General features: G+C 73.1%; 52 protein-coding genes (2 of these 52 only partly in view). 24 read left to right on the top strand and 28 right to left on the bottom strand.

All coding sequences use genetic code 11. The features are described from left to right. Both H7344_RS07435 and cobT read right to left on the bottom strand, forming a co-directional pair. Positions 1-245, bottom strand: the 5' end (the start) of a protein-coding gene (locus H7344_RS07435) for an adenosylcobinamide-GDP ribazoletransferase (protein WP_186345373.1). 505 nt of this gene lie to the left of the window's left edge; only the first 245 of its 750 coding nucleotides appear in the window; it begins with the start codon at positions 243-245; its stop codon lies beyond the left edge, outside the window. 1 nt (position 246) lies between these two features. Continuing rightward, positions 247-1,275 carry a nicotinate-nucleotide--dimethylbenzimidazole phosphoribosyltransferase gene (gene cobT / locus H7344_RS07430; RefSeq protein ID WP_186345372.1) on the bottom strand — a complete coding sequence of 343 codons (1,029 nt, stop codon included), beginning with the start codon at positions 1,273-1,275 and terminating at the stop codon, positions 247-249. Positions 1,276-1,348: 73 nt separating this feature from the next. Here cobT and H7344_RS07425 point away from each other — a divergent pair, with 73 nt between their 5' ends. Continuing rightward, complete coding sequence (locus H7344_RS07425) at positions 1,349-2,038, top strand: SprT-like domain-containing protein (RefSeq protein WP_186345371.1); 690 nt, start codon at positions 1,349-1,351, stop codon at positions 2,036-2,038. Positions 2,039-2,044: 6 nt separating this feature from the next. Here the strand turns inward: H7344_RS07425 and H7344_RS07420 are convergent, their stop codons facing one another. From H7344_RS07420 to H7344_RS07400, 5 genes are all read right to left on the bottom strand, one after another. Next, on the bottom strand, positions 2,045-3,955 hold the full coding sequence (locus H7344_RS07420; protein WP_186345370.1) for a CocE/NonD family hydrolase: 1,911 nt from the start codon (positions 3,953-3,955) through the stop codon (positions 2,045-2,047). Positions 3,956-4,029: 74 nt separating this feature from the next. Then, entirely contained in the window at positions 4,030-4,998 is a 969-nt protein-coding gene (locus H7344_RS07415; RefSeq protein ID WP_186345369.1) for a hypothetical protein, read from the bottom strand. A gap of 50 nt (positions 4,999-5,048) precedes the next feature. Next, positions 5,049-6,389 (bottom strand): HNH endonuclease, encoded by a 1,341-nt coding sequence (locus H7344_RS07410; protein WP_186345368.1) that lies wholly within the window; start codon positions 6,387-6,389, stop codon positions 5,049-5,051. 634 nt (positions 6,390-7,023) lie between these two features. Continuing rightward, positions 7,024-7,992, bottom strand: a complete 969-nt coding sequence (locus tag H7344_RS07405; protein WP_186345367.1) for a GNAT family N-acetyltransferase — start codon at positions 7,990-7,992, stop codon at positions 7,024-7,026. A gap of 76 nt (positions 7,993-8,068) precedes the next feature. Next, positions 8,069-8,812 carry a DinB family protein gene (locus H7344_RS07400; RefSeq protein ID WP_186345366.1) on the bottom strand — a complete coding sequence of 248 codons (744 nt, stop codon included), beginning with the start codon at positions 8,810-8,812 and terminating at the stop codon, positions 8,069-8,071. Positions 8,813-8,844: 32 nt separating this feature from the next. Here H7344_RS07400 and H7344_RS07395 point away from each other — a divergent pair, with 32 nt between their 5' ends. The 5 genes from H7344_RS07395 (at position 8,845) to H7344_RS07375 (ending at position 17,292) form a co-directional block, all read left to right on the top strand. After that, positions 8,845-10,488, top strand: coding sequence for an ABC-F family ATP-binding cassette domain-containing protein (locus H7344_RS07395; protein WP_186345365.1), 1,644 nt, complete (start codon positions 8,845-8,847; stop codon positions 10,486-10,488). Between the two features lie 38 nt (positions 10,489-10,526). After that, a complete protein-coding gene (locus H7344_RS07390) occupies positions 10,527-11,501 on the top strand; it encodes an MsnO8 family LLM class oxidoreductase (protein WP_186345364.1) in 975 nt (324 codons plus the stop codon). A gap of 81 nt (positions 11,502-11,582) precedes the next feature. Continuing rightward, complete coding sequence (locus H7344_RS07385; RefSeq protein ID WP_186345363.1) at positions 11,583-13,103, top strand: DUF3375 domain-containing protein; 1,521 nt, start codon at positions 11,583-11,585, stop codon at positions 13,101-13,103. Then, positions 13,100-13,822: a DUF4194 domain-containing protein gene (locus tag H7344_RS07380; protein ID WP_186345362.1), complete on the top strand. Its 723-nt coding sequence runs from the start codon at positions 13,100-13,102 to the stop codon at positions 13,820-13,822. Before H7344_RS07385 ends, H7344_RS07380 begins: the two co-directional genes overlap by 4 nt. Beyond that, positions 13,819-17,292 (top strand): ATP-binding protein, encoded by a 3,474-nt coding sequence (locus H7344_RS07375; RefSeq protein ID WP_186345361.1) that lies wholly within the window; start codon positions 13,819-13,821, stop codon positions 17,290-17,292. Before H7344_RS07380 ends, H7344_RS07375 begins: the two co-directional genes overlap by 4 nt. On the opposite strand, the gene H7344_RS07370 is transcribed toward H7344_RS07375, so the two are convergent. Genes H7344_RS07370 through H7344_RS07335 form a run of 8 tightly spaced genes read right to left on the bottom strand, consistent with a single transcriptional unit; the run spans position 17,289 to position 24,208 of the window. Further along, positions 17,289-18,116 carry a 2-keto-4-pentenoate hydratase gene (locus H7344_RS07370; RefSeq protein WP_186345360.1) on the bottom strand — a complete coding sequence of 276 codons (828 nt, stop codon included), beginning with the start codon at positions 18,114-18,116 and terminating at the stop codon, positions 17,289-17,291. The two genes, H7344_RS07375 and H7344_RS07370, sit on opposite strands and share 4 nt — an antisense overlap. A 23-nt stretch (positions 18,117-18,139) precedes the next feature. After that, on the bottom strand, positions 18,140-19,753 hold the full coding sequence (locus H7344_RS07365; RefSeq protein WP_222130349.1) for an AMP-binding protein: 1,614 nt from the start codon (positions 19,751-19,753) through the stop codon (positions 18,140-18,142). Continuing rightward, positions 19,750-20,535, bottom strand: a complete 786-nt coding sequence (locus H7344_RS07360; protein WP_186345359.1) for an SDR family NAD(P)-dependent oxidoreductase — start codon at positions 20,533-20,535, stop codon at positions 19,750-19,752. The genes H7344_RS07365 and H7344_RS07360 overlap by 4 nt, the downstream gene beginning before the upstream one ends. Then, positions 20,532-21,035, bottom strand: a complete 504-nt coding sequence (locus H7344_RS07355; RefSeq protein WP_186345358.1) for a nuclear transport factor 2 family protein — start codon at positions 21,033-21,035, stop codon at positions 20,532-20,534. The genes H7344_RS07360 and H7344_RS07355 overlap by 4 nt, the downstream gene beginning before the upstream one ends. Beyond that, on the bottom strand, positions 21,032-21,895 hold the full coding sequence (locus H7344_RS07350; RefSeq protein WP_186345357.1) for a TIGR03619 family F420-dependent LLM class oxidoreductase: 864 nt from the start codon (positions 21,893-21,895) through the stop codon (positions 21,032-21,034). Before H7344_RS07350 ends, H7344_RS07355 begins: the two co-directional genes overlap by 4 nt. Beyond that, positions 21,892-22,695, bottom strand: coding sequence for an SDR family NAD(P)-dependent oxidoreductase (locus H7344_RS07345; RefSeq protein ID WP_186345356.1), 804 nt, complete (start codon positions 22,693-22,695; stop codon positions 21,892-21,894). The genes H7344_RS07350 and H7344_RS07345 overlap by 4 nt, the downstream gene beginning before the upstream one ends. Further along, on the bottom strand, positions 22,692-23,042 hold the full coding sequence (locus H7344_RS07340) for a hypothetical protein (RefSeq protein WP_222130348.1): 351 nt from the start codon (positions 23,040-23,042) through the stop codon (positions 22,692-22,694). Before H7344_RS07340 ends, H7344_RS07345 begins: the two co-directional genes overlap by 4 nt. After that, the gene (locus tag H7344_RS07335; protein WP_186345355.1) at positions 23,042-24,208 is read right to left on the bottom strand and encodes a Rieske 2Fe-2S domain-containing protein; all 1,167 of its coding nucleotides are present in this window, start codon (positions 24,206-24,208) and stop codon (positions 23,042-23,044) included. The genes H7344_RS07340 and H7344_RS07335 overlap by 1 nt, the downstream gene beginning before the upstream one ends. Positions 24,209-24,442: 234 nt before the next feature. Between H7344_RS07335 and H7344_RS07330 the strand changes: the two genes are divergently transcribed. From H7344_RS07330 to H7344_RS21105, 5 genes are all read left to right on the top strand, one after another. After that, positions 24,443-25,258: an IclR family transcriptional regulator gene (locus H7344_RS07330; RefSeq protein ID WP_186345354.1), complete on the top strand. Its 816-nt coding sequence runs from the start codon at positions 24,443-24,445 to the stop codon at positions 25,256-25,258. Continuing rightward, complete coding sequence (locus tag H7344_RS07325) at positions 25,255-26,124, top strand: alpha/beta fold hydrolase (protein ID WP_222130347.1); 870 nt, start codon at positions 25,255-25,257, stop codon at positions 26,122-26,124. The genes H7344_RS07330 and H7344_RS07325 overlap by 4 nt, the downstream gene beginning before the upstream one ends. Before the next feature lie 43 nt (positions 26,125-26,167). Further along, positions 26,168-27,352 carry an acyl-CoA dehydrogenase family protein gene (locus H7344_RS21110; protein WP_186345353.1) on the top strand — a complete coding sequence of 395 codons (1,185 nt, stop codon included), beginning with the start codon at positions 26,168-26,170 and terminating at the stop codon, positions 27,350-27,352. A 231-nt stretch (positions 27,353-27,583) separates the two neighbouring features. Further along, positions 27,584-28,219, top strand: coding sequence for a PaaI family thioesterase (locus H7344_RS07315; RefSeq protein ID WP_222130346.1), 636 nt, complete (start codon positions 27,584-27,586; stop codon positions 28,217-28,219). A gap of 86 nt (positions 28,220-28,305) precedes the next feature. After that, entirely contained in the window at positions 28,306-28,929 is a 624-nt protein-coding gene (locus H7344_RS21105) for a TetR family transcriptional regulator (RefSeq protein ID WP_186345352.1), read from the top strand. A 70-nt stretch (positions 28,930-28,999) separates the two neighbouring features. Here H7344_RS21105 and H7344_RS07305 read toward each other — a convergent pair whose 3' ends face one another. Next, positions 29,000-30,649 (bottom strand): class I adenylate-forming enzyme family protein, encoded by a 1,650-nt coding sequence (locus H7344_RS07305; RefSeq protein ID WP_186345351.1) that lies wholly within the window; start codon positions 30,647-30,649, stop codon positions 29,000-29,002. Positions 30,650-30,812: 163 nt separating this feature from the next. Here H7344_RS07305 and H7344_RS07300 point away from each other — a divergent pair, with 163 nt between their 5' ends. Next, positions 30,813-32,057 carry an NAD(P)/FAD-dependent oxidoreductase gene (locus H7344_RS07300; protein ID WP_222130345.1) on the top strand — a complete coding sequence of 415 codons (1,245 nt, stop codon included), beginning with the start codon at positions 30,813-30,815 and terminating at the stop codon, positions 32,055-32,057. A gap of 100 nt (positions 32,058-32,157) precedes the next feature. Here H7344_RS07300 and H7344_RS07295 read toward each other — a convergent pair whose 3' ends face one another. Then, entirely contained in the window at positions 32,158-32,826 is a 669-nt protein-coding gene (locus H7344_RS07295; protein WP_186345349.1) for a TetR/AcrR family transcriptional regulator, read from the bottom strand. 204 nt (positions 32,827-33,030) lie between these two features. On the opposite strand from H7344_RS07295, the gene H7344_RS07290 reads away from it, so the two are divergent. Genes H7344_RS07290 through H7344_RS07265 form a run of 6 tightly spaced genes read left to right on the top strand, consistent with a single transcriptional unit; the run spans position 33,031 to position 40,158 of the window. Continuing rightward, a complete protein-coding gene (locus H7344_RS07290) occupies positions 33,031-34,653 on the top strand; it encodes an ABC transporter substrate-binding protein (RefSeq protein WP_186345348.1) in 1,623 nt (540 codons plus the stop codon). Then, positions 34,650-35,606, top strand: coding sequence for an ABC transporter permease (locus H7344_RS07285; RefSeq protein ID WP_222130344.1), 957 nt, complete (start codon positions 34,650-34,652; stop codon positions 35,604-35,606). The genes H7344_RS07290 and H7344_RS07285 overlap by 4 nt, the downstream gene beginning before the upstream one ends. Continuing rightward, the gene (locus H7344_RS07280; RefSeq protein WP_186345347.1) at positions 35,599-36,729 is read left to right on the top strand and encodes an ABC transporter permease; all 1,131 of its coding nucleotides are present in this window, start codon (positions 35,599-35,601) and stop codon (positions 36,727-36,729) included. Before H7344_RS07285 ends, H7344_RS07280 begins: the two co-directional genes overlap by 8 nt. After that, positions 36,726-37,742, top strand: a complete 1,017-nt coding sequence (locus tag H7344_RS07275) for an ABC transporter ATP-binding protein (protein ID WP_229707061.1) — start codon at positions 36,726-36,728, stop codon at positions 37,740-37,742. The genes H7344_RS07280 and H7344_RS07275 overlap by 4 nt, the downstream gene beginning before the upstream one ends. Beyond that, the gene (locus tag H7344_RS07270) at positions 37,739-38,737 is read left to right on the top strand and encodes an oligopeptide/dipeptide ABC transporter ATP-binding protein (protein ID WP_186345346.1); all 999 of its coding nucleotides are present in this window, start codon (positions 37,739-37,741) and stop codon (positions 38,735-38,737) included. Before H7344_RS07275 ends, H7344_RS07270 begins: the two co-directional genes overlap by 4 nt. Then, a complete protein-coding gene (locus H7344_RS07265) occupies positions 38,734-40,158 on the top strand; it encodes an amidase (protein WP_186345345.1) in 1,425 nt (474 codons plus the stop codon). The genes H7344_RS07270 and H7344_RS07265 overlap by 4 nt, the downstream gene beginning before the upstream one ends. Before the next feature lie 196 nt (positions 40,159-40,354). Here the strand turns inward: H7344_RS07265 and H7344_RS07260 are convergent, their stop codons facing one another. From H7344_RS07260 to H7344_RS07245, 4 genes are all read right to left on the bottom strand, one after another. Next, on the bottom strand, positions 40,355-40,843 hold the full coding sequence (locus H7344_RS07260; RefSeq protein WP_222130343.1) for a VOC family protein: 489 nt from the start codon (positions 40,841-40,843) through the stop codon (positions 40,355-40,357). A gap of 82 nt (positions 40,844-40,925) precedes the next feature. Continuing rightward, positions 40,926-42,545 carry an AMP-binding protein gene (locus H7344_RS07255; RefSeq protein WP_186345344.1) on the bottom strand — a complete coding sequence of 540 codons (1,620 nt, stop codon included), beginning with the start codon at positions 42,543-42,545 and terminating at the stop codon, positions 40,926-40,928. A gap of 54 nt (positions 42,546-42,599) precedes the next feature. Continuing rightward, entirely contained in the window at positions 42,600-42,755 is a 156-nt protein-coding gene (locus tag H7344_RS07250) for a hypothetical protein (protein WP_186345343.1), read from the bottom strand. Between the two features lie 175 nt (positions 42,756-42,930). Then, positions 42,931-44,154 carry a PP2C family protein-serine/threonine phosphatase gene (locus H7344_RS07245; RefSeq protein WP_186345342.1) on the bottom strand — a complete coding sequence of 408 codons (1,224 nt, stop codon included), beginning with the start codon at positions 44,152-44,154 and terminating at the stop codon, positions 42,931-42,933. Positions 44,155-44,415: 261 nt separating this feature from the next. On the opposite strand from H7344_RS07245, the gene H7344_RS07240 reads away from it, so the two are divergent. Then, on the top strand, positions 44,416-45,753 hold the full coding sequence (locus tag H7344_RS07240; protein ID WP_186345341.1) for an ATP-binding protein: 1,338 nt from the start codon (positions 44,416-44,418) through the stop codon (positions 45,751-45,753). Between the two features lie 490 nt (positions 45,754-46,243). Here H7344_RS07240 and H7344_RS07235 read toward each other — a convergent pair whose 3' ends face one another. After that, complete coding sequence (locus H7344_RS07235) at positions 46,244-46,555, bottom strand: TraR/DksA family transcriptional regulator (protein ID WP_186345340.1); 312 nt, start codon at positions 46,553-46,555, stop codon at positions 46,244-46,246. Positions 46,556-46,709: 154 nt separating this feature from the next. Further along, complete coding sequence (locus tag H7344_RS07230; protein WP_186345339.1) at positions 46,710-46,868, bottom strand: hypothetical protein; 159 nt, start codon at positions 46,866-46,868, stop codon at positions 46,710-46,712. A gap of 529 nt (positions 46,869-47,397) precedes the next feature. Between H7344_RS07230 and H7344_RS07225 the strand changes: the two genes are divergently transcribed. Further along, positions 47,398-48,060: a nitroreductase gene (locus tag H7344_RS07225; protein WP_186345338.1), complete on the top strand. Its 663-nt coding sequence runs from the start codon at positions 47,398-47,400 to the stop codon at positions 48,058-48,060. Positions 48,061-48,561: 501 nt separating this feature from the next. Continuing rightward, the gene (locus tag H7344_RS07220) at positions 48,562-49,347 is read left to right on the top strand and encodes an SDR family NAD(P)-dependent oxidoreductase (protein WP_186345337.1); all 786 of its coding nucleotides are present in this window, start codon (positions 48,562-48,564) and stop codon (positions 49,345-49,347) included. Between the two features lie 40 nt (positions 49,348-49,387). Here H7344_RS07220 and fdxA read toward each other — a convergent pair whose 3' ends face one another. Genes fdxA through H7344_RS07200 form a run of 4 tightly spaced genes read right to left on the bottom strand, consistent with a single transcriptional unit; the run spans position 49,388 to position 54,188 of the window. Continuing rightward, a complete protein-coding gene (gene fdxA / locus H7344_RS07215; protein WP_186345336.1) occupies positions 49,388-49,708 on the bottom strand; it encodes a ferredoxin in 321 nt (106 codons plus the stop codon). A gap of 10 nt (positions 49,709-49,718) precedes the next feature. Continuing rightward, positions 49,719-51,161, bottom strand: coding sequence for an MFS transporter (locus H7344_RS07210; RefSeq protein ID WP_186345335.1), 1,443 nt, complete (start codon positions 51,159-51,161; stop codon positions 49,719-49,721). Next, positions 51,154-52,242, bottom strand: a complete 1,089-nt coding sequence (locus H7344_RS07205) for a 2-oxoacid:ferredoxin oxidoreductase subunit beta (RefSeq protein ID WP_186345334.1) — start codon at positions 52,240-52,242, stop codon at positions 51,154-51,156. Before H7344_RS07205 ends, H7344_RS07210 begins: the two co-directional genes overlap by 8 nt. Continuing rightward, a complete protein-coding gene (locus H7344_RS07200) occupies positions 52,239-54,188 on the bottom strand; it encodes a 2-oxoacid:acceptor oxidoreductase subunit alpha (RefSeq protein WP_186345333.1) in 1,950 nt (649 codons plus the stop codon). Before H7344_RS07200 ends, H7344_RS07205 begins: the two co-directional genes overlap by 4 nt. 184 nt (positions 54,189-54,372) lie before the next feature. Here H7344_RS07200 and H7344_RS07195 point away from each other — a divergent pair, with 184 nt between their 5' ends. From H7344_RS07195 to H7344_RS07185, 3 genes are all read left to right on the top strand, one after another. After that, positions 54,373-54,858, top strand: coding sequence for a nuclear transport factor 2 family protein (locus H7344_RS07195; protein WP_186345332.1), 486 nt, complete (start codon positions 54,373-54,375; stop codon positions 54,856-54,858). Further along, on the top strand, positions 54,855-55,691 hold the full coding sequence (locus H7344_RS07190; protein ID WP_186345331.1) for an SDR family NAD(P)-dependent oxidoreductase: 837 nt from the start codon (positions 54,855-54,857) through the stop codon (positions 55,689-55,691). Before H7344_RS07195 ends, H7344_RS07190 begins: the two co-directional genes overlap by 4 nt. 91 nt (positions 55,692-55,782) lie before the next feature. Then, positions 55,783-56,595 carry an SDR family NAD(P)-dependent oxidoreductase gene (locus H7344_RS07185; RefSeq protein ID WP_186345330.1) on the top strand — a complete coding sequence of 271 codons (813 nt, stop codon included), beginning with the start codon at positions 55,783-55,785 and terminating at the stop codon, positions 56,593-56,595. Positions 56,596-56,670: 75 nt separating this feature from the next. On the opposite strand, the gene H7344_RS07180 is transcribed toward H7344_RS07185, so the two are convergent. Next, positions 56,671-57,142: the 3' portion of an enoyl-CoA hydratase/isomerase family protein gene (locus tag H7344_RS07180; protein WP_186345329.1), read on the bottom strand. Its footprint extends 293 nt past the window's final position; only the last 472 of its 765 coding nucleotides appear in the window; the start codon falls outside the window, past its right edge; the stop codon is at positions 56,671-56,673.

Genomic DNA, 57,142 nt, shown 5'->3' with positions numbered 1-57,142 from the left:
TGGAAGGCGCGGCTGCCGGCGACGAGCGCCGCGACCGCGAGGACCGCGGTCAGCAGCGCGGTCAGGCCCAGCTCGCGGCCGACCAGGCCGGTCGCCGCGACGAGTGCGCCGAGCGGCACGGCGGCCAGCGGGGCGAGCAGCATGGCTCGCCCGGCGGTGCGGCCGTCGACCGTGCGCGGCGGGGAGACGGGGACCGCGGTCAACGTGCCGACCGCGAGCCGCCAGGCGTCGAGGAGCGGGCCCACCTCAGCCGGGCAGCAGGTCGCTCAGCAGCGCGACGTCGCGCAGCAGGCCCACCGCGCTGCGGAGCAGGGGGACGGCGGCCACGGCGCCGCTGCCCTCGCCGAGGCGCAGGTCGAGGTCGAGCAGCGGCTCGAGCCCGAGCTTCTCCAGGGCCAGGGACTGCGCGGGCTCGGTCGAGCGGTGGCCGGCGACGAGCCAGTCGGCCACGCCCGGGTCGATCCGGACGGCGGTCAGCGCGCAGGCGACCGACATCAGCCCGTCGAGGACGACCGGCACGCCGGCCCGCGCGGCGGCCAGCACGAAGCCGGTGGTCGCGGCGAGGTCGGCGCTGGCGAGCGCCGCCAGGGTCTCGAGCGGGTCGGCGGTGCGGTCGCCGACGCGGCGCAGCGCCTGGGCCACCACCTCGGTCTTGCGGGCCAGGCCGGCGTCGTCGACACCGGTGCCGCGGCCGACGACCTCCTCGGCGGGCAGGCCGAGCGCTGCAGCGACGAGCGCGGCGGCCGGGGTGGTGTTCCCGATGCCGAGGTCGCCGCTGATGAGCACCTGGGCGCCCGCGGCGACCTCCTCGGCCGCGACGGTGCGCCCGACCTCGAGCGCACGGCGTACCTCCTCGGCGGTGAGGGCGTCCTCGAGGTGGATCGCGCCGCTGCCGCGGCGCACCTTGTGCGCGCTGACCTCGGCCGGGACGCCGTCGAGGTCGTCGTCGACACCGAGGTCGAGCACGCGCACGTGCACGTCGTGGGCGCGGGCCAGCGCGGAGACGCCGGCGCTGCCCGCGAGGAGCGAGCGGACCATCGCCGGCGTCACCGCGGCCGGGTAGGCCGAGACGCCGTGGGCGGCCACGCCGTGGTCGCCGGCCAGCACGACGAGGCGCACGTCGGTCAGCGCCGGCGGCGGCACGGAGCCGAGCATCGCGCTCAGGCGCACGCCCAGGTCACCGAGCCTCCCCAGCGCGCCGGCGGGCGTCGCGAGGCCGGCGAGCCGCTCGCGGGCGGCGGTCTCGAGGGCAGGGTCCGGAGGAGTGATCGGCACGGGCGGAGCGTAGTCCGCGGCGCTGTGGAGCGGCGTGGTCGGACTGTCGGCGGAGCGGCCTAGGGTCTCCGCCGTGGACCTGGACGAGGCGGGGCGGATGGCGCGGAGGCTGCTGGACGAGCACGGCCTGCGCGACTGGACGGTGGTGTTCGACCGGGCCAAGCGGCGCGCCGGGATCTGCCGGCCGCACCAGCGCCAGATCGGGCTCAGCGCGCCGCTGACGGTCCTGCACGACGAGGCAGAGGTGCGCGACACGGTGCTCCACGAGGTCGCGCACGCGCTCGTCGGCCCGCGGCACGGGCACGACGCGGTGTGGCGGGCCACCGCGCTGCGGATCGGCTGCTCCGGGCGGCGCTGCTCCGACCCCGACGCGCCGAGCATCGAGGGGGACTGGGTCGGCACCTGCCCGGCCGGCCACCGCGTCACCCGGCACCGACGGCCGGCGCGGCCGGGCTCGTGCACCCGCTGCTCGCGGACCTTCAGCCGGGAGCACCTGATCTCGTGGACGCACCGGGGCGCCGTCGTAGCCATGGGCGAGGCGTACGACGCCGCGCTGCGCCGCATCCTTGCCGGACCCGAACCGGTCCGGGCCGGCGCCGGGCCGGCGCCGCGGGTGGGTCAGCGGGCGCGGATCGTGGCGGGTGGTCGCTACGAGGGCGTGGTCGGGACCGTGCTCAAGCGGGGGCGGACCCGGTTCCACGTCCGGGTGCGCGACCGGGTGCTGACCGTACCGTTCGGCCTGCTGGAGGTGGTGGACCGGTAGCCGCGCTCACCGTCCCCCACGGGGGAAGAAGGGGATGGTCAGCCGGGAGGGGTGCTTCGCCGAGGTGTGCAGCGTGATCGGGCTGAGGCTGCCCGGCAGGTCGGGCAGCGCCGGCAGCAGGTGCGGGACGTCGAAGGCCTGGACGGCGATGCGGAGCCGGTGGCCCTTGCGGATCTTCGCGGCGGTCGGGAAGACCTCGACGTCCACCGGCACGACCTTGCCGGGCGCCGGTGAGCGGGAGGCGCGCGTGAACGGGTGGTAGGGCTGCAGGACCTCACCGTCGAGGTAGCGCGTGCGCTTCCTGTCCAGGGCGCGCTGGGCGATGAGCTGCCAGCCGCCGCTGAGCCGGGTGACCTTCCCGGACGGGGCGACGTCGGAGATCGAGACCGACAGCATCCCGCCGCCGGTCGGGGTGGAGGCGAAGAGCCGCGCGTTGACCGGGCCGGCGAACCGCACCGGCTTCCGCACCGGCGCGGTCTCGTAGACGATGCCGCTGCGGTCGTTGAGCGCGTTGTCCTGGAAGCACGGCAGGTCGGCGGCGAGCACGGCAGGGATGCCGGCGGTCCACTGGCTGGCCGAGCGGGTGCAGAGACCGGAGACCGGCACCGGCGGGACGACGGCGGTGCCCGGCTTCGCCGTACCCGTGGTCAGCACGCCCGGCCGCACCGCGGTGGTCGCGCCGCCGGAGAGCCGGTAGCTGCGGGCGGTCGCGTCCCGGTCGATCCACGTCCGCTGGGTGCGCCAGGCGCCCGAGCCGTTCTCGTAGACGTTGACCGGCGCGATCGCCCCGAGGCGGCTCTTCCGTGCGTCCCTGAGCCAGCGGTCGAACCAGCGCAGCTGGAGCTGCGACAGCGTCCCGTGGCCGACCTGGTCGATGTCGGTGCCCATCGAGCCCTCGAGGTGGTTCCAGGGGCCGACGACCAGCTTCGTGGGGACCCCGCGCCTCTGCAGCGCCTCGAACAGCAGCGGGGTGCCGCGCTGGAAGAGGTCCTGCTGGCCGCCGACGAGGAACGTCGGCACGTCGACGTCGTCGACGACCTCCAGCGGCGAGCGGGTCCGGTAGAACGGGCCGTCGTGCGCCGCGTCGCCGCCGAGGACGGCGTCGAGCAGCAGCGGCGCGGTGAAGGTCGCGGCGCCGAAGACGTGGGAGAGCAGCGCCTCCACGCCGGACGCCGGGTCGGTGGCCGTGACCGCGGGCGGGATGACGCCGGTGGTGGTCACGAGCCCCATCCACAGCGGGATGAACCCGACGTCGACCTGGCCGCCGGAGGCGACGACGTCGCGGTAGACGTCACCGGCCGGCACCTGCGGGAAGATCGCCTCGAGGCCCTTCGGCCTCAGCGCCGCGGTGAAGAGCTGGTTGATGCCCATGTACGACGGGCCGCGCATCCCCACCTTGCCGTTGCTCCACGGCCGGGCCCGCGACGCCGCCCACTCGACGACCTCCTTGCCGTCGAGCTGCTCGCGCTTCCCGAACGCGTCCCAGGTGCCCTCCGAGCTGCCGGTGCCGCGCGCGTCGACGGTCAGCAACGCGTAGCCGCGCCGCACGAGGTAGCCCGGCTCGTCCTCGCCGAGCGAGGAACCCATGACGCTCTTGTTGTAGGCGGTGATCGTCACGACCACCGGGAACCGGCCCCGCGCCGCCGTCCCGTCCTCGCGGGCGGGGAGCTCGAGGTCGCCGCGGAGCACCGTGCCGTCGGACATCGGGATCGCGAGGTCGGCCTCCTTCGCCGTGCCGGGGTACGTCGCCGGGCGGGCCTTCCAGCCGTCCGGCAGCGTGACCGCGCGCTCCGTCGGCGCGGTCGCCGGAGCGGTCGTCGGGTCAGCGGCTGTCGCGGGGCCGGCGGGTGCGACCAAGGCGGTCGCCGCCAGGAGGCCGGCGGCCAGGATGGTGCGGCGGAGGGCCAGGTGGCTCACGTGGGGGTCCTCGGGTCTCGGTGACGGCGGTCACCGGCTCAACGGACGACCGGAGCGGCGGTTACCCGCGGGACTCACGGCATCCGGTACGGCCCGCCGTGGCTGGTCGGCACCGACACGAGTCCCTTCGTCGAGCCGACCGCCCGGCACGTGCCGCGGCGGAGGGGGCAGGACCGCAAGGTGGTGCGCCCGCCGGACCGCGTCTCCACAAGCACGCGCCCGGCCGAGGCCCAGCCGAGGAAGTGGAACGCCCGCCCGCGGCCGGGGGTCGGCACGCGGCGTACGACCCGGCCGTCGGCCATCGCGCGGACCGTGCCGTCGTCGTGGACGACGTGGGTGCCGTCGGGGGAGATCGCGACCGGCACCGAGCGGGCTCGCCAGCGCGGGCTGCCCGGGTCGGCCAGGCTCGTGGGCCCGACCCGGCCAGGCCGCCCGCGGGTGCCGACGAAGACCGTGTCGTGCTCGAGGTCGACGAGGGCGGTCGGCCGCCGCAGCAGGCGGATGCGTCGGTCGGTCCGCTCGGCCAGCGCCCACAGGCCGGCCCGCCCGCCGACGTACACCTGCCCGTCGTCGGCGTCCATCACGTCGACGTAGAAGCGGTCGAAGGACGTGCGGAGCGTGACCTTCCTGTCGAGGCCGACCACGCGGATGTGGAACGAGTCGCCTTGGTCGATGCTGGCCGTCACCACCCGCCGGCCGTCGTCGGAGAGCGCCTCGGTGACGAAGAGGTCGGCCCCGTTGCGCCCCGCGACCCTGCGGACCGTCCCGTCGGGACGCACCAGGCGGAACGAGCCGCCCGACGCGACGACCCACCCGCGCCGGCTGGTGCCGAGGAGGACGGGGTGGCGCCCCGCCTCGCTCGGCAGGGGGACGACCTTCCCGCCCAGGAGGCGGAGGTCGGTGCCGACCAGGCTGACGGCGCGGGTCACTCGGCTCTGCTGCTGCTCGGGCGGTGGTGAGATCGAGTACACCGTCGCGGCGGGCAGGACGGTCGCGAGGGCCGCGGCCGCGGTGGCTCGGGACAGAAGCGTCAGGGTGCGCATGCCGGGTCCGATGCATCCGGGCGCCCGTTGGTTCGTTCGTCGTGCTGTCGTCAGGTCGCGAGGACGTAGTAGTCGATGTGGAGGGGTGGTGCGTCAACCTCGTGGATGGTGACGAGGGCGGGTGGTCGGGTGCGGTGTTGGTGGCCGGTGGGGGTGGTGGTCTCGATGGTGCCGGGGTCGTCGGGTGATGGTCGGGCGTGCCAGCCGGGTGCTTGTTTGGCGAGGTTGCAGGCTTCGCAGAGGCCTTGGCCGTTCTCGGCGGTGGTCTGGCCGCCGTCTGCCACGGCTTCGGCGTGGTCGGTGTGGCGGATGGGGGCGTCGCACCAGGGGGTGCGGCAGACCTGGTCACGGAGCCGGATGAACTTCGCGAGCCCGGCGGGGTAGGTGCGGGCTCGGGAGTCCATGGCGACCAGCTCGCCGGTGGTAGGGCTGGCGTAGAGCCGCCGCAGCCACAGCTCCTCGCCGGCGGCGAGGCTGTCGGTGAGGAGCTCGCGGCCGAGCTCGGCGGGGATCGAGCCGTACCCGTCGATGAGGGCGGGGTCCTCGGCGTGACCGAACACGGACCGGTCGGTCATCACCAGCCCGAGATCGACGCGGGCCCCGGTGGTGGCGTGGTGGCCGGCGAGGACGTGGTCGACGAGGGTGTCGGCCATGACCTGCCCCTTGGTGCGGGCCTCGCCCTCGGCGCGGGCGGTGCCGGCTGTCTTCGACAGTGCGGCGTAGCAGGCGACGCCGTCCTTCACCGGGAGCAGGGCGGTGAGGTAGACCATCGTGTCCGGCGCCGGCCGGATGGTCACGCAGCGGTCCTCCTCGGCCCTGCGACGGCGCTTGACGGCGGCGGTGGGGTCGAGGCGGGCGGCGTGGTTGCGGCAGAACGACGCGATGTCGCGGGCGGACATCGTGTCGAGGGTGTCGGGGTCGGCGGCGAGGAGGCGGTCGATCTCGAGGCGGTCCTCGACCTCCAGGCAGGCGGTCTCGCGGGCGGCGTGGGTGGCGCCGTGCTCGGTGACCTTGCCCTGGCGCCACGCGGCCCACAGGTGTGGCATCTCGGCCGGCACGACCTTCGCCAGGGCCAGGTGGCGCTGGCCTCGGTGGTGGGACTCCTTGCGGGCGAGCCCGACCTGGCCGGCGACCCCGCGGCCGCGGACCTCGACCGGCACGCCTGCCGCGGCCTGGGCGGCGCGTTGGGAGGCGTCGAGCTCACGCGCCAACGCGGCTTGGGCTGCGGTCGCGACCCGGACCAGGTCCTCGAGCGCGGTGATCGCGTCGACCCGTTCGGCGTCGTCGAGTCCGGAGCCGGTCTCGAGGGCGGCGGTGAGCTGCTCGCGGTAGGCGGTGATGTCCGGCGCGCGAAGAACTCGCGTCCCGGGTTTTCTACTCCACTCGAACATGTATTCGATTGTACTCTGGTGAGGCGTCGATTGGAAGGGTCGATCCACAGTCGTGGGGCTTGCTCAGGAGCCTGACCGAACGCGTGCACACGCACCAGCCGCCTCCCCTCGCAGTCCTGCCGTACCTCCGCGCCAAGCACTCGCGGTGCTGCTCGTCGTGCGCCGCTCAGCCGTCGAGGCCGCCAACGACCCGGACAGGTCCACAGCCTGCTCATCGCTGTCCCGAACCGCTACGGGCCGCGTTTCGTGGGCTGAGCGCCGGCAAGGTCATCGAGGATGCCGCCGAGCTCTGTGCACGCTCCGCTCACGACCCGGGACTGTGCCCACGATCGCCGCGCTGCCCGCTGGATCCAGACCCTGAACGAGGAGGCCGCGGCCGCGACAGGCGATTGCCGTGATCCCGAGAATCGGGCGTCCCGACCTGCTCGACCAGCTCGGCGTTGGACCCACCCCGCACGCATTCACTCCGACGCAGCGTTCGCGATGCTCGCCGGTGTCGCTCTGATTCAAGCCACCGGCCAAGGCCCGGTTGAGCTGTCAGCCGTCACCACTTGACGCGACTCAGGAGCGTCGCGCGCCAGCGCGCACTCAAGATCAACCGGTGCCGGGCCGCGCTGCTCGACCAGCGCCTGGGTCAGGGGCGGGGTGGGACGAGGAGGCCGAGGACGTCGTCGAGGACGTCGGTGGTGAGGTCGAGGACGTCGCGGACGGCGCCGGTGACGGGGGTGGCGGCGTTGCCGGTGGCGCCGTCGAGGACCTCGACCACCTCGTCGACCACGGGGTCGAGCAGGCCGGAGGTGGGGCCGGGGGCCTGGCGCGGCGGATCGGTGGGCGCGGGGGTCGGCGACGGCGCGACAGGCCCGGTCGGGGCGGGAGTCGGTCCGGAACCGGGGCCGGCGGTGCCAGGAGCGGGAGCAACAGTGGTGGGCGCCGGCGTGAGCACGACGCCGGGCACCGGGACGGCAGCCGTGGGCTCGGCGGAGGGCGAGGCGGGGGAGGGCGTCGGGTCACGGTCGGCCCGGACCTGGGAGCCGGAGGAGGCGTCGCGGTCGCGGCCGAGGAACGGCACGACGTCGGCGAGCGGCCCGGTGCCGACCTGGACGGCGAGCACGGCGACGAGGCCGGCCGCGACGATCGCGACGGCGCCGACGGGCTCCGTCACCCGCTGGCGCCAGGTGGTCGGTGCGGGCCCCACGCGCACCAGCTCCGGCTCGGTCTCCGCCTCGACCACGACGGGCGCGGGAGCGGGGGCCTCGGCCAGTGCGACGCGGGCCGAGGCGAGGAGCCGTGCCTCGAGGTCGGTCCGCCGGTACGCCGGGTGGACGAGCAGCCGCCCGGGGCCGGAGGCGGCGGAGATGGCGACGTACCCGACGACCGACCGCACGCCGTCCGCGTCGAGGACCGCGACGCCCTGCCAGTCGGTGGGGGTCCGCTGCAGCCACTGGGCGGCGCGCAACGACCCGGAGGCGACCTCGGGCGCGACCGAGGGGTCCTCGGCGACGACCGCCTCGAGCAGGCGGGCGACGAGCCCGCGGTCGGCTGGGCGCGCGCGTTCGACCCGCGGCTCGGGCCGCGGGCGCTCGGCTGGTGCTCGGTCGTCCATGTCGCTCCATGATGGCTGCGGACGGCGGTTCCTGACGGCAGGACAACGAGACGAGGGGGCGTGAGGTGCGCCTCGACTAGTCCGGCTGGAGCGTGGCGAGGTCGCGGACGGCGTACCGGTGGTGCTCCCACTCCTCGTGGAGGACGACGTGCAGGCAGTGCAGCGTCGACACGGTGGTGGCGGGGTCCCAGGGGTGGCGGCACGGCACGTTGAGCCGCTCGGGGGTGAGGTCGGCGAGGAAGTCACGGACCATCGCGACCCGCTCGGCCCGCGCCCGCAGCACCTCGCCCCAGGAGGGCGTGCGGGTGGCGAAGACAGAGGTGTCGTGGCCGTCGGTGGCGTACTCCGCGTTCGGCACGCCCAGCGGGTGGGTCGCCTCCTGCAGCGACAGCCCGAGCACCCCGCGGCCGAGCCAGGTGTCGGTGGCCATGACCAGGTGGCGCAGCGTCTGCGCGAAGGACCACTCGCCGTCGACCTCCACGTCGACGCTCCCGCGCGGCAGTGCCTCGGCCCGCGCGACGGTGGCGGTCCAGGTCCGCTCGACCGCGTCCCACGCCGAGCGGAGCCCCTCGGGCGTCGTGGCGCGGCGCTCGGAGCGTCCGGGGAAGCGCCGGTCCAGCTCGGCCTCGACGAGCGGCGCGACGTCGACGCCGTTGACGAGCAGCGAGCCGCCGTCCTCCGAGAGCCACGGCGCGTCGACGTCCATGCCCTGCACGTCCACGCCTCGCAGGACCGCCCCGGAGAGGTCGGCGCGGACGAAGCGGGCGCCGCGCAGGTCGGCGTCGACGAACGAGGCGGGGGCCTGCTCCTGGCCGGTCACGGGTCGAGCGTGCCACGGCCTACGCTCCTCCGGTGAGCGCCACCCTCGTCGCCAAGGACCTGACCGGCGGGCACGGGCACCGCGTGCTGTTCGAGGGGCTCGACCTGACCGTCGCGCCCGGGGACGTGGTCGGCGTCGTGGGGGCGAACGGCGCCGGCAAGTCGACGCTGCTGCGCCTGCTGGCCGGGGCGGACGCGCCGATGGGCGGGACGGTGAGCACGGCGCCGAGCGACGCGTTCGTCGGCTGGCTGCCGCAGGAGCACGAGCGGGTGCCGGGCGAGACGGTGGCGGCGTACGTCGCCCGCCGCACCGGCGCCGCCGCCGCAACCGCGGCCATGGAGGAGACGGCCGCGTCGCTCGGGAGCGGCGAGCCGGGCGCGGACGACGCGTACGCCGTGGCGTTCGACCACTGGATGGCGAGCGGTGCCGCCGACCTCGACGACCGGCTCGGCCCGGTCCTCGCCGACCTCGCGCCCGAGGTGGGCCCGGACGCGCTGATGACCTCGCTCTCCGGCGGCCAGGCGGCCCGGGTGGCGCTGGCCGCGCTGCTGCTCAGCCGGTTCGACGTCGTGCTGCTCGACGAGCCCACCAACGACCTGGACCTCGACGGGCTGGCCCGGTTGGAGTCCTTCGTGCAGGGGCTGCGGGCCGGGGTCGTGCTGGTCTCCCACGACCGGGAGTTCCTCGCCCGCTGCGTCACGCGGATCGTCGAGCTCGACCTCGCGCAGCACCAGGTGACGGTCTACGACGGCGGCTACGACGCGTTCCTGGAGGAGCGGGCGGTGCAGCGGCGGCACGCGCGCGAGGCCTACGAGCAGTACGCCGACACGAAGGCCGACCTGGTCAGCCGGGCGCGCACGCAGCGCGAGTGGAGCTCCCAGGGCGTCCGGAACGCGATGCGCAAGAGCCCCGACAACGACAAGATCCGCCGCAAGGCTGCCACCGAGTCCTCGGAGAAGCAGGCGCAGAAGGTGCGCCAGATGGAGTCGCGGATCGCCCGGCTGGAGGAGGTCGAGGAGCCGCGCAAGGAGTGGGTGCTCCAGTTCGACATCGCCGCCGCACCCCGCTCCAGCTCGGTCGTGGCGGTGCTCAACGAGGCGACCCGCGAGCTCGGCGACTTCCGGCTCGGTCCGGTCTCGCTCCAGGTCGACGCCGGGGAGCGGATCGGCATCACCGGCCCGAACGGCGCGGGCAAGACGACCCTGCTGGACCTGCTGCTCGGCCGCACCGCGCCCGACAGCGGGTCGGCCTCGCTCGGGGCCTCGGTCGCGGTCGGCGTCATCGACCAGGCCCGCACCGGCCTGGACGAGGAGCGACCGCTGGGTGCGGCGTTCGAGGCCGTCGTGCCGGAGCTGACGCAGGCGGAGGTGCGCACGCTGCTGGCGAAGTTCGGGCTCAAGGCCGACCAGGTCGGGAGCCTCGTCGGCCGGCTCTCCCCGGGCGAGCGCACCCGTGCGGCGATGGCGCTGCTCCAGGCCCGCGGCGTCAACCTGCTGGTCCTCGACGAGCCCACCAACCACCTCGACCTGCCCGCGATCGAGCAGCTCGAGCAGGCGCTGGAGTCGTACGACGGCGCGCTGCTGCTCGTCTCCCACGACCGGCGCCTGCTGGCGAACGTCCGACTCGACCAGCGCTGGGAGGTCGCCGCGGGGCAGGTGCTGGTCCGGGGAGCCTGACAGGGAAGCCTCACCCCGCCGGGAGCGTTGGACCGGGCATGAGGTTCTCGCTGCTCGACCGCTCGCGCACGCGCACCGGCCCGGACGTGACCGAGGGCGACGCGTTGGGCCACTCGGTCGAGCGGGCGGTGGCGGCGGAGCGGCTCGGCTACGGGCGGTTCTGGGGCGCCGAGCACCACGGCGTGCCGGGGGTGGCGTCCGGGGCGCCGGCGGTGCTGCTCGCGGCGGTCGGCGCGGCCACCTCGACGATCCGGATCGGGTCGGGCGGGGTGATGCTGCCCAACCACCAGCCGTTCGTGGTGGCAGAGCAGTTCCGGATGCTCGCCGCGCTGCACCCCGGCCGCGTCGACCTCGGCGTCGGCCGCTCGGTCGGGTTCACCGCGCCGGTGCGGAAGGCGCTGCGCCGCGGTACGGAGGAGCCGGACACGTTCGCCGAGGACGTCGCGGAGCTGCGCAGCTACCTCGACGACACCGGCGCGGTCACCGCGCGCCCCGCCGGGGTCGGGCCCGTCCCGGTCTCGGTGCTCGCGACCGGCCGCGGGCTCGAGGTCGCCGCGCGGCTCGGGCTGCCGGTGGTGGTCGGCGGGCCGGTGCTGGCCGAGCCCGACGCCGGCGAGCGGCTGGCGGCGTACCGCCGTTCGTTCGTGCCGCACCGCGGCAGCACGCCCCACCTGACCGTCTCCCTCGACGTGCTCGTCGCCGACACCGACGCCGAGGCGCGCGAGCTCGCGCTGCCGGAGGTGTGGGCGATGGTCCGCTCGCGGCGCACCGGCGTCTTCGGCCCGCTCGAGCCGGTCGCCGACATCCGCGCGCAGGACTGGGACGCCCAGGACACCACCCGCGTCGAGCGCGGTCTGGACGCCGTCGTGGCCGGCGACCCGCAGACGGTACGCCGCCGGTTCGACGAGCTCGTGGCGCGCACCGGCGCCGACGAGCTGCTGGTCAGCGGCTCGACCCACGACCGGGACGCGCTCGCGGCCTCCGACGCCGAGGTGGCCGCGCTCCTGCGCTGACCTCGTCCGGCCGACCCGCATTTCGGCCGCCGCGCCCCGCCCTGGGATGATCGGCGGCTGCTGGGGCGTCGAGGGGGTCGGATGAGCGGGATCGCGAGCGAGCTCGCGGGGGTCCGGCGCGCCTTCGCGCAGCCGACCCTGACGCTGCTGCACCAGCGGCAGGCGCCGGTGGTCATCACGATCTTCCGCGCGGCGTTCGGCCGCAACAACGTGCCGATCCCGACCGCCCGGCTGCACACGCAGGTCGAGGAGCACCTGGCCCAGGCCCGCGCGGCCGGCGAGACCGACCTGCCGGCCGGCAGCGGCCGCGAGGTCTGCCAGCGCTGGATGCGCGGGCAGTGGCTGGTGCGCTCGCTCGACGACGACGGTCGCGAGGTCTACACGCTGACCTCGCACGCGCAGCAGGCGCTCGAGCTGGTCAAGAACCTCGCCCGCGACCGCGCCACGCTCAGTGAGCACCGGATCGCGACGATCCTCGGCACGGTCCGGCGCTTCAACGCCGAGGCCAACCCCGACCGCTCGGCGCGGGTCGGCATCCTCAACGCCGAGATCGCCCGGCTCCAGGCCGAGCGCGACCGACTCGTCGATGGCGGCGACCTCGAGGGCGCGACCGAGGACTACATGCTCGAGGGGTTCACCGAGCTGCTCTCGCTGGTCTCCGCGCTGCCCAGCGACTTCGCGCGGGTGGAGGAGCGGTTCGCGACGATCCGCGGCGAGATCCTCGCGGCGTTCCGCGCCGAGGACCGACCCGCCGGGCAGGTCATCGACGACTACCTCGCCCGCGCGGACGCGCTGATGACGGCCACCCAGGAGGGGCGCGCCTTCGAGGGCGCGTTCGCGCTGCTGCGCGACGACGGCCTGGTCACCCAGCTGCGCGAGGACCTCACCGCGCTGCTGGAGCACCCGCTCTCCGACGGGCTGGTCAGCGACGCCGAGCGGGCCGAGCTGCGGGGGACCGTGCGGCTGGTGCGCGACGGGCTCGACCGGGTCCTGGTGCAGCGCTCGCGGGTCACCGCCACGCTCAAGGACTACATCGTCTCCCGCGACGCCGCCCGCGACCGGGAGCTGGAGCAGGTGCTGCGGCAGGTCGAGTCGGAGCTGATGACCTGGATGGCGACCACCGGACCGCGCGCGACGCACGGCGTACCCCTCCTCCCCGCGCGCGCCGACGTCGGCCACCTCCGCGAGCGGTTCCACGACCCCGCCGACGACGTGCTGCCCGACCGGATCGAGGTCGCCGACCCCGACGACGCACCGCCGCTGTCGCTCTCCGAGCTGGTCGCCCAGGGCGGGCCGCGGCTGGTCGAGCTGCGCGACCGGGTGGACGCCGCGCTGTCCTCGTTGCTCCCGCCCGCGACGCTCGGCGAGCTCTTCGACGGCCTCGACGCCGACCTGCGCCGCCCGGTCGAGGTGTTCGGCCTGCTGCACCTCGCCGCCGACCGGGGCTGGACCGGCGAGGACGACGTCACCGAGGACTTCGCCGCCGTCCGGCCCGACGGCAGCGGCCGCACCTTCGCCGTGCCGCGCACGCCGCTGCCCGACCCCGACCGACCCACCGACGCCAGCACCGACGCCAGCACCGGAAGCGAGACCCGCCCATGAGCCTCGACCTCGACACGGTCACCGACGAGCCGGTCCCGGTCTCGGTCTCGCTCTGGGAGGGCGACGAGGGCGGGCTCGAGCAGGCGCAGCGCCAGGCGCTGGTGACCCTGGTCAAGCAGCGGTTCGTCAGCGCGCGCACCCACCCGCGCGACTGGCAGGTGCTGGTCGAGCACGAGCGGGTGCTGCGCTCGCGGCTCAACGACCTCTTCCTCGACCTCGCGATCGACCGCGACCGCGAGGTCGCCTGGAAGCGCCAGGCCGTGTCCGAGACCGGCAGCCGCTTCCCGACGCTGTTGTACGACGCAGCGTGGTCGCGCGAGGAGACGATCCTCCTCGTGCACCTCCGCGACCGCCTGCGCGCCGGCGCGGCCGCGGGGGAGACGCGGGTCTTCGTCGACCGCGAGGACCTGCTCGAGCACGTCGCCGGCTTCCGTCCGCCGCACGCCACCGATGAGTCCGGCGACGAGAAGCGCGCCCGCAACGCCGTCACCGGCCTGGTCAAGGCTGGCCTGCTGATCACCGGCGAGCACGAGGACCGGTTCGAGGTGAGCGAGGCCGTCGAGCCGCTGCTGCCGCTCGAGCTGCTGCACGAGCTGCTGGAGTCGCTGCGCCGCGCCAACGCCGAGCCGCAGGCCGCCGACGAGGGCGACGAGACCGACGAGCCGCTCGACGCCGGGACGGGCGAGGCGCTGTTCGAGGAGCCGGAGGACCAGGCATGAGCGTCGACGAGATCGAGCAGCTCGAGGACGACCGCTCCGAGGGGCTCTTCGACCGGAAGGTCGTGGAGACGCCGTCCGACGACGGCATGCAGTGGCGCGCGGCGCTCATGCAGCTGGTCAACTGGGGCGGCTTCGGCGGCCTGACGACGATCCCGTTGCGGGGCGACGCGACGATGATCTCCGGCGCGTCCGGCGTCGGGAAGAGCACCGTGCTCGACGCCTACACCGCGCTGATGATGCCGTCGGACACCAAGTTCAACGGTGCGTCCAACGACGCGGTCGCCGGCCGGGCGCGGGGCGTCGGGCAGCGCAACCTGCTGTCGTACCTCCGCGGCGCCGTCGACGTCGTCGACGACCCCCGCACCGGCAAGCCGGTCGAGCGGCTGCTGCGCGGGCAGGGCGTCGACACGTGGGGTGCGGTGGCGATGACGTTCGTCAACGACCAGGGCGGGCGCTTCACCGCGCTGCGCACCTACTACGTCCCGCGCCGCGCCACCCGTTCGGCCGATGTGCAGATGCAGCTCGCGACCCACGAGGGCGCGCTTCCGCTCGGGACGCTCGAGGTGGCGGTCGGCGAGCGGTTCCACGCGACCACGCTCAAGAAGCTGTTCCCGGGCATCCGGGTGCACCGCACCTACGCCGAGTTCGCCGCGGTCCTGCACGCCCGGCTCGGCATCGGCGCGAACGGCGACGGCGCCAAGGCGCTGCGCCTGCTGGCGCGGATCCAGGCCGGCAACCAGGTCCGCAGCGTCGACGAGCTCTACAAGGAGATGGTGCTCGAGCGGCCCTCGACGTACGCCGCCGCCGACCGCGCCGTCGAGCACTTCGACGACCTCGAGCGGGCCTACGCGGCGATGCGCACCGAGGAGGAGAAGCTCGCGCTGCTCGAGCCGATCACCGGGCTGCACGAGCGCGGGACCGCCGCGGCCGAGCGGCTCGCGGCCCTGGACGCGTACGGCGTCACGCTGCCCGGCGACACCCCGCTGCGGCTGTGGCTGCTGCGCACGCACCTGCGGCTGATCGAGGCGGCCGTCGCGGACAACCGCGACGCCCGCGCCACCACCGCCGACGCGCTCGCCTCGGCGATCTCGGCCGAGCAGACCCTGCTCGGTGACCTGGAGGCCGCCAAGGAGCAGCACCGCGCCGCCGGCGGCTCGACCGTGCAGTCGCTGGGGCTCGCGCTCCAGCAGGAGGAGGTCGTCCGCGAGGACCGCCTCGCGCGGCGCACTGCCCTCCAGGAGCGGCTGCTCCCGCTCGTCGCGGCCACCGCTGCCGAGGGCGACGACACCGCCGAGCTGGACCTCGACGGCGCGCTGATGTCGGCGGAGGCGTTCGCCGTGCTTCAGCAGCACGCGCGGCAGTGGCTCTCCGGGTGCCGCTCGGCGCTGGAGACCATCAAGCGCGACCGCGACGGCACCCGCGACCGGCGCTACCCGCTGCAGCAGCGGCAGGGCGAGCTGCGCCGCGAGCGCGCCTCGCTGGAGAGCCGCGCCGGCCGTGTCCCGGCCGGCATGCACGAGATGCGTGCCGAGGTGGCGCGCGCCAGCGGGCTGTCGCCCGACGAGCTGCCCTACGTCGCCGAGCTGGTCGACGTCGCACCCGAGGAGTCCCGCTGGCGCACCGCGGTGGAGACCGTGCTCGGCGGCAGCGCGCGGTTGATGCTCGTGCCACTCGACCGGCTGGAGCACTTCTCGGCCGCGATCGACGGGCTGCGGCTGCGCGGCCGGCTGACCTTCGAGGGCGTCGAGCTCGACCTGCCCGACCTCGGGCCGGCCGACCCCGAGCGGGTCGCGGGCAAGCTGCTGCACCAGGACTCCCGGTTCTCCGGGTGGGTGCAGGCGCACGTCGCCCACCCCTCGCGCAACGCGCTGTGCGTCGAGGACGCCGCCGGGCTCGCCGGCGACGGCCTCCGCGTCACGGCGACCGGCCAGACCCGCAACGGCCGCCGCGGCACGCACGGCCGCAACGACGCCCGCAGCATCATCGGCTTCTCCAACGCCGACGCGATCGCCGAGATCGACGCCGAGCTGGCCTCGGTCGAGGAGCAGCTGCTGGCGCTCGACGCCGAGGTGGCGACCCTCGACCACCGCGCGGCCGTCCTCGAGCAGCGCCGCACGGCGTACGACGCCGTCGCGGGCGCGCGCTTCGACGACCTCGACGTCTCCGCCAGCGAGCGGCGCTCCGCCGAGCTCGAGCAGCGCCGGCAGGACGTGCTGGGCGCCGACGACAAGCTGCAGGTGCTCCAGGCGCAGGTCGAGGAGCTCGCGGAGCGGCTGGAGGCGACGCGGCGGGAGCGGTTCGCGCTGGAGCAGCAGGCCCGGTCACTGACCGAGGCGCACGGCGCGCTCGTCGACGACGAGGACGCGGTCAAGGACCGGCTCGAGGCTGTCGAGGCCGCCGGCGACGTGGTCCTGACGCCGGAGCAGGACGCAGCGCTCGCCGAGGAGCTCGCCGCCGCTGCCGCACCGGCCGACCCGGAGGACCTCGCCCGCTTCCCCGAGTCCTCGCACCGGCTCGCCGAGGGCCTGCGCGCCGCCGTCGCGGACGCCGAGGCCGAGACCCGCCGGGTCGCCGAGGAGCTGGCCGCGATCTTCCGGCTCTACCAGGCGCGCTGGGAGTCGCCGAACCTCGGCACCACCGCCGCGTCGTACGCCGACTACGCCGCGATCCTCGAGGAGGTCCGCGGCACCGGGCTGGCCGAGCGGCGCTCGGAGTGGCGGCGTCGGCTGACCGAGTGGAGCGGGCAGGACCTGGTGCCGCTCGTTGGCGCGATGGCCGCGTCGATCGAGGAGATCGAGGACCGGCTCGAGCCGATCAACGCGATCCTGCGGCGGCTGGAGTTCGGCGCGACCCGCGACCGGTTGCGGATCCGGCTGCGACGGCTCTCGCCCGCGCACGTGCAGGTCTTCATGAGGGACCTCCGCGAGCTCGCCGCCGGCACGAGCGGCGACCTGGACGAGGCGGCCCTGGAGGAGCGGTTCACCCGGCTGAGCCGGTTCATGACCCAGCTGCGCCCGGCCGCTCCCGGCGCGGACGGTGTCGTCACCTCCGACCGCGACCGGCTGCTCGACGTACGCCGTCACGTCGAGGTCAGCGCCGAGCGCTACGACCACCTCACCGGGGAGCTGAGGGCGACGTACCGCACCCTCGGCGAGAAGAGCGGGGGCGAGACCCAGGAGCTCGTGGCGTTCATCGTCGGCTCGGCGCTGCGGTTCCGGCTCGGCGACGAGCTGCGGTCACGGCCTCGCTTCGCGCCGGTCTTCCTCGACGAGGGGTTCGTCAAGGCCGACTCGGAGTTCGCCGGTCGCGCCGTCCAGGCGTGGCGGGGTCTCGGCTTCCAGCTGGTCGTCGGCGTCCCGCTCGACAAGGTCACCGGCCTCGAGCCGCACATGGACGAGCTGCTCGCGATCACCAAGAACAGCGCCACCCACCAGGCCTGGATCACGCCGATCCGGGACGCGGGCGCCTAGCCGGAGAACCGCGCGGTGACCGAGCCGAGGCCGGAGATCTCGGCGACGACGGTGGCGCCGGGGTGCACGTCCCGCATCGGGCCGAGGGCGCCGGAGAGGACGACCTGGCCGGCGCGGAGCGGCTCCCCGTACGCCCGGGCGGCGCGGGCGAGCCAGGCCAGCGCGTTGAGCGGGTCGCCGAGGCAGGCGGCGCCGGTGCCGGTGGAGACCTCCTCGCCGTCGATGGTCATCCGCATGGTGACGTCGACCGGCTCGACCTCGTCGAGGGTGCGGCGCTCGGTGCCGAGGACGTAGAGGCCGCTGGAGGCGTTGTCGGCGACGGTGTCGCCGAAGGAGATGTCCCAGCCGGCGATCCTGCTGTCGACGATCTCGAGCGCGGCGACGGCGTGGTCGACGGCGCCGCGCACCTGCGCGGCGCCGAGGGGACCCTCGTCGAGGTCGGCGCCGAGCACGAACGCGACCTCCGCCTCCGCCTTGGGCTGGAGCAGCCGCGACATCGGCACCTCGTCGGCGCCGGAGAGGTCCATGTCGTCGAAGAGCCAGCCGAAGTCCGGCTGGTCGACGCCGAGCTGCTGCTGCACCGCGAGCGAGGTCGCCCCGATCTTGCGCCCGACGACGGTGGCGCCCGCGGCGCGGCGGGCGGCGACGAGGTGGGACTGGACGGCGTATGCCGCGGCGAGGTCGTTCGAGCCGATCAGGTCGCGGACCGGCGCGCACGGGCGGACCTCGCGGGTCGCCTCTACCAGGCGGTCGGCCGCCTCGCGGATCGCGGTCTCGGGGACGTCCGTGCGGCCGACGTTGTCAGGGGAGTAGGGGTCGCTCACGGGGACCAGCGTGTCGTCCGGCGTCAGGAACGCAAACGGCCGGTCTCGCTGGTCGGTACGCCGTAGCGGTAGGACCGCCCCTCGCGGACCAGCACGCCGTCGAGGCCGGTGTCGATCCTGCGCTTGACGACCTTGCTCGTGGCGGTGCGGGGAAGCGCGTCGACCAGGCGGAGGTAGCGCGGCACCCACGTGGTGCCGAGGTCGGGCTGCGCGGCCAGGAAGTCGGCGAAGGCGTCGGCGTCGAACACCGCCCCCGGCTCGAGCTCGGCCACCGCCAGGATGGCGTCGCCCACCGCCTCGTCGGGCACGGCCAGCACGGCGACGTTCGAGAACGACGGGAAGCGGGCCAGCAGCCGCTCGACGGGCGCGGTCGCGACGTTCTCGCCGTCAACGCGGAGCCAGTCGCCGGAGCGTCCGGCGAAGTAGAAGAAGCCGTCGGCGTCGCGGTAGGCCAGGTCACCGGACCAGACCCACCCGTGCCGCAGCCGTCGGGCGTTGGCCTCGGGGTTGTCCCAGTAGCCCTCGAACAGCGCGGCGCCGGTCTTGTTGACGATCTCGCCGACCGCCTCGTCGGCGTTGAGCAGCACCCCGGCGTCGTCGAACCGTGCCGGCGGGCACTCCTCGAGCGTCTCGGGGTCGACCACGACAGTCCCCTCGGGCGCGCGGCCGAGCGAGCCGGGCGGGGTGTCGGGGGTGCGCATCACCCGGATCTCGCCCTCGCTCGACCCGAACGAGTCGACGACCTGGCAGCCGAAGCGGCGGGAGAACTCCGCGATGTCGCGCTCGGAGGCCTCGTTGCCGAAGGCGATCCGCAGCGGGTTGTCCGCGTCGTCGGGCCGCTCGGGCGTGGCCAGGACGTAGTGCAGCGGCTTGCCGACGTAGTTGAAGAACGTCACGCCGTGCCGCCGCACGTCCGGCAGCCAGCCCGATGCCGAGAACCGCCGTCGCAGCACGACCGTCCCGCCCGTGCGCACCGCCGGCGCGATGCCGGCCATGATCGCGTTGGAGTGGAACATCGGCATCACGACGTAGAACACGTCGTCGCCCGTCAGGGCACGTCGCTCGGCCTGCTGCGCCGCGATCCGCGCGAGCCGGCCCTGGGTGCAGATGACCGCCTTCGGGGCCGAGGTGGTGCCAGAGGTGAAGACGAGGGAGTACGCCGTGCCGGCCGCGACGCCGTCGGCCCGCGCGAGGTCCAACGGCGCCGCTGCGGCGAGCCGGCCGGCGAGGGCGGGGTCGTCGACGTGCAGGGTGCGCTCCGGCGGGACGCCGGTGGCGAGCCCGTCGATGAGCGGGCGGCGACTGTCGTCGACGACGAGCGCCTGGCAGCGGGTGAAGGTGACGTCGCGCTCGAGCTCGGGCCCGCGTCGGGTGGGGTTGATCCCGACGACCGTCGCGCCGGCGAGCGCGGCGGCGCACCACCAGAAGAGGTGCTCGGCGGTGTTCTCCATCGCCAGGCCGACGTGCCAGGGGCCGTCGACCCGGAGCTCGTCGAGCACGCCGGCGCGGACGCGCGCCTCGTCGACGACCTCGCGCCAGGTCCAGGAGCACTCCTCGAACCACAGCGCCGTCGCGTCGTCCTCGGCGCGGTCGGCGACGAGGCGGGCGAACGTCAGGTCGGGCGCCGGCTCGGTCACGGCAGGTCAGGCTGCCACGCGACCCCGTTGATGTGCGCCCCACCGTCCACGAACAGCGTGTTGCCGGTCAGGTAGCGGCAGTCATCGCCGGCGAGGAAGACCGCGACCGGTGCGATGTCGGCCAGCGGGTCGCCGATCCGGCCCATCGGGTTGCCGGCGTCGGCGGCGGCCTCGAGCTCGGGGTGCTCGGCCATCGCCCGGCGGAAGGCGGAGCTCTTCGCGCCGGGGCACATCGCGTTGACGACGACGCCGGTGGGCGCCCACTCGCGGGCCGCGGTGCGCGTGAGGGTGCGCAGCGCCTCCTTGGCGGTGTTGTACTCCATGCTGCCGATGTGCGCGTTGACGCCGTTGAGGCTGCACATGTTCACGACGCGACCCCAGCCGCGGCTCTTCATGTGCGGGAACGCCGCCTGCATCGCCCAGAGCGGGCCGCGGAAGCCGACCGCGAAGGCCCGGTCGACCGTGTCGTCGGTCTTGTCCTCGACACGGCTGTAGGGGATGTGGCCCCAGGCGTTGTTGACCAGCACGTCGATGGAGCCGTAGGTGCTGACGGCGGCGTCGACCATCGCGTGGACCTGGGCCTTGTCGCTGACGTCGGTGCGCACGTAGAGACCGTCGACCTCTGCCGCGACGGCCCGGCCGTGCTGCTCCGACAGCTCGGCGACCACGACGCGGGCGCCCTCGGCCACGTACGCCCGGGCCACCGCCGCGCCGATGCCGTCGCCGGCACCGGTCACCACCGCGACCCGCCCCGCGAGCCGTCCCTGCCGCCGGCCGCTCACGGGCGCTCGCCGCGGGCACCGGCCCCGAGGAGCGCCGGGGACTCCGGACGGCCGTCGAGGACGCGACTGGTGCGGGTCGTGACGCGCCAGCCCGCCGGCGTACGCCGCAGCTGGAAGTGGTTGGCGGTGGCCCGGCGGACGCGGAAGCCCTGCTCGCCGTGGACGACCATGAGCGAGTGGCACACCGCGACGGCCTCGTCGCCGTCGACGGTCACGCGCGCGGGCCCGAGGACGTGGGCGCAGCCGCGCTCGATCCACTTCTGGTGGCCCGACGAGGTCACCATCGCACGGATCGCGTCACCGCCGTCGAGGAAGGCCTCGTCGACGTCGTACACCCCGTCCTCGGTCCAGAGCGCGGCGACGTCCTCCGCCGCGCCGGCGTCGACGAGCGGGCCGTACCCGGCCACCAGGTGGGTGATCTCCCGCTCGTCCTCGAGCGCCTGCAGGCGACGCTCGAGCGCCGCGAGCCGGTCGGTCGTCGTGTCCGCGTCGGTGCTCATCCGATCTCCTCGCCGACGGCGGCCAGCGCCGCCAGCTGCTCGCAGTAGTGGTCCGCCGAGGTCGCGTGGACCGCGGTGCTGATCATCGTGGCGCCCGCGTCGAGCACCCGCCGCAGGCGCGTGGCCGTGGCGTCGCGGTCGCCGAGCACGTCGACCGGGCGACCGGGGGAGAGGACGACCTCGAAGCCCTCCGGGAGCTCGGCGTTCGCCAGCATCTCGGTGAGGGCCGACAGTCCCAGCCCGAACGGCACCCAGCCGTCGCCCAGGGCCAGTGCTCGGCGCAGCGAGCGCGGCGTACGCCCGCCGATCCACAGCGGCACCCGGTCCTGGACGGCGTGCGGCTCGACGACGACGTCGTCGAAGGAGTAGTGGGTGCCGGCGTAGCTGGGCGTGCGCCGGCCCAGGGAGGCGCGCAGCGCGGCGAGCGCGTCGTCCGCGATCGCGCCGCGACCCTCGAAGGTCGCGCCGAGCAGCGCGAACTCCTCCTCCAGCGACCCGACGCCGAGACCCAGCACGACCCGGCCGCCGCTGACGACGTCGAGGGTGCCGTAGCGCTTCGCGATCTCCAGCGGGTGGTGGTAGCCGAGCACCAGCACCTGGGTGGCCAGCCGGATCCGCTCGGTGCGGGCGGCGAGGTAGCCGAGGGTGGCGAGCGGGTCCCAGTACGTCGCGCCGCGCTCGGCCGCGACGGCCCTCGGCACCGCGACGTGCTCGCTGCAGGTGAGGTGGTCGAAGCCGAGCCCGTCCGCGACGGTCGCGATGCGGGCCAGCCCCTCGATGCCGGCCTCGGCCTCCCAGGGCTGGTGGGCGCCGGGGTTGGCGGTGACGACGGGGCTGACCAGGCCGATCCGGAGGCTCACGCGGGCTTCGAGGCCGGCGGGAGCATCCGCTTGGAGGCCTCGTGCGCGCCGAGCACGAGCCGCGCGCGGTCGGTGCGGCTGCGGACCTCGACGGCCTTCTCGTTGCCCTCCGCCACCTGCACCGGGCCGTCGCCGAGCGAGGCCAGCGCCTGGCGGGCCACGTCGTCGGGCTCGGAGACGTGCAGGCCGGGGATGTCCATCGCCAGGCCGGCGCGGGCCATCGCGGGGGTGCGGGTGACGCCGAGGACGAACTCGAGCACGTCGACGTCGTGCTCCCGCATCTCCAGCCAGAGGCCCTCGGCGAAGACGCGGCAGAAGGCCTTCACCGCGGCGTACACCGAGATCTGGGCGGAGCCCATGAAGCCGGCCAGCGAGCCGACGAGCAGCAGACCGCCGCGGCGGCGCTGCTTCATCGGCTCGCCGAAGTGGCGCACCAGCGCGAGCTGGGCGGTGATGTTGAGGTCGATGACCTGCTGGAACCGCTCGAGGTCGCCGGTCACGAACTCGTGGCCGTAGGTGTTGGCGCCGGCGTTGTAGACCAGCAGGCCGACCTCGAGGTCGTCGGTGACCGCCGCGATCCGCTCCATCGCGTCGCCGTCGGTGAGGTCGACGGCCAGGGTGCGGACCTCGGCGCCGAGCGCGCGGGCCGCCTCGGCGGTCTCCTCCAGCGGGCCGGGCTTGCGGGCGAGCAGCACCAGGTTCAGCCCCGCCTCGGCGAGCTGGGTGGCGAAGGACGCACCGACGCCCTCCGAGCCGCCGGCGATGACGGCCCAGGGGCCGTGGCGGTCGACGTCGATCATGCGTGGATCACCTCGTGGTCGGGGCCGTCAGGATGGGGGCTGGCGGGGTGCGGGTGCTCGGGGTTGGTGGGCAGCGGCGCGCCGTCCTGCACGGTGAGGTCGCCGCGGACGGCCGCCTCCCGGATGCTGGCCCGCAGCGCCTCGCAGCCGGCGAACGCCGCGCCGTTGGGCCCCGAGCGCGGGCTGCTCGCCCGCCGCTCGAGGCAGCGCTCGACGGCGTCGGCGTGCCACTGGACGGTGGTCTGCTCCCAGCTGCTCTTGCGCGCCTCGACCCGGGCCCCGCACGTCGTGCAGGACACGGGCGTCATCGGCCCGTCGGCGAGCCGGTTGTCCGGGCGGACCGACATCAGGCCGGCTGCCCGCTGGTGGCGTCGCTGGTCACGTCCCGGCGGGCGAGGTTCTCCTCCACCTCGCGGCGCCACGCCTCGTTCGGGCGGGTCGTGTCGATCTCGAACTCGAACCGCTCGGTCATCTCCGGCGTCACGTCCGCGACGTCGACGTAGAACTGCTCGTACCAGCGGCGCAGCTGGTAGACCGGCCCGTCCTCCTCGCACAGCAGCGGGTTGTCGATGCGGGCCTTGGACTTCCAGATGGCGACGTCCTGCTCGAAGCCGAGCCGGATGAAGTTGCCCATCTTCTCGGCCATCTTCGTCGCCGCCGCGTCGTCGAGACCGGGCAGCTTCTTGACCGTGACGCCGTACTGCAGGACGAAGGTGTCGGCGTCGACCGGGTAGTGGCAGTTGATGAGCACGGCCGGGACGTCGAAGTCGTCGTAGTGGTAGACGAGGTCGTCGATCATGAACGAGGGCCCGTGGTAGCTGGCCACCGACGTCTGCGCCTTGACGGCCGGCGGGCGGCCCTCCTTCGGCGGGGGCAGGATGTCCTCGCGGCTCTCGCCGTTCATGAACTGCGTGGCGGTGTGGCCCTCGAAGACGTTCTTGAAGTACGTCGGGAACGAGTAGTGCACGTAGAAGAAGTGCGCCATGTCCACGACGTTGTCGACGATCTCGCGGCAGTTCGCACCCTGGATGGTCGTGGTGTACCAGACCCAGTCGGTGAACTCGGGGTCGTCGTAGGCCTCGATGCGGGGGATCGTCACGTCGGCCGGCGGCGGGTTGCCCTCGGGGTCGTTCCAGACGAAGAGCATCCCGTCCTGCACCAGCGTCGGCCAGGCCTGGGTGCGGGCGCGCAGGGGCACGCGACGGGCGTACGGGATCTGCTTGCAGCGGCCGTCGCCGCCCCAGCGCCAGTCGTGGAAGGGGCAGGCGACCTCGTCGCCCTTGACCTGGCCCTGGGACAGGTCGCCGCCCATGTGGCGGCAGTAGGAGTCGAGCACCTTGATGTCGCCGGCGCGGTCGGCGAAGACGACGAGCTTGCCGCCGAAGGCCTCGATGCCGTGCGGCTCGCCGTCGCGGAAGTCGCGCTCGAGGCCGAGGCAGTGCCAGCCCCGCGCGTACCGCGTCGGTGCGGCCTCCGCCTCGATGTGGCGGACCTCGTCCGGGGCGGCGCTCATCTGTCCTCCAGCTGGTGCTTCGGCGGGTGTGGTGACGGTCGGTCGAGTGTGGGTCGGCGGCGGCTCCGGCGTGGGTCGCCGGTCCCACTGACCGGAAGGGCGGAATCCGTTCGGCAAAAACTAGAACGAATTCTGGTTCTGGGCTTCCGTCGGGCGCTGGGAGGACTACTGTGACGCCCGTCGCTGTACCTAGAATGAATTTCAGTTCTGCCCAGGTCTACCCCGAGGAGAGCCATGTCGATCGCCCGCGCCGAAGCCCCCGAGCGCCGAGAGCTGCCGCCCTCGATGGTCGAGCGGATGACGCTGATCCTCGACGCGTTCCCGTGCCGGACGGCGCGGCTGACGCTGGAGGACGTCGCCCGGATCACCCACCTGCCGCGGTCGACCGCGCACCGGATCCTCGACCAGCTGCTGAAGCTGCAGTGGCTCGAGCACTCCGCCGCCGGCTACAGCCTCGGTCAGCGCGCACTCCAGCTCGGCGGCGCCACGGACGACACCTCCGAGCTGCGCGCGGCGGCCGCCACCCACCTGCACTCGCTGATGATCCGGACCGGCCTGACCGTCCACCTCGCGGTGCTCGACGAGGGTCGGGTGCGCTACCTGGACAAGATCGGTGCGCGCATCGCGACGGCCGTGCCCTCGCGGGTCGGCGGCTACGCGCCGGCGCACTGCACCGCCCTGGGCCGCGCGATGCTGGCCTACCTGCCGGCCGAGGACGTCGACGAGCGGGTGGGCGCCGACATGCGGGCGATGACCGGCCGCACGGTGGCGCAGGTGGAGGCCCTCCACCACGAGCTCACCCGGGTCCGCGCCCGCCACGGGCTGGCCTTCGAGCGCGGCGAGTGCTTCGACGAGGTCGCCTGCGTCGCGGCCTGCATCCGCGGACCCGAGGGTCCGGTCGCCGCGATCTCGCTCGTCGGCGACGCCTCGACGCCGCTCGAGCGGGTCGCGCCGCTCGTCCTCGACGCCGCGCGCCGCGTGGGCGCCGAGCTCTTCCCCGACTTCCAGCCCGGGCGCGGCTCCCGCCGGTTGCGGACCGTGACCGCGTGATCATCGCCGAGGTGAGCAGTGCCGACGTGCGGGAGCTGCCGACCGACCAGGGGGTGCTGCGCTACCACGAGGCCGGCGACCCGGCCGCGCGACCGCTGCTGATGCTCCACGGCTCCGGCCCGGGCGTGACCGGCTGGCGCAACTTCGGCGAGAATCTCCCGACCTTCGCCCCGCACTTCCGCTGCCTGGTCCTCGAGCTGCCCGGCTTCGGCGTCAGCGACCCCACCGACCAGCACCCGATGGCCGCCGCGCTGCCCGCGGTGGGCCGGTTCCTCGACGGGCTCGGCCTCGAGCAGGTCGACGTCGTCGGCAACTCGATGGGCGGTCTGGTCGGCACCCGATTCGCCGTCGCCGAGCCCGAGCGCGTACGCCGCCTGGTCACCGTCGGCGGGATCGGTCGCAACATCTTCAGCCCGGCCCCCGGGGAGGGGCTCAACCTGCTCATGGAGTTCACCGAGTCGCCCAGCCGCGAACGGCTCGTCGCGTGGCTGCACTCGATGGTCTTCGACCGCTCGATCGTCACCGAGCAGATGGTCGAGGAGCGCTGGGCCCAGGCGACCGAGCCGAGCACCCTCGAGGCAGCACGCCGGATGTACAGCCGGGCCGCGCTCGAGGGCATGACCCGCGCGGCCGAGCGGTCCCCGGAGCCGCCGTACTGGGCGATGCTGCACCGCGTCCGCGCGCGCACCCTGCTCACGTGGGGCCGCGACGACCGGGTCAGCCCGCTCGACATGGCGCTGGTGCCGATGCGGACCATCCCCGACGCCGAGCTGCACGTCCTGCCCAACTGCGGCCACTGGGCGATGATCGAGCAGCAGGCGGCCTGGGAGGCCGTCGTGCTCGCGTTCCTCGCCCGCGCCGACTGAACCCGCGGCCAACCCGCCTCTCCCACCGCCTCCAGGAGGAACCGTGCCCCACCCCGTGCTCGACGCCGTCGAGGAGCGCGCCGAGGAGATCGCCGCGCTCGCCGAGACCAACGAGAAGCTCGGCCGGCTCGACGACGCGGCGGCGAAGCTGCTGCGCGACACCGGCGTCATGCGGATGCTGCAGCCCGCGACGTACGGCGGCATGGAGGCGCACCCGCGCGACTTCGCCGAGACCGTCATGCGGATCGCGTCGATCGACGGCTCCACCGGCTGGGTGGCCGGCATCGTCGGGGTCCACCCCTGGGAGATGGCGATGTGTGACCCCGAGGTGCAGCAGGCCGTGTGGGGCGAGGACCAGGACACCTGGATCGCCTCGCCGTACGCCCCGATGGGGATCCTGCGTCCCGTCGACGGCGGCTACGTCTTCAACGGCCGCTGGCAGTTCTCCTCCGGCACCGACCACTGCGACTGGATCTTCCTCGGCGCGTTCCTCGGCGACGCCGACGGCAACCGGGTGATGCCGCCGCGCAACTACCACGTGATCCTGCCGCGGTCGGACTACGAGATCGTCGAGGACAGCTGGGACGTCGTCGGGCTGCGGGGGACCGGGTCGAAGGACATCGTCGTCCGCGACGCGTTCATCCCCGCCAACCGGGTCATGGACTTCATGGGCTTCCTCGACGGCTCGCACCCGCGGAACGCCGGGCTGACCAGCCCGACCTACCACATCCCGTTCACCACGGCGTTCCCGATGGGGATCACCAGCGCCGTCATCGGCATCGCCGAGGGCGCCCTCGCCGCCCACCTGGCCTACCAGCGCACGCGCGTGCAGGTGACCGGCACCAAGGCCACCGACGACCCGTACGTCCTGTCGACCATCGGCGCCGCCGCCGAGGAGATCAAGGCCTCGCGGACCGCCATGCTCGACAACGTCTCGCGGTTCTACGACGCCGCCGAGGCCGGCCGCGAGATCACCTTCGCCGAACGTGCCGCCTCCCGCCGCACCCAGGTCGCGGCCGCCTGGCGCGCCGTCCGCGCCATGGACGAGGTCATCGCCCGCTCCGGCGGCAACGGCCTGCGGATGGACAACCCCATCCAGCGGTTCTGGCGCGACGGCCACATGGGTCTCGCCCACGCCATCCACGTCCCCGGCCCCGTCAACCACGTCGGTGCCCTCACCGACATCGGCGTCACCCCGCCCCCCGGCCCGCTCCTCTCGATGATCTGACCGAGCCGGCCGGCCGTGAGGTTCATCGGCTACCCGATGAACCTCACGGTCCACCGATGAAGCTTCGTCGGGGGACCGTCAGGTTCGTCGGCGCCCCGATGAAGCTGACGGCCGCCCGCCCCGCAGGGACCACCGGTTGAATTGGCGCGGTCCGAGTGGGCGGGACGGGGCGGCGCGGAAGACACCAAGGGCCCTAGCCTGCGAGCGCCGTACGTCGACAGGAGCGTAACCGTGACCGAGCGACCCACCCTGACCGCGACGCCCAGCAACGCGGGGGTGGACGCCGCCGTGGCAGCCGCCCGGCGGGTGATGGCGGCGCTGCTCCACGCCGGCGGGCAGTCGGCGGCGGAGATGGCCGAGGTGGCGGAGCGGCTGACGGAGGTCGCGGAGCACCTGGAGCTGCACGCGCCGACCCGCGAGCAACGGCTGGTCGACATGTGGGCGGGCGAGGGCGTGACCCGGCACGACCCGGTGACCGGACCCGAGAACGCGGTGGCGCCGCCGCTGGCGCTGGGCGGGCTGCCGGACGGGTCGATCGAGGGGCGGGTGACGCTCGGCCTGCCGTACCAGGGTCCGCCCGGCTGCGTGCACGGTGGCGTCTCGGCCCTGCTGCTGGACCACACCCTCGGCGTCGCGAACCACTGGGCGGGGGTGTCAGGGATGACGGGCACGCTGACGCTGCGGTACCACCGGCCGACGCCGCTGTTCGAGGAGCTCGTGGTCCGGGCGCGGCAGGTGTCGGTCGACGGCCGCAAGATCCGCACGACCGGCGAGATCGTCGCGGGCGGCGAGGTGTGCGTGTCCGCGGAGGGGCTGTTCATCGACAAGCACCTGCCCCGGCCGGGCCGCGGCGCCGCCCGGGATTGAGTCACGCGTCTCACTCATCGGTAGCGTGACCCACGCCACGTGGCGCCGAGCCGGAGGATGGAGCCACCGTCCACCGAGGGAGAGCCGTGCCACGAGTCGCTGAGGACCGGCCGCCGGCCGAGCCGACGTCACGCGAGCAGAAGGAGCGGTACGCCCGCATCCTCCGTGCCGCCGCCCGCCACGGGGCGGCCAAGGGCCTCGAGCGCGTGCAGATGCACGACATCGCCAAGGACGCCGGCGTCGCGATCGCCACGCTCTACCGGTACTTCCCGTCGAAGACCCACCTGTTCACCGCCCTGATGCGCTCGCAGGTCGAGCGGCTCGCCGCGATGACGGTCGAGCGGGTGCCCGATGAGTCCCCGGCGGAGGGGATCGCCCGGATGCTGGTGCGCGCCGGGCGCGAGCTGCTCGAGCGTCCGCTGCTGGCCCACGCGATGATGCAGTCCAACAACGCGACCGTCGCCCAGACCCCCTCGGCCGGCGTGACCGAGGTCTTCATCGACCTCATGCTCGACGCCGGCGGCATCACCGACCCGACCCCGCACGACCTGCGGCTGCTCGGGATCCTCGAGCAGGCGTGGTACGGCATGATCATCTCCGCGCTCAACCGCGGCACCGACCCGCGGGAGCTCGAGGAGGACACCGCCCTCGTCGTCTCGCTGGTCGTCGGCGCCCGCGAAGCGGGCAGCCGCACCGGCGACGCCGCCTGACGGCTCGCCGACAGCAGGAAGGGCCGCCCCCCACGTCGGGGGCGGCCCTTCGTCGTACCGGTCCTGCCGGTCAGCGCTCGAGCGCGACCTCGCGGCGCACGACCTTGCCGGTGGCGTTGCGGGGGAGCGGGTGGGGGGTGAGCTTCCAGCGGGTCGGCACCTTGAAGTACGCCAGCTGCTCGGAGGCGTACGCCGCCAGCCGCTCCTCCAGGCCGTCGACTGCCGCGCCCGGCGCCGGGACGACGACCGCCCCGACCTCCTGGCCCAGGTCCGGGTGGGTGACGCCCATGACGATGCACTCGGCGACGTCGGGGTGGTCGGTGAGGACGCCCTCCACCTCGGCGGGGTAGACGTTCTCGCCGCCGCGGATGATCAGGTCCGAGCGCCGGCTGCTGAGGCTGACCCGGCCCTGCTCGTCGAGCGTGCCGAGGTCGCCGGTGTGCAGCCAGCGGCCCTCGCGCAACGAGCTCGCGGTGGCGACGTCGTCCTTCCAGTAGCCGAGCATGTTGTAGGCGCTGCGCACGCAGATCTCGCCCTCGACGCCGGCCGGCACGGGCTGCCCGTCGGCGCCGCGAACCTCGAGCTCCACCCCGACGATCGGTCGGCCGAGCGTGCCGGGCGTGTCCGCCAGGTCCATCGGCGTGGCGACGGCGACGGCCGTGCACGACTCGGTGAGCCCGTAGCTGTCGACCAGCGCCGAGGCGAACGGCAGCCCGGTGCGCAGCCGCTCCTTCAGCTGGGGCGAGGACGGCGCGGAGGCGAGGGAGAAGGCGCGCAGCGAGGAGGTGTCGTACGCCGACAGGTCGGCCTCGAGCAGGCGGCCGGCCATCGTCGGCACGGCGCCCCAGTTGGTGACCCGGGCCTTCTCGACGAGCCGCATCACGGGGTCGACCTGGAACGAGCCGAGGTGCAGGGCGACCTTGCTGCCGGTCGCGAGCCGCGGGGCGACCAGGTTGTGCAGGCTGCCGATGTGGAAGAGCGGCATGACCAGCAGGTAGGACCGGTCCCGCGGGTCGGTCGGGTCGCCGAAGGCGGCCATCAGCGCGTCGCTCATCCGGTGGTACTCGATGACCGAGCACAGGTTCCGGTGCGAGTGGGTCGCGCCCTTGGGCCGCCCGGAGGTGCCCGAGGTGTAGAGGATGACCGCGGGGTCGTCCTCCGCGACGTCGGCCGAGGGCAGCGGCGCGTCGGGGTGCGCGGCCGCCAGGCGGCGTACGTCGTCGAGGCCGAGCACCGGGACGGGGGAGTCGGCCAGGAGGGCCCGCCGCTTGTCGTCGGCGACCACCAGGACCGGCTCGGCGTGCTCGAGCCCGTAGCCGAGCTCGCGCGCCGACCACCAGGCGTTGAAGCCGACGGCGATCGCGCCCATCGAGGTGACCGCCCAGAAGGTGAGGATCCACTCGGTGGTGTTGGCGGCGGCGATGGCGACGCGGTCGCCCTGGCGCACGCCGTGCTCCTCCCGGAGCGCCTGGGCGAGCGAGGAGACCTGGGCCGCGTGCTTGGCGAAGGAGAGCTCCTCCTCGAGCGAGACGATGAAGGGGCGGTCGCCGTGCTGGACCGAGTCGGCGAGGACCTCGTGCAGCGCGCGACGACGGTTCGCGAACAGCGTCACCGGCGCGCCCAGCACCTCCTCGCGGACCAGCTCGAAGGGCGCGCCCGGCCCCGTGAGGCCGGCGACGACCTGCTGCGCGGCGAGGCGGGGATCGGTCTGCGTGGTCATGCGCTCTCCTGGCGAGGACTCGTGGTGCGGGTGACCCGGGCAGTCTGGTCCACGTGGTGACGCGGGCCACAGCGTCCTACCGATGAGCGGGACGGCGACGGTCCCCGGTCGACGACGGCGGCCACGCTGGCGCGCGTCCGCCCCACTTCACCCCGGAGACGCCGTGCCCGACGACCACCCGCCCCTCGCCGGGCGGCCCGACCAGCCGTACGACCTCGCCGTGGTCGGCGCGGGTCCGCTGGGGTCCGCGACCGCCCGGCACGCCGCCGAGTCCGGCGTCCGCGTGCTCGTCGTCGGCCCGGACGAGCCGGGCGACCCGGCGACCCATGAGGGGACGTGGGCCGGCTACTACGACCAGGGGCGGCTCTGCCACGTGCTCGAGGTGCCGCTGGTGACCTCGATGCTGGCGATGCGCAGCCGACGGCGCTTCGCGGACCTCGCCGCCCGCACCGGGATCGACTTCCTCACCCCGACCCACTCGGTCACGGTGCTGCCCGGCGGTGACGGCGCGGGTCCCTCGCTGTGGTTCGACCGCGAGCTGCTGGCGCGCAACGCGGTCGACCTCGGCGTGGAGGTCGACCACCTCGACGAGGAGCAGCTGGCCGCGGCGTACCCCTCGCTGACCTTCGAGCCCGGCCACGGCGCCCTGCGCGAGCGCGACGCGGCGATCCTGAACCCGCGGGCGCTGGTGCGGGCGGAGCTGGCCGCGGCGGTCGCGGCCGGTGCGGAGCTGGTGCGCGACGAGGTCGTCGGGACCGAGCGGGTGGGCGACGCCGTCCGGCTGAGCACCCGCGGCGGCCGGACCGCACTGGCCGATCGGGTCGTCCTCGCCACCGGCGCCGCGACGAACGCCACCGGGCTGCTCGACCGGCCGCTGGTCACCCCGACCTACGGGGCGACGGTCGTGCTCACCGAGGTCGCCGGCCCGGACGCCGTCGACATGCCGACGATGATGATGATGAAGGTCCGCGACGGCGAGCGGTTGTACGGCGGCATCGTGATGGCGCCGGTGCAGTACCCGGACGGCCGGTGGTACCTCAAGACCTCCGGCGACAGCCTGCTCCGCCACCCGCTGCACAACCGCGAGGAGATCGCGGCGTGGACCCGCACCGGCGGTGACCAGGCGGACCTGGCGGAGACCCGGGCGCTCCTCGACGAGCTCCTGCCGGAACTCGAGGTGCTGTCGATGCGGACCCGGCCGTGCCTGGTCTGCGCGACCCCCTCGGACCGTCCCTACATCGACTGGGCCGACGACCGCACCGTCGTGGTCGTCGAGGGCGAACGGGGTGCGATGGCGGCCGACGAGATCGGCCGACTGGCCGCGGGTCTCGCGCTCACCGGCCGGTGGAGCGACCCCTTGCCGCACGAGGTCTTCGCGGCCGCGTGGGCCGAGCCGGTGCCGGCATGAGCCGCGAGCGCACCGCGATCGTCCCGCCCGGGCACGAGGACGCGTACGCCCCCACCTCCCACCTCGAGGTGCGCGCGACGGCGTACCTGCCGGCCGGCAGCTAGTCCTGGTCCCCGGCCTCGTCCCCGTGGTCGTCCGGTGCGGCGACGAGGGCGACCAGCATGTCGACGACGTCGGCGAGCACCTGCGCAGTGGTGCCCGCGACCAGGCCGCCGTCGTCCTGCACCAGGGTCAGCTCGTGGTCGGCCAGCAGCCGGAGGCTGACGCGGGAGACCCAGCGCATCCGCCGGTCGAACGTCGCCTGCGAGACCCCTGGGAGCGTGGCGCGGAGCCGCTGGACGACGAGCTGGTAGGTCGGCGGGTGGAACTCCCCGACCTGCCAGGAGCCCCGCAGTGAGTAGTGGTCGGTGGCGTTCGCGAGGAACCGCAGGTAGTGGGTACGCCGTGGCTCGCCGGCCGCGCTCTCGACGAGCGGGTGCACCAGCAGCCGCACCAGCGAGCGCACGTCCGCGGGTCGGCCGTCGAGCTCCTTCTCCAGCGCGGTGAGCAGCTCCGCGCGGCGGGCGTCGATCTGCGCGGAGCGCAGCTGCACGATCGCGTCGACCAGGCCCTGCCTGGACCCGAAGTGGTACTGCGCCGCGGAGTTGTTGCGCTGCCCCGCCTCCTGCCCGACCCGGCGCAGCGACACCGAGCCGAGGCCCTCCTCGGCCACGAGCCGTTCGGCGACCTCGATCATCCGTCGCCGAGCGTCGCGGTTCTCGTCCTCCACGGGGTCATCGTCGCGCGTCGGGGCGCGGGCCTCCGCGTCGGCCCGGAGCCGCCCGCCGGCGGTGGAGCAGACAGCTGTCTTAGATCCGCCCGTTGAGTGGGACTGGCCGCCGAGTGACCCAGCGCACAGCCCCTAGCGTCCGGCGCAGCACGGTGCACGGGCGGTCCGAGCACCTCCCGCACCACCCCGATCCGGAGGAACGACATGAAGTTGCACCAGGGTGTCCTGGCCCGTCTCGCCGTCACCGCTGTCACCGGCGCCCTGCTCCTCACGGGGTGCGCGTCCGACGACGGCGAGGAGAAGGACTCGCAGAGCGGGAGCGCCGAGGTCGACCGCGGTCGGTACCAGTTCGGCGTCATCGGTGACCAGCCGGAGGCCGGCGAGCCGGTCGAGGGCGGCACCCTCGACTTCGCCGACTACGGCGAGATCCGCAGCCTGAGCCCGGCGGTCAGCTACGCCACCGGAGCCTCCGGCGGCGGCGCGATGCTCGCGGTCTACGACACGCTGATGACCCTCGACACCGAGACCCAGCAGTTCGAGCCCAAGCTCGCGGAGTCCCTCGAGAGCAGCGACGACCTCAAGACCTGGACGCTCACCCTGCGCGAGGGCGTCAACTTCTCCGACGGGACGCCGCTGGACGCGAAGGCCGTCGTCGGCAGCATCAACTGGTACATGCAGAACCAGGGCGTCGACACCGCCATCCTCGGCCCGAACCTGAAGAACATGGAGGTCGCCGACGAGCGCACCGTCGTGTTCACGATGAACGAGGCGTGGGCGAAGTTCCCGGCGATGCTGTCGCAGGCCGTCGGCATGATCGTCGCCCCGGCGGCGTACGCCGGCGAGGAGTTCACGCCGATCGGCGCGGGCGCCTTCGTCTTCGGCTCCTACAAGCCCGCCGAGGAGCTCATCCTCAAGGCGAACAAGGACTACTGGGACGGCGCCCCGAACCTCGACGCCATCCGCTTCTTCTGGCCGCTCACCGACGAGTCCAAGCTCGACGCGCTCGAGGACGGCAGCGCCGACGTGGCGTTCATGCGTGACCCGAAGGTCGTCGACGAGGTCGTCGAGGCCGGCATCGCGGGCAACCTGACGCTCACCAGCTTCGGCAACACCATCTCGATCAACAACCGCGAGGGCTACCCGGGTGCCGACCCGCGCGTGCGCCGCGCGATCGCGCTGGCCTACGACCCGGAGCTGGACTACCAGCGGTCGTACGACGGCAAGGGCCTCCCGGGCAAGGAGATGTTCCCGCCGGAGTCGAAGTGGGACACCAGCGAGGCCGCGCTGCCCGTGGACCTCGAGGAGGCCAAGCGTCTCGTCGAGGAGGCCAAGGCCGACGGGTTCGACGGCGAGATCACCTACCTCGACGGCTCCGACCCGACCTCGCGCACCCAGGCCGTCGCGATGAAGGCGATGCTCGAGCGCGTGGGCTTCAAGGTGAAGACCGACCTGGTCGCCTCGATCGCCGACCAGACCTCCCGCGTCTACGTCGACCACGACTTCGACCTGGCCCGCGGCGCACTGTCGGCCGCCGAGTCCGACCCGTACCACCGCATGAACAGCGAGTTCAACTCCGCCAGCTTCGGCAACGCCACCGGCTACGCCTCGGAGGAGATGGACGGCCTGCTGGCCGACCTGCGCGCCGCCGACAGCGACGAGGAGATGAAGGAGGTCCTCGACAAGATGCAGGCGCTGCACAACGAGGACGTCCCGAACGTCGTCTCCGGCGCCAACGCCGCCATCCACGCGTGGAACGAGAACGTCTACGGCGTCGAGCTGGGTGCCGAGTACATGCCCGACTTCTCGGACGCCTGGCTGGTGCAGTGACCCGCAAGCTGGCCCTGCGGGTCGGTGAGCTGGTCCTCGTCCTGCTGATCGTCTCCCTCGGGGTCTTCTCCCTGATGGCGCTGCTGCCGGGCGACCCGGCGGTGGCGATCCTCGGCGCCGGTCAGCCGCCCGAGGCGTACACCGAGCTGCGCCAGCAGCTCGGGCTGGACGAGCCGACGTTCAGCCGGTACCTCGACTGGCTGGCGTCGGCGGTGCAGGGGGACCTCGGCCGGTCCGTGGTCCCCCCGCAGTCCGAGGTGGTCGACCGGATCGTCTCGGCGCTCCCGGTGAGCCTCCAGATCGCGGTGATGGGGCTGGTGATGGCAATGGTCATCGCCGTCCCCGTCGCGATGTGGTCGGCCTACCACGAAGGCGGCAAGGTCGACCGGCTCATCGGGGCCGGCACCTTCGCCCTGCTGTCCGTGCCGAGCTTCCTGGCCGGCCTGCTGCTCATCATGCTGGTCGTCAACGGGACCGGCTGGTTCCCCCGGTCGGAGTGGGTCCGGCTGGGGGAGGGCGACCTGCTCGGCAACCTGCACCACGCGTTCCTGCCGGCGCTGACCGTGGCCCTCGCGGAGCTGGCGATGTTCGCCCGGGTGCTCCGCGGCGACCTGATCACCACGCTGCGCGAGGACTTCATCCTCGCGGCCCGCGCGAAGGGGATGCCGCCGCTGCGCGTGCTGTTCTCCGACGCGCTGCGACCCTCGTCGTTCTCGCTGGTGACGCTGATGGGCCTCAGCCTCGGCCGGCTCATCGGCAGCACCGTGATCGTGGAGTACCTCTTCTCCCTGCCCGGCATGGGCTCCCTGGTCGTCAACGCCGCCAACCAGGGCGACTTCCCGATGGTCCAGGGCGCGGTGCTGGTGATCGCGGTGCTCTACGTGCTCATCAACGCCGGCATCGACCTCTCCTACGGCTACCTCGACCCCAGGACGCGACGTGCCCATGTCTGAGCTCACCCAGCCCGAGGCCCCGTCGTCGGCCGGGGCCGAGGACACCCCGGTGCGCGGGGCGGAGCCGCCGGAGTCCGCGGCGCTGGCCCCCGCGGCCGCGACCGACGCGCCGGTCGCACGCCCACGGCGTACGACGGTCCTCCTCGGCGCCGGCCTGGCCGTCGTCGGCCTCGCGCTGCTCGTGGTCGGCCTCCTCGCCCCGCTCGTCACGGTCGCGAAGCTGGCCCTGGTGCTGGTCGGCCTGCTGCTGGCCGGTGCCGGCGGGTCGCGCCTCGGCCGGGCCGTCGCGGGCCCCGGCTTCGACCTGACGTACTGGCTCGCGATGGCGTGGCTGGTCCTCCTCGTCGGGGTGGCCCTGCTCGCGCCGGTGCTGCCGTTCGCCGAGCACGAGGACGTCGCGAGCACCCTGCTCGAGGAGCCGTTCACGCGCCCCGACCTGACCTCCGAGCACCCGCTCGGCACCAACGGCTTCGGCCTGGACCTGCTCGCCCGCTCCGTGTACGGCGCCCGCTCGTCGTTGCTGATCGCGCTCAGTGCCGTGGTCATCGGCACGGTCATCGGTGGTGCGATCGGCCTGCTGGCCGGTTACTTCCAGAAGAGCGTGGACCGCGTGGTCGGCGTGCTGACCAACTCGCTGCTGGCGGTGCCGCCGCTCATCCTGCTCATCGCCCTCGCGACGGTGCTGGAGCCGAAGCTGCGCAACATCGCCTTCTCCCTGGCGCTGCTGACGATCCCGAGCATGGTGCGGCTCGCCCGCGCCACCACGATGGCGTACGCGAACCGCGAGTTCGTGGTCGCGGCGCGCGCCCTCGGGGCGACGCGGGGCCGGATCATGCTGCGCGAGCTGCTGCCGAACGTGCTGCTGCCGATCGTGTCGCTGGCGATCGTGATGATCTCGATCCTCATCGTCGCCGAGGCGTCGCTGAGCTTCCTCGGCCTCGGCATCCAGCCGCCGGCCCCCACCTGGGGGAACATGATCGCCGAGGGCGAGGGCGACGTGTTCCAGGAGCACCCGCAGATCGTCCTGGTGCCCGGCGCCTTCCTCTTCCTGACCGTGTTCGCCTTCAACCTCGTGGGCGAGAAGGCCCGCGCGCGTTGGGACTCCCGGAGCGTGAAGCTGTGACCGCACCCCTGCTCGAGGTCGACGACCTCCACACCACCTTCCGGACCCCGCGGGGCGCCATGCGCGCCGTCGACGGGGTGTCGCTGAGCCTCGCGGCCGGCGAGACGCTCGGCATCGTGGGGGAGTCCGGGTCGGGCAAGTCCGTGCTCGGGCGGACGATCATGGGGCTGATCACCAACGGCCCCGCCACGCAGGTCACGGGGTCGGTGCGGCTGGCCGGCGTCGACGTCCACGGTGTCAAGCAAGCGAGGCGGCGCGAGCTGTGGGGCACCACGGTCGCGATGGTCTTCCAGGACCCGATGACCTCGCTCAACCCGGTCAAGCGGGTCGGGCTGCACCTGACGGAGAGCCTCCGGCTCCACCGGGGGCTCAGCAAGGGCGCCGCCCGCGAGCGCGCGGTGGAGCTCCTGCGCCAGGTCGGCATCCCGGAGCCGGCGCGCCGGGCCGGGCAGTACCCCCACGAGCTCTCCGGCGGCATGCGCCAGCGCGTCGTCATCGCGATGGCGCTCGCCTGCGACCCGCAGCTGCTCATCGCCGACGAGCCGACCACCGCCCTCGACGTGACCGTGCAGAAGCAGATCCTCGACCTGCTCCAGTCGCTGGCCGAGCGGCTCGACATGGCCACGATCCTGGTCAGCCACGACCTCGGCACGGTCGCGGGTCGCACGGACCGGGTGGCGGTGATGTACGCCGGCCGCGTGGCCGAGTCCGCCGCCACCGACGCCGTCTTCGGCACGCCGCGGCACCCCTACAGCCAGGCGCTCATCGAGTCGATCCCGAGCATCGAGAGCCGGCCGCACAGCCTGCTCGCCACCATCGAGGGTTCGCCGCCGAACATGCTCGCGCCGCCGGCCGGGTGCCGCTTCGCGGCCCGCTGCCGGTACGCCGTGGACCGCTGCCGCGTCGAGGCGCCGGCCCTCGAGCCGCGTGGTGCGGCGGCCGGCTCGGTCGTCGCCTGCCACTTCCCGTTGACCGCGCCGCTGCAGCACCAGCGCCAGGAGGTCGGAGCATGACCGTCACCGAGCAGGCCGCACCGGCCCGCACCCACGCCTCCACGTTGACGGCGACCGACGTGGTCGTGGAGTTCCCCGTCGGCCGCGGCCAGAAGGTGCACGCCGTCTCCGGCGTCAGCCTCGAGGTCCCGCCCGGCACGACGCTCGGCATCCTGGGCGAGTCCGGCTGCGGCAAGTCGACCATCGGGCGGGCGCTCATCCAGCTGCCGCCGCCCGACTCCGGCAGCGTGCGCCTGGGTGACCTGGAGCTGACCGAGCTCGGGTCCCGCGACCTGCGCCGGGCCCGCGCCCGGATGCAGATCATCATGCAGGACCCGGTCTCGGCGCTGAACCCGCGGCGCAAGGTCAAGGACCTGGTCTGGGAGGGCCGCTCGATCTGGGGCCACGACGGGGAGACGCCGAAGGACGTGCTCGTCGACGACATGCTCCGCTCGGTCGGCCTGGACCCCGACGCGGTCCGCGACAAGCACCCGCACGAGCTCTCGGGCGGCCAGTGCCAGCGGGTCTGCATCGCCCGCGCGCTGATGATGGACCCCGAGGTGCTCATCTGCGACGAGCCGGTCTCCTCGCTCGACGTCTCGGTGCAGGCCCAGATCCTCAACCTGCTGGAGACCAGCGCCCGCTCGTTCGGCCTGAGCATGGTCTTCATCGCCCACGACGTGTCGGTGGTGAAGAACATCAGCGACCAGGTGATGGTGATGTACCTCGGCAAGGCCTGCGAGGTCGTGCCCTCCGACGAGATGCACCGCACCTCGGTGCACCCCTACACCCGGCTGCTGCTCGCCTCGATCCCCGGCGAGCCGCAGGACCACCCGCACGCCCAGCAGGTCTCGGTCGAGCTGCCCTCGCCGCTCGACCCGCCCTCGGGCTGCCGCTTCCGCACCCGCTGCCCGATCGCGACCGACCGGTGCGCGGCCGAGGAACCGCGGATGCGCGAGATCGCGCCCGGCCACACCGTCGCCTGCCACCACGTGGCCGTCGGGGCCGACGAGTGACCCCCACGACCGACCTCGCAGCCCTGGACGCCACCGGTCTCGCGGCGGCCGTCGCGGCCGGAGAGGTGTCGGCCCGCGAGGTGGCGGAGGCGGCGATCGCCCGCCTGGAGGACGGCGACGCCCGGCTCGGCGTCATGGTGAGCACCCGCTACGAGGAGGCGCTCGCCGAGGTCGACGCCGGGCTGCCCGACGGTCCGCTGCGCGGCGTACCCGTCCTGGTCAAGGACCTCGGCACGTACGTCGCCGGGCTGCCCGCCACGGGCGGGTCGCGCCTGTTCGCCGACGCCGTGGCCGACCGCGACTCCGAGGTCGTCACGCGCTACCGGCGGGCCGGGATGGTGGTGCTCGGCACGACCAAGACCCCCGAGCTCGGCCTCAACGCCAGCACGGAGCCGCGGTGGGGCGGGCCCACCAGCAACCCGTGGGCGCCGCACCGGTCCCCGGGTGGGTCGAGCGGCGGGTCAGCCGCGGCCGTCTCGGCCGGACTGGTGCCGGTCGCGCACGCCAGCGACGGCGGCGGGTCGATCCGCATCCCCGCCTCGGCGTGCGGCCTCCTGGGCCTCAAGCCGAGTCGCGGTCGAGTCACCACCGCCCCGTCGACCGCCTCGCTGTCGAACCTCGTCTCGGTGCACCACGCCGTCACCACCACGGTCCGCGACAGCGCGCTGCTGCTCGACCTGACCGCGGGTCCGCTGCCCGGCGACGCCTTCGCCGCACCGACCCCGGCCGGCTCCTACGTCGAGGCTGCGCGGAGCGACCCGGGGCGGCTGCGGATCGGGATGTACACCACCCTCGCCGACCGCGAGACCCACCCCGCGTGCGTCGCGGCCGCGCTCGCCACCGCGCGGCTGCTCGAGGAGCTGGGCCACGAGGTGGTGCCGATCGACGCGCCGTACGACGCCGCCGAGGTCGCGGCCCGGTCGGGCCTGGTCATGGGCGCCCACCTGGTCGTCACCGTGCAGGACCGCCTGGCCGAGCTCGGCCGCGACCTGCGCGAGGACGACCTCGAGCCGTTCACCCGGATGCTCCACGACCACTACGGCTCGCTGTCGGCTGCCGACCTCAACCGCGCGCTGCGCTACCTCCAGGAGGTCGGCTGGCAGGTCGGCGCGGCCTTCCGCGACCACGACCTGCTGCTCACGCCGACGCTCGCGCAGCCGGTCCCGCCGCTCGGGCTGCTCGACACGACCCGGCCCGAGGCGATCTACGAGCACGCGGCGACGTACTCGGGCTTCACCAGCGTCTTCAACGTGACCGGGATGCCGGCCGTGTCCGTGCCCGCGGGCCTGGACGCGACCGGCGTCCCCCTCGGCGTCCAGCTCGCGGCCGACCTCGGCGGCGAGGGCCTGCTCCTCGCCGTGGCCGGCCAGCTGGAGCAGGCGCGGCCCTGGCCGCGTCACGCCCCCGCCTTCGCCGGTTGACGCGTCCGGACGGTCGGTCACCGCCTACCCGATGTTGGGGATGCGCCGGCGGCGGTAGTGGGCGCACGCTGGTGTCAGAGACCTGCCCGCCGGCTGTAGTGGGGTTCCACGGCGACGCACGCCGACGCCCGCCCCTACACCCGCTCCCGCTGCTGGCCTGCACGGACGTGGGACTGCGGTCGGCGGGCGGGTCCCGTCACGAGGCGCCGTCCGCCGCCCGCTCGAGGGCAGCGACGTCGATCTTGCCCATCTGCATCATCGCGTCCATCGCGCGGCGGGCCCGCTCGGGATCGGCGTCGTCGAGCAGCTCGTTCAGGCGACGGGGGACGACCTGCCACGAGAGCCCGAACCGGTCCTTGAGCCACCCGCACGGGCCGGGCTCGCCGCCGTCGGCGAGCAGGTCGTCCCACAGCCGGTCGACGTCCTCCTGGCCGTCGCACTCGAGCACGAGCGAGATCGCCTCGGAGAACCGGAAGTCCGGCCCGCCGTTCAGCCCCTGCACCCGCTGCCCGGCGAGCGTGAAGTCGACGACCAGCACCATGCCGGCCGGGCCCGAGGGCGTCTCCGACGGGCTCAGCCAGACCTTGTCGACGTGGCTGTCCGGCAGGCGAGCGGCGTAGAACTCCGCGGCCTCCTGGGCGTTGCCGTCGAACCAGAGGCACGGGTACATGTCGAGCTGGGTCATGGTCCCTCCCGGGATCGAGGTGGGCGGGCGGTCGAGCGACCGTCCCTCACCTACGACCTGGGAGGGTGGTGCGAGTCATCGGTCAGGCGGGCGTCGGCGCGTGGTCGCGGGCGACCTCCTTGGCCCAGCGGTAGTCCGCCTTGCCGGCGGGGGTGCGCTTGACCTCCGGCACGACGACCAGGTCGCGAGGGACCTTGTAGCCGGCCAGCGACTCCCGGGCATGGCGCTGGACGTCCTCGAGCTGCGGCTCGCGGCCCTCCCGCGGGGAGACGACGGCGGCGACCCGCTCGCCGAGCCGGTCGTCGGGGACCGCGACGACGAGGACGTCGGCGATGTCGGGGTGGCCGTGGAGGACGTTCTCGACCTCCTCGACGTAGACCTTCTCGCCACCGGTGTTGATGCACTGCGAGCCGCGGCCGAGGAAGACGATCGAGCCGTCGTGGTCGCGGTAGCCCATGTCGCCGAGCACCGAGCAGCGGCGGCCGTCGGGCAGCGTGCGGAAGGTGCGGGCGGTCTTCTCCTCGTCCTTGTAGTAGCCCTGGGGGACCGGACCGAGGCGGGCGATCAGGCCGACGTTCTCGGGGCCGGCCGGCACCTCCGCGAGGGTGTCGTCGACGACGAGCATCTTGTCGGTGGCCGGCACGCGCAGGTTGCCGTTGTCGTCGAGGGTGATCTCGCCGTCGTTGCCGGACTCCGAGGCGCCGAAGTTGTCGCGCTGCATGGCGTTGGGCGCGAGCTCCTTGAACCGGTCGCGGCAGGCCTGCGACCAGATCGCGCCGCCGGAGGTGACCATGAACAGCGGCGAGTAGTCGACCTCGTCCTTGCGCCGCTCCATCTCGTCGGCGAGCGGCATGCCCATCGCGTCGCCGACGATCAGCAGGCTCTGCAACCCGTCGTTCGCGATGCCGTCGACGATCCTCGCCGGGTCGAAGTCGCGGAGCATGACCAGGCGACCGCCGAAGATGAAGTAGAAGAACATCGCGTACGACGCCGCGCCGTGCATCAGCGGCGCCGCGATGAGGAACGAGATCGGCGGCATCGCCTGGGCGGCCGTCGCGATCGCCGCGAGGTCCGGGTGCGCGTCGCCGTAGGGGTTGCCGCCCGAGAGCGGCTTGTGGAAGAGGTCGTCGTGGGTCCAGACGACGCCCTTCGGGTAGCCCGTGGTGCCGCCGGTGTAGAGGATGTAGTGCTCGTCCCCGGTGCGCTCCGCGAAGTCGCGCTCGGTCGACTGGTCGCGCCAGCCCGCGAAGTCCACCAGGTCCACGTCGCGCTCGCCCGCCGCGGCCACGAGCGCCGCGTCGGCCTGCCCGACGACGTACACGGTGCGGACGTGGGGGAGGCGGTCGAGGATCGAGGCCAGCACCTGCTGGTGCCCGGCCTCCTCGACGACGACCGCGACGCTGTCGGAGTTGGTGAAGAGGTACTCCAGCTCCGCGGCGGTGTAGCGGTAGTTGACGTTGATCGGGACCGCGCGGACCTTGAGCAGGCCGACCATCGCGGTGACGTGCTCGACGCAGTTCTTGAGGAAGATCGCGACGTGCTCGCCGGGCGCGACCCCGGAGGCGGCGAACAGGTGGCCGACCTGGGTCGCCTCCCGGTCGAACTCGGCGTACGTCAGGGAGCGACCCTCGTAGGTGAGGGCCACCCGCTCGGGCACGGCATCGGCGACGGTCTCGAAGACGGTGGCGAGGTTGAACTTCATGCCTGGGCACGTTAGCCAGGATTTCGGCTCCCGTGAGCCGTATCACCCAAGAATTTAGAACGTGTTCTCGTTCTTCCTGGAGGGGCGGTCGCACCACCTCGCGCCGGTCCAGCCGGTCGGTCCGGTCGCATACAGCCGGCTGATCATGTGGTTGACGTAGGCGTCCTTGACGTCCTGGGGCGCAGGCAGCGAGGCAATGCTCTGCTCCACCCAGCCCTGGTCGATGACGGTCGTTCTGTTGTGCGTTGCGGCTGTCGAACGAGCGCGCGAGGTGCACATGCGGCTGCCAGACGACTACGGCAGGACCGGCGTCCGGATGCCGCCACGAGGCGTGGGAGGTCGCTGCGGTGCGACAGTGCGTGCTGCCCATCGGGCACAAGCGCGGTCAGGTTTGCGGTGCGAGGGGGCGCCGTACGACCGCTAGAGCAACGTCGTCCTCGACGCTGTCATCGCCGAGGCCCTCCGAGATCATTCGGGTGCACGCTGTCTCAGCGTTGTCTTCGGCCAGAAAGGCGCGTCGAACGAGTCGCAGGCGCTCCAGATACGGGTCCGTGCGTCGATAGTGGTCTCGCCGACGCTCTACGAGGCCGTCCGTGTAGAAGGCGAGTGCGGCTCCGGGTGGGAGTGATACTGCCGCTTGATCGCGCGGGCGCTCGGGGTCGACGCCTAGAAGCACGCCGGCCGGTACGTCAGCCGCGATGGCGCAACGCTCACCCGGTCGTGCTACCAGCGGGGCGGGGTGGCCGGCGCTGGCGATGGTGACGCTGTCGAATGGTGGTTGGGTGACGGCGTAGACGACGGTCGCGGTGATGCCTGGTTCGAAGTGGGTGAGCTTGCGGTCCAGACGTTGCAGCACTTCGGCTGGGTCGTCGTAATCGAGTGCATAGGCGCGCAGGGCACTGCGGAGTCGACCCATGGCGACGGCCGAGGCGAGGCCATGCCCCTCGACGTCGCCCATGACTATCCCGACCTTGCCCCCCGGGAGCTTGAACACGTCGTACCAGTCACCGCCGAGGTCGCCGTCAGCGGGCAGGTATCGGACCGCGACGTCGAGGCCGTCGATCGACGGTGGTGCGCCGGGCAGCAGGCTGCGTTGCAGAGCTAGCGCCGCCAGATGTGCGTCATCGCGGGTTCGAGCGGACAACCTCTGTCCGAGGTCGTGAGCCGCAGCCTTGAGCCGCTCGGTGTCTTCGAGTGTGAGCGGACGGGGCGTACGCCATCCTGCATGCAACACGCCCAGCAAACCTCGGCTGCCGAGGACCGGAACGCCCAGGAGTTGTCGTAGGCCGAAGTCTCGGAGGACCGGATTGAGCACCGTCTGCTCGTTGACATCCTCGATCAGGATGGGTTCGACCGTGGCCGCCACGCGGCCGGCGAAGCCAGACCCGACCGGGACATGGGTCGCACCTCGCCATCTGCGGCCGAGGCCGGCGGACGCAGCTGGCTCCAGGACGGTGCCTGAGCGATCGAGCAGCAGCAAGGTGGAGGTGTCCGAGGCCATCAACACGCGCACGCCTTCGATCAGTTCTTGGACTGACTTGCCGTCCACAAGGATCGTCGGCGCTTCTTCGAGCACCAGACGGGGCGGCGGCGAACTCCCTGACTGCATCGCGCGCTCATCGTGGCACAGCGGGACCCGGAGGCGTCGCGCTGCGGCCGGCTGTGTGGCGAGAGCCTTAACCGATCAGGCGCGCAACGAACCGGCAAGGTGTCGGCGCTGCTGCTGAACAGTGTGTCGGGGTACATCCCACCCGGGCGGTGGCGCGACATCGTCGCAGTGCTCCTGCGAAGATCTCGCCCGCGGGCGCGTGGGGCGCCGGCTCTGCGGTGAGGGAGAAGCGTGCGGCCAGAAAGCGACGAGCGTCGCCCCGTGAGCGGGGCAGACGGCCTAGCACCGCCCGCTCGGACGAAGGTGGACGCTCCGGTGGCGCTTTCTAGTGGCGTCACCTTGCGTGGGGACGTGCGCGGCGTGGGGATCGCACGCCAGATGCTGATTGACCTGATGGCCCGCAGCAGCACCCAGGCATCTGCGAGCGACGCCGCCGTAGCGCTGTCCGAGATCGTCACCAACGCGCTGGTACATGCCGGCGGCGAAGTGACTGTGCGGGCGTGGTCGGCGGCGACGGGGACGCGAGTCGAGGTGATGGACAACAGCACGCATCTGCCCGCCCGGCGTCGCTACTCCAACACCGCAGGCACCGGACGCGGACTCACCATGGTCGAGGGCCTCACGGACCGATGGGGCGTCGTTCCACACGGCACGGGCAAGATTGTCTGGTTCGAGATCGGACAACTCAGCTACACCGGCGATCACAGCGTCGGCGTCGAAGCGCCGGCCGCCACCCCCGGTGCCGGTGCCGATGCCGAGGCAAGCGCGGTGACCTTGCGGCACGCGCCGCTACTGATGCATTGGGCCTGGCAGGAACACGCCGCTGCGCTGCTTCGCGAGTATCTGCTGCACGTGCTGACCAAGGACGACACGATCCTGGACAAGCACGCCGAAGCCAGCGCAGCGATGAGTCTCCTCGGCGAGCAGATGCCGACACCGGACCTGCCAGAAGAGGTCGACGCGCTGATGGCGGGCGCCCTGGAGCCGGACGTAACCGCGGACGAAGTGATACTTCGGATCCCTGCTGAGGCGGTCAAGCAGTTCGCCACTCTGGACGACCTCTTGCGCCGGGCCATCCGCGCGGCACGGGCTGGCAGGTTCCTGGGCCCCCCGACGCAGCCCGAGATCGAGGAAATGCGCTCATGGCTCTGTTCGGAGGTGGCTCGGCAGACCAGCGGCGACACGACGGCAACACCGTGGCTGGCAAGGACCGACGTTCGGGCGACCCTGGCTGACCAGGCCGCGTTGACCGAAACCTACGCAGGTTTCGCAGCAGTCGACGAACCACTGCTGGCTACCGACGAGGCCAGCATCATCGTCGCCGTCTCAGAGCCTGCCTTGCGTCTGCTCCGCTACGGCAGGGCTGAAGACCTCCTCGGGCGGCGGGTGCTCGTAGTGGTGCCAGCGCGGTACCACCAGGCGCACATCGCCGGCACCACTCTCAATGCGACGAACGGTCGCGATGTCCTTCTCGGTATTCCGTTGGAAGTACCCATGGTCCGCGCCGACGGCTCAGAAGTACCGGTTCACATTGAGGTGCGCCCCGAACGGCTGGACGAGGGGCGCCGCGTCTTCGTGGCGCGGTTCCGAGCCGCCTGACTGGCCCCTCGGGTGGATGACGCGACAAGTCCCGCCGAGCAGGGGCGGCACCGCGCTGGCAGAGCGGCCCGCCACCCGATGACAACTGTTGCGGCGGAGTTGCAGGCTGCCCGGCGGCGACGGTCGCGGAGGGTGAGCGGCCCCTCGCAACGGGAAGTCGGCCTCGTACCAAGCGCGGTAGTCGGAGGCACGGCCGGCTCACGATGAACGACGTCGCCGCCCGCGTCCGCGCCTACCGCGACGCCGACACCGAGATCGGCATCCACGCCCACGAGAACCTCTCGCTGTCGGTCGCCAACTCCGTCGTCGCGGTCGAGAGCGGCGTACGCCACGCTCGCCGGGCACGGCGCCGGCGCAGGCAACTGCCCCCTCGAGGCGTTCATCGCCGTCGCCGACCTGTCCGGGTTCGGCTGCCTGACGCGCCTGGCCCGTCCGGCTCGTCGACGCAGGGACCGGGCTCGCCTACCAGGTCGAGCCCGGTCCCTACGCCTCAGACGCTGCTCCGTGCGCAGGTGTCGCAGCAGTCGACCCAAGGGCGCCGACGCAGGTCCAGCAGCGCGAGGAGCCGGCCGCAGGCCACGCACTCGCCGTACGTGCCGGCATCCATCCGGTCGAGGGCCTCGTGCACCTGGTCGAGGATCCGCCGGACACTGGCGCGGTGAGCGGCCTGCACGGGATCCTCGTCGAGACCGGCCGGGGACAACGACGTGAGCTGCTGCGTGCGCTGGTACGCCGCGCGGAGCAGCTCCGAGCGCAGCTCGTCGAGGTACTCGCGCTGCGCACCCGTCGGCTTGAGCGTCATGCCGCTCACCTGCCCGGCTGAGTGGTCGGGGCCTGCGAGGACGGAGTCGGGTGGATGGACATCGGGACGGGCATGCGGGTGCTCCTGGGTAGCCGAGGACGGCGCACCGACGACACCGGTGCGCTGGGGGCGTGGACGCCTCGAGGCGTCGGAACTACGCGGGAGGGGCGCGGTCGACGCTGCGACGCAGGACGTCGAGCCCGCGGATGCCGCGGGCGACCTCGCTGAGCGCGATCGCGAGCAGGGCGGCGCCGGACGGCACGTGCGACGGCTCCGCCGTCGCCACCTGCGCCCGCATCAACCGCCCGACCATCCCCGCACCATAGGCCGCGGCACGGGGGAAGGCCATTCGTTCGAACCGGGGTGGGGGGCGGGCGTCACCGCGCCCGCGCAGCTCCGCGCGGACGCGATCGCCACCCCAGGGAGGATCCTGACCCGACGACGAAGAACACCCCCGGAGGTCCGAAGACGTCCGGGGGTGTTCCTTGCTGGCCGTGGCCGGTCCTCGTGCGCGGGCGTCGCAGGTCAGCCGGCCGCGGGATCAGATGTCGTAGTAGCACCGGAACCATCAGGTCACGGCCATGTCTCGGCGCACGTTCGTGCAGGTCAGAATGGGTTCGCGACCATACGCCTGGACTCGAGGGGCGTCCAGAGGGTCGTTCTCGAGTGCCCAGTTGCGGAAATCAGGAGGAACTCGCTCGATGCGCAGCAGCCCGGGATCGAGCCGACTTGATCACCAACGACACGTGTGCCACAAGCTCCGCGGAGGCCGAGCGGGTCGCCATGTGCCGCGGGACTGGTTCGGCGCCGAGGTCCTTCGAGGCGGCTGAGAGGATCGCGCCATGGATCTCGCTGACGTCCTCTCCACCCGCCACAGCTGCCGCGCCTTCCGCAGCGACGAGGTGGACGCCGACATCCTGGACCGCCTCTTCACACTCGCCCAGCACACTCCGTCGTGGTGCAACACCCAGCCGTGGCACGTGCACCTGGTCTCCGGTCCGGCGATCACGCGGTTCTCGACCGAGCTGACCGACCACGTCTTGTCCGGATCACGACGTGCCGACCTGGGAATGCCGGCGGGCTACTTCGGGGTCTACGCGGAGCGGCGTCGCGAGTCCGGCCACGCGCTCTACGAGGCCGTCGGCGTCGCCCGCGACGACAAGCCCGCCCGACGCGCGCAGGCGCTGCTCAACTACACCTTCTTCGGAGCGCCGCACGTCGCGGTGATCACCACCGACCGCGACCAAGGGACCTACGGCGCCATCGACTGCGGCGGCTACGTCGCGACACTCACAAACACCGCCACCGCCCTCGGGCTCGGCTCGGTCGCCCAGGCCGCCATTGCGATGTGCTCCGACAAGGTCCGCGAGTTCCTCGACCTCCCCGAGGACCGGCTGGTGGTGTGTGCCGTTTCCCTGGGATACCCAGACCTCGAGCACCCGGTGAATGGCTTTCGGACCTCCCGCGCACGGATAGAGGACGTCGTCACCCACGTGCGCGACTGACGCGGCCGTCCCGGCACGCCGGTCTCAGAGCGGTCCGGCTGCGAAGGCCCCGGAATCCCGAGATCGTCCTCTCCCGCGTGATTGGCCGCCGCCCCGGATCCGGGCCGACACCGAGGTCGGCATGGGCGCGCTTCGAGGCCGCCGCCGATAGCGGATATGCTTATCATGGATCAAGAAGTGGAGGGCACCCGCACCAGGTCGAAGGCCTCACGGCCAACCTGATCGCGATCAACCGGCGCCACCAGGCGCACGCCGGCGTCCGCGTCACCGACGTCTGAGCGAGTCCTCCTCTCGCGTCCGTTCGCCGGGTCCGTCCTCTGGCTGGTCATCGGGAGCCGGCGGCGGGAGGACGTCGAGCAGGCGCGCAACCACTTGTGAGGTGAACGTAGACATGACCACCACGCGTCTCATCCGTCTCCGGAGGCCTTCTGGGGGAAGGTCGTACGACGTCGGAGAAGCGCACCAGAGGGCCCGTCTCGACGCGGCCGCGGCGGTGACGGCATGAGCACCGTCCTGGTCACCGGCGGCGCCCGCGGCATCGGCGCCGCCATCGCCGCCCGGCACACCGGGGTCGGCGACACCGTGCTGGTCACCGACGTCGACGACGACGGCGGAAAGCGGCTCGTCGAGGAGCTCCGGTCCGCTGGCGCGGGAGCGGCGCACTACGTCCGCTGTGACGTCACCTCCGAGGACGACGTCCGGGCGGCCGTGGCCCACGCCGAGCAGCACCTGGGGCCGCTGGACGTCGTGTACGCCAACGCTGGCGTGGTCGGGGTCACGGGCTGCCTCGAGACCCATTCCCTCGAGGACTGGCGGCGGACGATGGACCTCCTGCTGACCAGCGTCTTCCTCACCGTCCGCGAGTCGGTGGCTGTGATGCGGCCCCGCGGGTGCGGCGCGATCGTCTGCACCGCCAGCGTCGCGGGCGTGCGCGGCGGCCTCGGGCCGCACGCCTACACAGCCGCCAAGCACGGCGTGGTCGGGCTCGTGGAGTCGGTCGCGGTCGAGGTGGCCCGGTACGGACTGCGGATCAACGCCGTGGCCCCCGGTGGCGTGGTCAGCTCGCTCTCCGCGAGCCTGATGACCGGCGAGGAGGACGACCTCCAGGTCGCCTACGACCGGCTCGCCGCGGCGTCGGCGAGCGGGATGCCGACCACGTCGGCGGACGTCGCCGACGCCGCGGTCTTCCTCGGCGGGCCCGGCTCGTCGCGGATCAACGGCACCACGCTGGTGGTGGACGGCGCCGACTACGTGCCGTCGCAGAAGGGTCTCTCCTACTATCGGTGAGCCGCCGGGTCCCGACGACGGACCCGGCGGCCCGGCGCGCTCAGTCCTCCTGCGGCGGCAGGGCGGCGACCAAGGGGTGGTCCTTGTCGGACACGTCGGTGCGGGCCGCGCCGCCGGGGGAGCCGACCTCGTCGAAGAAGCCGACGTTGGCGGTGTAGAACTCCTTCCACTCCTCTGGGACGTCGTCCTCGTAGAAGATCGCCTCGACCGGGCAGACCGGCTCGCATGCGCCGCAGTCCACGCACTCATCGGGCTGAATGTAGAGCATCCGCTTGCCCTCGTAGATGCAGTCGACGGGACACTCGTCGACGCAGGCGCGGTCCTTGGTGTCGACGCACGGCTGGGCGATCACGTAGGTCATCGGTACTCCTTCAGGCGGTGGTGGCGGACTTGCGGGGGATCAGGACGAGGCTGAGCAGGGCGGTGGCCAGCCAGAGGCCGACGTTGGCCCAGACGGTCAGGCGGAACGCCTCCGCGTAGTCGGCACGGCTCGAAGCCAGGAGCGCGAGGATCGAGGTGGCCAGCGAGCTGCCGGCCGCGAACCCCAGGAACCGGAGCAGCACGTTGAACGACATCGCGCTGCCGGTCTCCTGCATCGGGGTGGAGCGGAGCACGAGCCCGGGCATCGCGGCGAAGGTGAAGCCGCTGCCGACCCCGGCCAGCCCCATCACCACGGCGACCACCCACACCGACTCGTGCGAGAGGGCGAAGAGCGCCGTGGCCGCGGAGTAGAGGGTCGCGCCGACGGGCAGCACGAGGTCGAGGCCGATCCAGTCGCCCAGGGCCGTGCTGAGCCGGCTGCCGACGACGCTGAGGACGGCGTACGGCGTCAGCACCAGGCCTGCGACCGTCACCGGCTGGCCCAGGCCGAAGCCGGTCGAGGTCGGCAGCTGCACCTGGATCATCACCAGGGCGATCAGCATGTAGACCGCGACGCCCGAGGTGAGGGCGGAGATGTTGGCCGGCAGCACCTGGCGGTGCCGGGCCAGCCGCAGGTCGACGAGCGGGCTGGGGTGACGCAGCGTGCGCCAGACCCACAGCGCCAGAGCGATCACGCCGCCGCCGACCAGCCCCCAGACGACGGGCGAGTCCCCGCCTAGCACCGGGGCCTGGGTGAGGGCGAGCAGGAGCAGCAGGGTGCCGGCGCTCAGCAGGGCGGCACCCAGCCAGTGCACGGTGTCGGCGCCCGTGGTGTTCGCGCCCGGCACGGTCCGCCAGGCCAGCAGCAGCGTCGCCAGGGTGACCGCGAGCGCCCCGCAGTACGCCGTGGGGATGCCGGCCGTCTGGGCGATCCAGGCGGACAGGGGGTAGCTGATCCCGGCGCCCATCGTCGTGGTGACCGAGAGCAGCGCCAGGGCCGCGCGGGCCCTGGCCGGGGGGAGGTTGTCCCGCGCCGCGGCCAGGGCCAGCGGGAGCAGCCCGATCCCGACGCCCTGGAGCCCCCGTCCCACCACCAGGCCCGCGAACCCCGTGGGCAGTGCAGTGAGCACGAGGCCCGCCGAGACGACCACGAGGCTCGCGAGGACCACGGTGCGGCGCCGGCCGGTCCCGCCGAGCCGTCCGAGGATCGGGGTGGCGATGGCGCCGACCAGCATCGGCCCGGTGAGGATCCACTGCGCGCTGCCGAGGGAGACGTCGTGCTCGACCGCGACCATCGGGACCAGCGAGCCGCCGAGGCTGCTGATCACGGAGGTCGAGGTGGTGAGCATGACGAGGGTCGCCAGCAGCAAGGGGTGCGCCGACGGGCGCTCGGTGGTCAGCGTCGCCGCGTCGCGGTCCTCCGCCGGAGCCAGGAGTGGGTCCAGGTCAGGCATCCACGGTCCACACGTCCCCGCCGTCGATCAGGGCCTGCAGGTCGCCCTGGCCACCCGACAACGCGACCTGCTCGCGGGCCTGGTCGTCGTAGGTCGGCCGTAGGACCTGGCGGAAGATGCCGATGGGGGACTGGTTGAGGTAGCCGGAGTCGGTGAGCCGGCTGATGGCGAAGGCAAGGGTGGGGTCGGGGTTGTGGGCGTCGTGGACGAGGATCTCCTCGGCCGCCACCTCGGAGACCTCCGCGACCCGCACGCCGCCACCGGAGTCGCGCACGAGGCACTTGTGGCCCTGGCCGTCCTCCAGGGTCGCGCCGAAGCGGATCTGCTCGCCGTGGACGAGCGGGATGATGGCGTCGGCCTTGGTGTCGGGGTTCTTGATGGCGTCGAAGGCGCCGTCGTTGAAGATCGGGCAGTTCTGGTAGATCTCGACCAGGCTGGTGCCGCGGTGGGCGGCGGCGGCGGCGAGCACGGAGGTGAGGTGCTTGCGGTCGGAGTCGATGGTGCGTGCGACGAAGGAGGCTTCGGCGCCCAGGGTCAGGGAGACGGGGTTGAAGGGGTGGTCCACCGACCCCATGGGGGTGGACTTGGTGATCTTGCCGGCCTCGGAGGTGGGGGAGTACTGCCCCTTGGTGAGGCCGTAGATCCGGTTGTTGAACAGCAGGATCGTCATGTTGACGTTGCGGCGCAGCGCGTGGATCAGGTGGTTGCCGCCGATGGAGAGGGCGTCGCCGTCACCGGTGACGACCCAGACCGAGAGGTCCTCGCGGGCGGTGGCGATGCCGGTGGCGATCGACGGCGCGCGGCCGTGGATGGAGTGCATGCCGTAGGTGTCGAGGTAGTACGGGAACCGGCTGGAGCAGCCGATGCCGGAGACGAACACGATGTTCTCCCGGCGCAGGCCGAGGTCGGGGAGGAAGCCCTGGACGGCCTTGAGCACGGCGTAGTCGCCGCAGCCGGGGCACCAGCGGACCTCCTGGTCGGAGGTGAAGTCCTTCCCGGTCTGCTTGGTGTCGGCTTGGGGCACCAGCGCCGTCCCGAGGACGGGGGTGGACAGGTCGGTGACGGTGGTGTGGGTGGTCATCGCAGCGCCTCCTCGGCGGTCAGGACGTCGGCGGTGCCGGGCTGGGTGATGCCGAGGTCGGCGAGCGACTCCAGCAGGATCTTCTCCATCTCCTCGGCGCCGAAGGGCATGCCGCGCACGTTGGTGCGCGACTCGGCGTCGACGAGGTACTTCGCCCGCAGCAGCAGGGAGAGCTGGCCGAGGTTCATCTCCGGCACGACGACCTTGTCGTAGCGCTTGAGGATCTCCCCCAGGTTGCGGGGGAACGGGTTGAGGTGGCGCAGGTGGACCTGCGCGACGTCCAGGCCGCGGTCGCGCACGCGGCGCACGCCGGCCCCGATCGGGCCGTAGGTCGAGCCCCAGCCAATCACGAGCATCCGGGCGGCGCCCGACGGGTCGTCGACCTCGAGGTCGGGCACCCGGACGCCGTCGACCTTCGCCTGGCGGGTGCGGACCATGTAGTCGTGGTTGGCCGGGTCGTAGGAGATGTTGCCGTGGCCGTCGGCCTTCTCCAGGCCGCCGACCCGGTGCTCCAGGCCCGCGGTGCCGGGCGGGGCCCACGGCCGCGCCAGCGTCTCGGGGTCGCGCAGATAGGGCCAGAAGTCGGCTGTCTCGGTCTCCTCGCCGGTCTTGGCGTCCTTCGCCGTCGAGACGTGGTTGGGCCCGGTCGCGAAGCCGGCCTCGATCGGGGGCAGCGCGGCCACGTCGGGCAGCCTCCAGGGCTCCGAGCCGTTGGCGAGGTAGCCGTCGGAGAGCAGCATCACCGGGGTGCGGTAGGTGACGGCGATCCGGCAGGCCTCGACCGCCGCGTCGAAGCAGTCGGCGGGGGACTGGGCGGCGACGACCGGGAGCGGCGCCTCGCCGTTGCGGCCGAACATCGCCTGGAGCAGGTCGGCCTGCTCGGTCTTGGTGGGCAGGCCGGTGGACGGTCCGCCGCGCTGCACGTCGACCACGACCAGCGGCAGCTCGAGCATCACGGCGAGCCCCATGGCCTCGGCCTTGAGCGAGACGCCCGGCCCCGAGGTGCTGGTGACGCCGAGGTGGCCGGCGTACGACGCCCCGATGGCCCCGCCGATCCCGGCGATCTCGTCCTCGGCCTGGAACGTGGTGACGCCGAAGGCCTTGTGCTTGCTGAGCTCGTGGAGGATGTCGGAGGCCGGGGTGATCGGGTAGGCGCCGAGGAAGACGGGCAGGTCGGCCAGCCGGCCGGCGGCGACCAGGCCGTAGGAGAGCGCCAGGTTGCCGGTGATGTTGCGGTAGCGGCCCTTCGGCGCCTCGGCGGGCTTGACCTGGTAGGAGACCGCGAACGCCTCGGTGGTCTCGCCGAAGTGGTAGCCGGCCTTGAAGGCGGCGATGTTGGCGTCGCGGACGTCGGGCTTCCTGGCGAATTTGGTCGAGACGTAGTCGATCGTCCCCTCGACCGGGCGGCCGTACATCCACGAGAGCAGACCGAGGGAGTACATGTTCTTGGAGCGGGCGGCGTCCTTGCGGGAGAGGCCGAACTCCTTGACGGCCTCGATCGTCATCCCGGTGAGGTCCAGGGCGTGCACCTGGTAGTCGGCCAGGGAGTCGCCGTCCAGCGGGTTGTCGGCGTAGCCGGCCTTGGCCAGGTTGCGGGTGGTGAAGTCGTGGGTGTCGACGATGATCACGGCGCCCTTGCGCAGGTCGTCGACGTTGGCCTTGAGCGCGGCCGGGTTCATCGCCACCAGGACGTCGGGATGGTCGCCGGGGGTGAGGATGTCGCGGCTCGCGAAGTGGAGCTGGAACGACGAGACCCCGGGGATAGTGCCCTGAGGGGCGCGGATCTCGGCGGGGAAGCTGGGAAAGGTGGCCAGGTCGTTGCCAAAGACGGCCGTCTCCTGCGTGAACCGGTCACCGGTGAGCTGCATCCCGTCGCCGGAGTCACCCGCGAACCGGATGATCACACGCTCGACCTGCTCGATCGGCTTCTCGGGTGTGACAGTCATGGCGCTCCGTTGCTCGCAGGGAAGGTGCCCGTCCGGGAACCCGTTCGTGGGTGACCCACCTCACAAACGCTGATAATGAATCATAAGTTCTTCCGAGCGTTCGTCAACCCCCAGCCTTCCGCGGGCGCGCCATTTCTGCTAATGGTTAGCACTATAAGAGTTCGGTTCACGAGAGGCAGCGCGCATGACGACCAGTCCCGACGACCAGGCGGCCCGCCTGACCCGGCTGGAGGAGTGCGCCGCGGCGAGCAACATCCTGCACACCTTCGCCGCCTCGCTCGACGAGCCGGAGATCGAGCGGGTGCTCGCCCTCTTCCGCGAGGACGCCGTCCTCTCCTCGCCGCGCCGCGAGGCCGTCGGCCACGACGAGATCCGCGCCTTCTTCACCGAGGCCTGGGCGGCCGACCCCTCGGAGAAGCGGCACTTCGTGATGAGCCCGCGCGTCACCTGGCTCGACCCCGGCCGGGTCCGGCTCGAGGCCTACTTCTACTTCGTCGGGCGGATGCCTGACTCCTCGGTCCTCGGCTGGGGCACCTACGACGACGTGGTTGACGTGACCGGCCCGGAGCCCCGGTTCGCCCGGATCCGGATGGAGAGCCACCTGCGCACCGACCTCGCCGGGGGCTGGGCCTCGGTCCCCGGCCCCGCCGCGGCGGGAGCCGCCCGATGAGGGGCCTGGTGGGCAAGGTCGTCGTCGTCACTGGCGGCGCCAGCGGCATCGGCCGCGCCTGCGTCGAGCGGTTCGTCGAGGAGGGCTGCACCACCATCGTGGCCGACGTCCAGCGCGAGCCCGGCGAGGCCGTCGCCGACGAGCTGGGCGACCTGGCGTCGTACCTGCACCTCGACGTCACCGACGAGGAGAGCATCGCCGCCCTGGTCGACACCGTCGTGGAGCGGCACGGCCGGCTCGACGTCTTCATGGCCAACGCGGCGGTCTTCGGCGCGATCGGCCCGATCGCCGAGCAGCGCACCCCCGACGTCGACCTGACGCTGGCGGTCAACCTGCGCGGCGTCATCCTCTCGCTCAAGCACGCGGCCCGGGCGATGGTGCCGCAGGGCTCCGGCGTCATCATCACCACCGCCAGCCCCGGCGGGCTGATCGGCGGCGCCGGCCCGCACGTCTACAGCGCCACCAAGGCCGGCATCATCGGCCTCACCCGGTCCGTCGCCGCCGAGCTGCGCCCGCGCGGCATCCGCGTCACCGCCGTCGTGCCCGGCGCCATCGCCTCCGCCATGACTGCCTCCGCGCTGGTCGGCGACGCCGACGACCTCGAGGCGACCGCCGAGCGGATGGCGAAGGGGTCGATGCTCGGCCGCGCCGGACTGCCCGAGGACCTCGCCGGCGCCGTGGCCTTCCTGGCCAGCGACGACGCCGGCTACGTCACTGGCAGCGAGCTCTTCGTCGACGCCGGCTACACCCACGCCAGCGGGGCGGCCTACTTCGCCGGGGAGCAGCACGCCGGCGCCGGCGCCCTCCTCGAGGGCGGCCGCCGCACCTCCTGAGACACCGACCCGCGGTCCGGCCGGCACCCACGCCGGGCGCGGGGACCAGCACACCCCTCCACCACCGACAGCAGCAGGGAAGGCGCGACACATGCTCGGAGACAAGCGGATCCTCATCACCGGCGCCGCCAGCGGGATGGGTCGCGAGATCGCGATCGAGGCGGCCCGGCAGGGCGCCAAGCAGGTCGGGATCGCCGACCTCAACCGGACCGGCCTCGAGGAGACGATCGACCTCGTCAACGCCGAGGGCGGCGATGTCTGCCTGCTCGAGACCGACCTCCGGTCCCGGGAGTCCATCGAGTCGATGGTCACCACCTTCGCCGACTGGGCCGGCGGCATCGACACCCTGGTCAACAACGCCGGGGTGCTGGACAGCAACTTCGTCCCGGCCGAGGAGGTCGGCGTCCACCAGCTCACCGACGAGGCGTGGGAGGCGGTCATGGACGTCAACCTCCGCGCCGTCTGGCTCGCCACCAAGCACGCCTCCCCGCATCTGCTCGAGTCGGATCGCGGGCCCGCGGTCATCAACGCCGCCTCGGTGAGCGGGATGTCGGGTGCCGGGATGACGGCGTACGCCGTGTCGAAGGCCGCGGTCATCCAGCTCACCCGGGTCACCGCCGTCAGCCTCGCCCCTAAGGTGCGCGCGAACTCGTTCTCGCCGGGCTCGATCAAGACCCCGATGAGCGACGCCCACCTCGAGCGCGCCACCGACAAGCTGGCCACGGCCAAGGCGATGTACGGCTCGCACCTGATCAACCGGCGCGGCTACGTCAGCGAGATCGCCAAGGTCGTCTGCTTCCTCGGCAGCGACGACTCCGCCTTCGTCAACGGGGCGAACGTCCCCGTCGACGGCGGCATGATGGCCTGGCGCGGTTCCCGGGAGGTCCAGCCCGACTGGGACTGACGCTGCCGCGCCCCCGGCTCCGTGCGACGGCGCGTCACACGGAGCACGGCGGGGGCCGTCCCGGGAGGGTCCCCGCTACTCGGGCCTGGGGAACTCGGGGCGGCGCTTCTCCAGGAAGGCGGTCGCACCCTCGACCATGTCGTCGCTGCCGATCGCCTGCACGAGCATCCCGAGACCGGTGCTGAAGGAGTCGCGGGCGGCGTTCCACCAGACGTTGGAGCTGACCTTGGTGATCTCCAGGTAGCGCGGGCTGAGCAGCGCGAGCTCCTCGACGATCCCGTCCACGGTGGCGACCAGCTGGTCGTCTGGGACGACCTGGTTGACCAGGCCGAGCTCGAGCGCCTGCTCGGCGGTGTAGCGGCGGCAGAGCATGGCCATCTCCTTGGCCCGCTTCTCGCCGATCTGGATGCCGAGCACGTTGGTGGCGCCCGTGACGGGCGAGCTGCCGACCCGGGGACCGGTCTGCCCGAAGGTGGCCGACTCGGCGGCCACGGCCAGGTCGCAGGCGACGACGAGCTCGTTGCCGCCGCCGGCCGCGGCCCCGTTG

Origin of the sequence: Nocardioides deserti, assembly GCF_014266025.1 — a bacterium.
Taxonomy (GTDB): Bacteria; Actinomycetota; Actinomycetes; order Propionibacteriales; family Nocardioidaceae; genus Nocardioides; species Nocardioides deserti.
Note: the sequence above shows the minus strand (reverse complement) of the source record. Positions and strands in the feature narration are given on the sequence as shown.

Coding starts and splice junctions, on each gene's coding strand:
- H7344_RS07415 (WP_186345369.1), bottom strand. CDS start 4,998: ATGCGCACCCTGACGCTTCTGTCCCGAGCCACCGCGGCCGCGGCCCTC.
- H7344_RS07410 (WP_186345368.1), bottom strand. CDS start 6,389: ATGTTCGAGTGGAGTAGAAAACCCGGGACGCGAGTTCTTCGCGCGCCG.
- H7344_RS07405 (WP_186345367.1), bottom strand. CDS start 7,992: ATGGACGACCGAGCACCAGCCGAGCGCCCGCGGCCCGAGCCGCGGGTC.
- H7344_RS07390 (WP_186345364.1), top strand. CDS start 10,527: ATGAGGTTCTCGCTGCTCGACCGCTCGCGCACGCGCACCGGCCCGGAC.
- H7344_RS07385 (WP_186345363.1), top strand. CDS start 11,583: ATGAGCGGGATCGCGAGCGAGCTCGCGGGGGTCCGGCGCGCCTTCGCG.
- H7344_RS07380 (WP_186345362.1), top strand. CDS start 13,100: ATGAGCCTCGACCTCGACACGGTCACCGACGAGCCGGTCCCGGTCTCG.
- H7344_RS07375 (WP_186345361.1), top strand. CDS start 13,819: ATGAGCGTCGACGAGATCGAGCAGCTCGAGGACGACCGCTCCGAGGGG.
- H7344_RS07355 (WP_186345358.1), bottom strand. CDS start 21,035: ATGAGCACCGACGCGGACACGACGACCGACCGGCTCGCGGCGCTCGAG.
- H7344_RS07345 (WP_186345356.1), bottom strand. CDS start 22,695: ATGATCGACGTCGACCGCCACGGCCCCTGGGCCGTCATCGCCGGCGGC.
- H7344_RS07340 (WP_222130348.1), bottom strand. CDS start 23,042: ATGTCGGTCCGCCCGGACAACCGGCTCGCCGACGGGCCGATGACGCCC.
- H7344_RS07335 (WP_186345355.1), bottom strand. CDS start 24,208: ATGAGCGCCGCCCCGGACGAGGTCCGCCACATCGAGGCGGAGGCCGCA.
- H7344_RS07330 (WP_186345354.1), top strand. CDS start 24,443: ATGTCGATCGCCCGCGCCGAAGCCCCCGAGCGCCGAGAGCTGCCGCCC.
- H7344_RS07305 (WP_186345351.1), bottom strand. CDS start 30,649: ATGACCACGCAGACCGATCCCCGCCTCGCCGCGCAGCAGGTCGTCGCC.
- H7344_RS07290 (WP_186345348.1), top strand. CDS start 33,031: ATGAAGTTGCACCAGGGTGTCCTGGCCCGTCTCGCCGTCACCGCTGTC.
- H7344_RS07280 (WP_186345347.1), top strand. CDS start 35,599: ATGTCTGAGCTCACCCAGCCCGAGGCCCCGTCGTCGGCCGGGGCCGAG.
- H7344_RS07270 (WP_186345346.1), top strand. CDS start 37,739: ATGACCGTCACCGAGCAGGCCGCACCGGCCCGCACCCACGCCTCCACG.
- H7344_RS07260 (WP_222130343.1), bottom strand. CDS start 40,843: ATGACCCAGCTCGACATGTACCCGTGCCTCTGGTTCGACGGCAACGCC.
- H7344_RS07255 (WP_186345344.1), bottom strand. CDS start 42,545: ATGAAGTTCAACCTCGCCACCGTCTTCGAGACCGTCGCCGATGCCGTG.
- H7344_RS07245 (WP_186345342.1), bottom strand. CDS start 44,154: ATGCAGTCAGGGAGTTCGCCGCCGCCCCGTCTGGTGCTCGAAGAAGCG.
- H7344_RS07235 (WP_186345340.1), bottom strand. CDS start 46,555: ATGACGCTCAAGCCGACGGGTGCGCAGCGCGAGTACCTCGACGAGCTG.
- H7344_RS07230 (WP_186345339.1), bottom strand. CDS start 46,868: ATGGTCGGGCGGTTGATGCGGGCGCAGGTGGCGACGGCGGAGCCGTCG.
- H7344_RS07225 (WP_186345338.1), top strand. CDS start 47,398: ATGGATCTCGCTGACGTCCTCTCCACCCGCCACAGCTGCCGCGCCTTC.
- H7344_RS07220 (WP_186345337.1), top strand. CDS start 48,562: ATGAGCACCGTCCTGGTCACCGGCGGCGCCCGCGGCATCGGCGCCGCC.
- fdxA (WP_186345336.1), bottom strand. CDS start 49,708: ATGACCTACGTGATCGCCCAGCCGTGCGTCGACACCAAGGACCGCGCC.
- H7344_RS07210 (WP_186345335.1), bottom strand. CDS start 51,161: ATGCCTGACCTGGACCCACTCCTGGCTCCGGCGGAGGACCGCGACGCG.
- H7344_RS07205 (WP_186345334.1), bottom strand. CDS start 52,242: ATGACCACCCACACCACCGTCACCGACCTGTCCACCCCCGTCCTCGGG.
- H7344_RS07200 (WP_186345333.1), bottom strand. CDS start 54,188: ATGACTGTCACACCCGAGAAGCCGATCGAGCAGGTCGAGCGTGTGATC.
- H7344_RS07195 (WP_186345332.1), top strand. CDS start 54,373: ATGACGACCAGTCCCGACGACCAGGCGGCCCGCCTGACCCGGCTGGAG.
- H7344_RS07190 (WP_186345331.1), top strand. CDS start 54,855: ATGAGGGGCCTGGTGGGCAAGGTCGTCGTCGTCACTGGCGGCGCCAGC.
- H7344_RS07185 (WP_186345330.1), top strand. CDS start 55,783: ATGCTCGGAGACAAGCGGATCCTCATCACCGGCGCCGCCAGCGGGATG.